Source organism: Bradyrhizobium sp. UFLA05-109 (genome assembly GCF_054185165.1).
Genome location: NZ_JBBIAR010000017.1, coordinates 1 through 56,824, shown reverse-complemented (window position 1 = coordinate 56,824; position 56,824 = coordinate 1). Strand labels below are relative to the sequence as shown.

At 64.2% G+C, this 56,824-nt stretch carries 51 protein-coding genes (1 of these 51 cut by a window edge); 16 read left to right on the top strand and 35 right to left on the bottom strand.

Translation table 11 applies throughout. The annotated features are described in order from the left end of the window. On the bottom strand, positions 1-100 hold the 5' end (the start) of the coding sequence (locus tag Q3C01_RS14675) for an acyl-CoA synthetase (RefSeq protein ID WP_458146034.1). The gene continues 1,454 nt to the left of window position 1, outside the view; only the first 100 of its 1,554 coding nucleotides appear in the window; it begins with the start codon at positions 98-100; its stop codon lies beyond the left edge, outside the window. 268 nt (positions 101-368) lie between these two features. Here Q3C01_RS14675 and Q3C01_RS14670 point away from each other — a divergent pair, with 268 nt between their 5' ends. The 7 genes from Q3C01_RS14670 to Q3C01_RS14640 all read left to right on the top strand — a co-directional run bounded on the left by Q3C01_RS14670 (position 369) and on the right by Q3C01_RS14640 (position 9,212). Beyond that, positions 369-1,505: an acyl-CoA dehydrogenase family protein gene (locus Q3C01_RS14670; protein WP_458146108.1), complete on the top strand. Its 1,137-nt coding sequence runs from the start codon at positions 369-371 to the stop codon at positions 1,503-1,505. Positions 1,506-1,623: 118 nt separating this feature from the next. After that, the gene (locus Q3C01_RS14665; RefSeq protein ID WP_458146033.1) at positions 1,624-2,787 is read left to right on the top strand and encodes an acyl-CoA dehydrogenase family protein; all 1,164 of its coding nucleotides are present in this window, start codon (positions 1,624-1,626) and stop codon (positions 2,785-2,787) included. Then, positions 2,787-3,443, top strand: coding sequence for a glutathione S-transferase family protein (locus tag Q3C01_RS14660; protein WP_458146032.1), 657 nt, complete (start codon positions 2,787-2,789; stop codon positions 3,441-3,443). The genes Q3C01_RS14665 and Q3C01_RS14660 overlap by 1 nt, the downstream gene beginning before the upstream one ends. Positions 3,444-3,634: 191 nt before the next feature. Then, entirely contained in the window at positions 3,635-4,435 is an 801-nt protein-coding gene (locus tag Q3C01_RS14655; protein WP_458146031.1) for a helix-turn-helix transcriptional regulator, read from the top strand. Between the two features lie 197 nt (positions 4,436-4,632). After that, on the top strand, positions 4,633-5,499 hold the full coding sequence (locus Q3C01_RS14650; protein ID WP_458146030.1) for a beta-keto acid cleavage family enzyme: 867 nt from the start codon (positions 4,633-4,635) through the stop codon (positions 5,497-5,499). A gap of 111 nt (positions 5,500-5,610) precedes the next feature. Next, positions 5,611-7,227: an acyl-CoA carboxylase subunit beta gene (locus Q3C01_RS14645; RefSeq protein ID WP_458146029.1), complete on the top strand. Its 1,617-nt coding sequence runs from the start codon at positions 5,611-5,613 to the stop codon at positions 7,225-7,227. After that, positions 7,224-9,212: an acetyl/propionyl/methylcrotonyl-CoA carboxylase subunit alpha gene (locus Q3C01_RS14640; RefSeq protein WP_458146028.1), complete on the top strand. Its 1,989-nt coding sequence runs from the start codon at positions 7,224-7,226 to the stop codon at positions 9,210-9,212. Before Q3C01_RS14645 ends, Q3C01_RS14640 begins: the two co-directional genes overlap by 4 nt. An 88-nt stretch (positions 9,213-9,300) precedes the next feature. On the opposite strand, the gene Q3C01_RS14635 is transcribed toward Q3C01_RS14640, so the two are convergent. The 7 genes from Q3C01_RS14635 to kce form a co-directional block, all read right to left on the bottom strand. Further along, entirely contained in the window at positions 9,301-10,287 is a 987-nt protein-coding gene (locus tag Q3C01_RS14635; RefSeq protein ID WP_458146027.1) for an ABC transporter ATP-binding protein, read from the bottom strand. After that, entirely contained in the window at positions 10,284-11,294 is a 1,011-nt protein-coding gene (locus tag Q3C01_RS14630) for an ABC transporter ATP-binding protein (protein ID WP_458146026.1), read from the bottom strand. The genes Q3C01_RS14635 and Q3C01_RS14630 overlap by 4 nt, the downstream gene beginning before the upstream one ends. Continuing rightward, entirely contained in the window at positions 11,294-12,187 is an 894-nt protein-coding gene (locus Q3C01_RS14625) for an ABC transporter permease (RefSeq protein WP_458146025.1), read from the bottom strand. Before Q3C01_RS14625 ends, Q3C01_RS14630 begins: the two co-directional genes overlap by 1 nt. A 9-nt stretch (positions 12,188-12,196) precedes the next feature. Then, positions 12,197-13,144, bottom strand: coding sequence for an ABC transporter permease (locus Q3C01_RS14620; RefSeq protein WP_458146024.1), 948 nt, complete (start codon positions 13,142-13,144; stop codon positions 12,197-12,199). Between the two features lie 42 nt (positions 13,145-13,186). Then, on the bottom strand, positions 13,187-14,785 hold the full coding sequence (locus tag Q3C01_RS14615) for an ABC transporter substrate-binding protein (RefSeq protein WP_458146023.1): 1,599 nt from the start codon (positions 14,783-14,785) through the stop codon (positions 13,187-13,189). A gap of 188 nt (positions 14,786-14,973) precedes the next feature. Continuing rightward, positions 14,974-15,162, bottom strand: a complete 189-nt coding sequence (locus tag Q3C01_RS14610; RefSeq protein ID WP_458146022.1) for a hypothetical protein — start codon at positions 15,160-15,162, stop codon at positions 14,974-14,976. Positions 15,163-15,261: 99 nt separating this feature from the next. Beyond that, a complete protein-coding gene (gene kce / locus Q3C01_RS14605; protein ID WP_458146021.1) occupies positions 15,262-16,200 on the bottom strand; it encodes a 3,5-dioxohexanoate:acetyl-CoA acetone transferase in 939 nt (312 codons plus the stop codon). Positions 16,201-16,268: 68 nt separating this feature from the next. Between kce and Q3C01_RS14600 the strand changes: the two genes are divergently transcribed. Then, complete coding sequence (locus tag Q3C01_RS14600; RefSeq protein ID WP_458146020.1) at positions 16,269-17,045, top strand: SDR family oxidoreductase; 777 nt, start codon at positions 16,269-16,271, stop codon at positions 17,043-17,045. An 86-nt stretch (positions 17,046-17,131) separates the two neighbouring features. Here Q3C01_RS14600 and Q3C01_RS14595 read toward each other — a convergent pair whose 3' ends face one another. Together Q3C01_RS14595 and Q3C01_RS14590 are read right to left on the bottom strand one after the other, a co-directional pair. Beyond that, entirely contained in the window at positions 17,132-18,682 is a 1,551-nt protein-coding gene (locus Q3C01_RS14595) for an AMP-binding protein (RefSeq protein WP_458146019.1), read from the bottom strand. 18 nt (positions 18,683-18,700) lie between these two features. Beyond that, positions 18,701-19,855, bottom strand: coding sequence for an iron-containing alcohol dehydrogenase (locus Q3C01_RS14590; RefSeq protein ID WP_458146018.1), 1,155 nt, complete (start codon positions 19,853-19,855; stop codon positions 18,701-18,703). A 465-nt stretch (positions 19,856-20,320) separates the two neighbouring features. On the opposite strand from Q3C01_RS14590, the gene Q3C01_RS14585 reads away from it, so the two are divergent. The 3 genes from Q3C01_RS14585 to Q3C01_RS14575 all read left to right on the top strand — a co-directional run bounded on the left by Q3C01_RS14585 (position 20,321) and on the right by Q3C01_RS14575 (position 26,188). Next, positions 20,321-21,520 carry an efflux RND transporter periplasmic adaptor subunit gene (locus tag Q3C01_RS14585; RefSeq protein ID WP_479684011.1) on the top strand — a complete coding sequence of 400 codons (1,200 nt, stop codon included), beginning with the start codon at positions 20,321-20,323 and terminating at the stop codon, positions 21,518-21,520. Continuing rightward, positions 21,517-24,672, top strand: coding sequence for an efflux RND transporter permease subunit (locus Q3C01_RS14580; RefSeq protein WP_458146017.1), 3,156 nt, complete (start codon positions 21,517-21,519; stop codon positions 24,670-24,672). The genes Q3C01_RS14585 and Q3C01_RS14580 overlap by 4 nt, the downstream gene beginning before the upstream one ends. A gap of 310 nt (positions 24,673-24,982) precedes the next feature. After that, positions 24,983-26,188, top strand: coding sequence for an ABC transporter substrate-binding protein (locus tag Q3C01_RS14575; protein WP_458146016.1), 1,206 nt, complete (start codon positions 24,983-24,985; stop codon positions 26,186-26,188). 79 nt (positions 26,189-26,267) lie between these two features. Here Q3C01_RS14575 and Q3C01_RS14570 read toward each other — a convergent pair whose 3' ends face one another. Genes Q3C01_RS14570 through Q3C01_RS14555 form a run of 4 tightly spaced genes read right to left on the bottom strand, consistent with a single transcriptional unit; the run spans position 26,268 to position 30,874 of the window. Beyond that, positions 26,268-26,660, bottom strand: coding sequence for an MAPEG family protein (locus Q3C01_RS14570; RefSeq protein ID WP_458146015.1), 393 nt, complete (start codon positions 26,658-26,660; stop codon positions 26,268-26,270). Between the two features lie 29 nt (positions 26,661-26,689). Beyond that, entirely contained in the window at positions 26,690-27,772 is a 1,083-nt protein-coding gene (locus Q3C01_RS14565) for a lipocalin-like domain-containing protein (protein WP_458146014.1), read from the bottom strand. Then, on the bottom strand, positions 27,762-30,224 hold the full coding sequence (locus tag Q3C01_RS14560) for an ABC transporter permease (protein ID WP_458146013.1): 2,463 nt from the start codon (positions 30,222-30,224) through the stop codon (positions 27,762-27,764). Before Q3C01_RS14560 ends, Q3C01_RS14565 begins: the two co-directional genes overlap by 11 nt. Beyond that, positions 30,221-30,874: an ABC transporter ATP-binding protein gene (locus tag Q3C01_RS14555; RefSeq protein WP_458146012.1), complete on the bottom strand. Its 654-nt coding sequence runs from the start codon at positions 30,872-30,874 to the stop codon at positions 30,221-30,223. The genes Q3C01_RS14560 and Q3C01_RS14555 overlap by 4 nt, the downstream gene beginning before the upstream one ends. Positions 30,875-31,020: 146 nt before the next feature. Between Q3C01_RS14555 and Q3C01_RS14550 the strand changes: the two genes are divergently transcribed. Then, entirely contained in the window at positions 31,021-32,352 is a 1,332-nt protein-coding gene (locus Q3C01_RS14550) for an MFS transporter (protein ID WP_458146011.1), read from the top strand. Positions 32,353-32,575: 223 nt separating this feature from the next. Here the strand turns inward: Q3C01_RS14550 and Q3C01_RS14545 are convergent, their stop codons facing one another. From Q3C01_RS14545 to soxX, 10 genes are all read right to left on the bottom strand, one after another. Continuing rightward, positions 32,576-33,784: an MFS transporter gene (locus Q3C01_RS14545; protein WP_458146010.1), complete on the bottom strand. Its 1,209-nt coding sequence runs from the start codon at positions 33,782-33,784 to the stop codon at positions 32,576-32,578. Positions 33,785-33,962: 178 nt separating this feature from the next. Further along, complete coding sequence (locus tag Q3C01_RS14540) at positions 33,963-34,124, bottom strand: hypothetical protein (RefSeq protein WP_458146009.1); 162 nt, start codon at positions 34,122-34,124, stop codon at positions 33,963-33,965. Positions 34,125-34,226: 102 nt separating this feature from the next. Further along, positions 34,227-35,267: an MBL fold metallo-hydrolase gene (locus Q3C01_RS14535; protein ID WP_458146008.1), complete on the bottom strand. Its 1,041-nt coding sequence runs from the start codon at positions 35,265-35,267 to the stop codon at positions 34,227-34,229. Positions 35,268-35,508: 241 nt separating this feature from the next. After that, on the bottom strand, positions 35,509-35,967 hold the full coding sequence (locus Q3C01_RS14530; RefSeq protein ID WP_458146007.1) for a DsrE family protein: 459 nt from the start codon (positions 35,965-35,967) through the stop codon (positions 35,509-35,511). Continuing rightward, entirely contained in the window at positions 35,964-37,712 is a 1,749-nt protein-coding gene (soxB, locus tag Q3C01_RS14525) for a thiosulfohydrolase SoxB (protein WP_458146006.1), read from the bottom strand. Before soxB ends, Q3C01_RS14530 begins: the two co-directional genes overlap by 4 nt. Before the next feature lie 61 nt (positions 37,713-37,773). After that, entirely contained in the window at positions 37,774-38,094 is a 321-nt protein-coding gene (locus Q3C01_RS14520) for a hypothetical protein (protein WP_458146005.1), read from the bottom strand. Next, positions 38,091-38,954 (bottom strand): sulfur oxidation c-type cytochrome SoxA, encoded by an 864-nt coding sequence (gene soxA / locus Q3C01_RS14515; protein WP_458146004.1) that lies wholly within the window; start codon positions 38,952-38,954, stop codon positions 38,091-38,093. Before soxA ends, Q3C01_RS14520 begins: the two co-directional genes overlap by 4 nt. Next, a complete protein-coding gene (soxZ, locus tag Q3C01_RS14510; protein WP_458146003.1) occupies positions 38,954-39,265 on the bottom strand; it encodes a thiosulfate oxidation carrier complex protein SoxZ in 312 nt (103 codons plus the stop codon). The genes soxA and soxZ overlap by 1 nt, the downstream gene beginning before the upstream one ends. Positions 39,266-39,278: 13 nt before the next feature. After that, positions 39,279-39,770, bottom strand: coding sequence for a thiosulfate oxidation carrier protein SoxY (soxY, locus tag Q3C01_RS14505; protein ID WP_458146002.1), 492 nt, complete (start codon positions 39,768-39,770; stop codon positions 39,279-39,281). 50 nt (positions 39,771-39,820) lie between these two features. Further along, positions 39,821-40,177, bottom strand: coding sequence for a sulfur oxidation c-type cytochrome SoxX (gene soxX / locus Q3C01_RS14500; protein WP_458146001.1), 357 nt, complete (start codon positions 40,175-40,177; stop codon positions 39,821-39,823). Positions 40,178-40,416: 239 nt separating this feature from the next. Between soxX and Q3C01_RS14495 the strand changes: the two genes are divergently transcribed. Continuing rightward, positions 40,417-41,103, top strand: a complete 687-nt coding sequence (locus tag Q3C01_RS14495) for a DUF938 domain-containing protein (RefSeq protein WP_458146000.1) — start codon at positions 40,417-40,419, stop codon at positions 41,101-41,103. 12 nt (positions 41,104-41,115) lie between these two features. Here the strand turns inward: Q3C01_RS14495 and Q3C01_RS14490 are convergent, their stop codons facing one another. Continuing rightward, entirely contained in the window at positions 41,116-43,185 is a 2,070-nt protein-coding gene (locus Q3C01_RS14490; protein ID WP_458145999.1) for a prolyl oligopeptidase family serine peptidase, read from the bottom strand. Positions 43,186-43,373: 188 nt separating this feature from the next. Between Q3C01_RS14490 and Q3C01_RS14485 the strand changes: the two genes are divergently transcribed. After that, a complete protein-coding gene (locus Q3C01_RS14485) occupies positions 43,374-44,621 on the top strand; it encodes an MFS transporter (protein ID WP_458145998.1) in 1,248 nt (415 codons plus the stop codon). A 132-nt stretch (positions 44,622-44,753) separates the two neighbouring features. Here Q3C01_RS14485 and Q3C01_RS14480 read toward each other — a convergent pair whose 3' ends face one another. Both Q3C01_RS14480 and Q3C01_RS14475 read right to left on the bottom strand, forming a co-directional pair. Next, positions 44,754-45,248, bottom strand: coding sequence for a VOC family protein (locus Q3C01_RS14480; protein ID WP_458145997.1), 495 nt, complete (start codon positions 45,246-45,248; stop codon positions 44,754-44,756). 215 nt (positions 45,249-45,463) lie between these two features. Further along, positions 45,464-46,009: a carboxymuconolactone decarboxylase family protein gene (locus Q3C01_RS14475; protein ID WP_458145996.1), complete on the bottom strand. Its 546-nt coding sequence runs from the start codon at positions 46,007-46,009 to the stop codon at positions 45,464-45,466. Between the two features lie 157 nt (positions 46,010-46,166). Here Q3C01_RS14475 and Q3C01_RS14470 point away from each other — a divergent pair, with 157 nt between their 5' ends. Together Q3C01_RS14470 and Q3C01_RS14465 are read left to right on the top strand one after the other, a co-directional pair. Next, a complete protein-coding gene (locus Q3C01_RS14470; RefSeq protein WP_458145995.1) occupies positions 46,167-47,381 on the top strand; it encodes an acyl-CoA dehydrogenase family protein in 1,215 nt (404 codons plus the stop codon). A 152-nt stretch (positions 47,382-47,533) separates the two neighbouring features. Continuing rightward, positions 47,534-48,673, top strand: coding sequence for an acyl-CoA dehydrogenase family protein (locus Q3C01_RS14465; protein ID WP_458145994.1), 1,140 nt, complete (start codon positions 47,534-47,536; stop codon positions 48,671-48,673). A gap of 283 nt (positions 48,674-48,956) precedes the next feature. Here the strand turns inward: Q3C01_RS14465 and Q3C01_RS14460 are convergent, their stop codons facing one another. From Q3C01_RS14460 to Q3C01_RS14425, 8 genes are all read right to left on the bottom strand, one after another. Beyond that, a complete protein-coding gene (locus Q3C01_RS14460) occupies positions 48,957-49,994 on the bottom strand; it encodes an amino acid ABC transporter substrate-binding protein (RefSeq protein WP_458145993.1) in 1,038 nt (345 codons plus the stop codon). Positions 49,995-50,104: 110 nt separating this feature from the next. After that, a complete protein-coding gene (locus Q3C01_RS14455) occupies positions 50,105-50,698 on the bottom strand; it encodes a L,D-transpeptidase (protein ID WP_458145992.1) in 594 nt (197 codons plus the stop codon). Between the two features lie 184 nt (positions 50,699-50,882). Beyond that, positions 50,883-51,869 (bottom strand): hypothetical protein, encoded by a 987-nt coding sequence (locus Q3C01_RS14450; protein ID WP_458145991.1) that lies wholly within the window; start codon positions 51,867-51,869, stop codon positions 50,883-50,885. A gap of 101 nt (positions 51,870-51,970) precedes the next feature. Beyond that, a complete protein-coding gene (locus tag Q3C01_RS14445; RefSeq protein WP_458145990.1) occupies positions 51,971-52,534 on the bottom strand; it encodes a thioredoxin family protein in 564 nt (187 codons plus the stop codon). A 30-nt stretch (positions 52,535-52,564) separates the two neighbouring features. Then, entirely contained in the window at positions 52,565-53,263 is a 699-nt protein-coding gene (locus Q3C01_RS14440) for a cytochrome c biogenesis CcdA family protein (RefSeq protein WP_458145989.1), read from the bottom strand. A 474-nt stretch (positions 53,264-53,737) separates the two neighbouring features. After that, positions 53,738-54,349 (bottom strand): sigma-70 family RNA polymerase sigma factor, encoded by a 612-nt coding sequence (locus Q3C01_RS14435; RefSeq protein ID WP_458145988.1) that lies wholly within the window; start codon positions 54,347-54,349, stop codon positions 53,738-53,740. A 304-nt stretch (positions 54,350-54,653) separates the two neighbouring features. Further along, positions 54,654-55,391 (bottom strand): response regulator, encoded by a 738-nt coding sequence (locus Q3C01_RS14430; RefSeq protein WP_458145987.1) that lies wholly within the window; start codon positions 55,389-55,391, stop codon positions 54,654-54,656. A gap of 24 nt (positions 55,392-55,415) precedes the next feature. Further along, positions 55,416-56,824 (bottom strand): DUF3369 domain-containing protein (locus Q3C01_RS14425; protein ID WP_458145986.1); only part of this gene is annotated, 1,409 nt, incomplete at its 5' end.

The window sequence follows — 56,824 nt, the reverse complement described above, 5'->3', positions numbered from 1 at the left end:
CGTAGCTGAAGCGGCGCTCGCTGGCGAAATCGACGACCGCGATCTTGTCAGGCGCGCGGCGGCTGTGATGGGCGATCCAGTCGTAATGGCGAACGGTCAAGTGTCCCTCCTTTTGCGGTCTTGCGCCGTCTGCCTCTCATTGCCGTGCAACATGCCAGGCCGGCCCCGAGGGGCTGGCCTGAGTTTTGAGCAAGTTTCTTTTTGGTTCGGAGTTGGTCCGCGAGGGGCTAAACTGTCTTGCGTTGAGTTGCTGGCGCATGGCCGGACCGAAGTCGGGTGCCCCCGGCCCAGCCACTCGACGCAAGTGGGCGGGTGGTGTTCCGGCCATGGTGGCAACAAGAATCGCCGCCAGCGAAAGCGATCACGCGATGACGAGCCCGTTCTATACCGCCGAGCACGACGCCTTCCGCGCCGTGATGCGTCGTTTCGTCGAAAAGGAGATCGAGCCTCACGCCCATGAGTGGGACGAGGCCGGCGAATTCCCGCGCGCGTTGTATCGCAAGGCCGCCGAGATCGGCCTCTTGGGGCTTGGGTTCCCCGAGGAATTTGGCGGCGTCCTCGCCGACCAGTTCATGAGGATCGTGGCGAGCCAGGAGCTGGCGCGCGCCGGTGCCGGCGGCATCAGTGCGTCGCTGATGAGCCATACCATCGGCTCGCCGCCGATCGCGCGCGCCGCGCGGCCCGAGATCAAGGCCAGGGTGCTGCCGCAGATTCTCGCCGGCGAAAAGATCTCCGCGCTCGCGATCACCGAGCCGAGCGGCGGCTCCGACGTTGCAAACCTCCGCACCAAGGCGCGGCGTGAAGGCGATCACTACGTCGTGAGCGGCGAGAAGACGTTCATCACCTCAGGCATGCGCGCCGACTATCTGACCGTCGCCGTCCGCACGGGCGGTGATGGCGCCGGCGGCGTCAGCCTTTTGCTGATCGAGGGCGACACACCCGGCCTGTCGCGTACGAAACTGAAGAAGATGGGCTGGTGGGCCTCCGACACCGCGATGCTGCATTTCGACGAGTGCCGCGTGCCGGCCGAGAACCTGATCGGCGAGGAGGGGCAGGGCTTCAAATTCATCATGCAGAACTTCAACAGCGAGCGCATGGGCATGGCGGCCGGCTGCACGGCCTTCGCGCGCGTCTGCCTCGATGAGACGATCGCCTATGCTCGTGAGCGCAAGACCTTCGGCAAGCCGCTCGCCCAGCACCAGGTGATCCGCCACAAGATCGTCGACATGGCGCAGAAGGTCGCGGCGTCCCAGGCGATGCTGGAGATGCTGGCTTGGCGGCTCGAGCAGGGCGAGAGCCCGGTGGCCGAAATCTGCATGATGAAGAACCAGGCGACACAGACCATGGCATTCTGCGCCTCGGAGGCCGTGCAGATCTTTGGCGGCGCGGGTTTCATGCGCGGGATCAAGGCCGAGCGCATCTACCGAGAGGTCAAGGTCAACGCTATCGGCGGCGGCACCGAGGAGATCATGAAGGATCTGGCATCGCGTCAGATGGGCTTGTGACGGCGAAGCCGTCAGGGGGCGACGCGAAGCGTCGAACCCGGAATCTCGATATTTTTTGGACTCATCTCTGGATTCCGGGTTCGCGCTTCGCGCGCCCCGGAATGACGAAGGAAAAGAAATGCTGTTCACCGCCGACCACGACGACATTCGCCGGAGCTTGCAAAAGTTCATCGCCAACGAGATCAATCCTCATGTCGATGAATGGGAGAAGGCCGACATCTTTCCGGCGCACGAGTTGTTCAAGAAGATGGGCCACCTCGGATTCCTCGGGCTGAACAAGCCGGTCGAGTTCGGCGGCTCGGGCCTCGATTACTCCTACGCGCTGATGATGGCGGAGGAGCTAGGGGCGATCACCTGTGGCGGGGTGCCGATGGCGATCGGCGTGCAGACTGATATGGCGACGCCGGCGCTGGCCCGATTCGGCTCTGACGAGATGCGGCGCGAGTTCCTGGCGCCCTCGATCGCGGGCGATTACGTCGCCTGCATCGGCGTCTCCGAGCCCGGCGCTGGCTCCGACGTCGCCTCGATCAAGACCAATGCGCGCCCCGACGGCGACGACTACGTCATCAACGGCGGCAAGATGTGGATCACCAACGGCACGCAGGCCGACTGGATCTGCTTGCTCGCCAACACCAGCGATGGACCCTTTCACCGCAACAAGTCGCTGATCTGCGTCCCCATGAAGAGCAAGGGCGTCACGGTGGCCCGCAAGCTCGACAAGATGGGCATGCGCTCCTCAGACACTGCCCAGATCTTCTTCGACGATGTCCGCGTGCCCAGGCGCAACCGGATCGGCGAGGAGGGCAAGGGCTTTACCTACCAGATGATCCAGTTCCAGGAGGAGCGCCTGTGGGGCGCGGCCGCCTGCCTGAAGGCGCACGAATACATCATCAACGAGACGATCGAATATACCCGCGCCCGCAGGGCCTTCGGCCAAAGCATCCTCGACAACCAGGTCGTGCACTTCAAGCTCGCGGAGATGCAGACCGAGGTCGAGCTATTGCGCGCCCTGGTCTATCGTGCCGGCGAGGCGCTGGTTGCAGGAGAGGACGTGACGAAGCTCGCGACCATGGCCAAGCTCAAGGCCGGCCGCTTGGGACGTGAGCTCACCGATGCCTGCTTGCAATACTGGGGCGGCATGGGTTTTACCAACGAGACGCCGGTCAGCCGTGCCTATCGCGACAGCCGCCTGACCTCGATCGGCGGCGGCGCCGATGAGGTGATGCTGATGGTCCTGTGCAAGATGATGGGCACGCTGCCCGGCAGCAAGGGAACCGCCTGATGATCACCCTCTATCACTGCGACGCCGCGCGCTCCTTCCGCCCGCTCTGGATGCTGGAGGAAATGGGGCTGCCGTATGAGCTGAAGATGCTGCCATTCCCGCCGCGCGTCTTCGCCAAGGAGTACCTCGCGATCAATCCGCTCGGAACGATCCCCTATCTGATCGACAGCGAGACGCGGATGACGGAGTCTTCCGGCATCTGCCACTATCTCGGCACCCGATACGGGCCGACGCCGCTGATGGTCGACGCCAATGATCCCGATTTCGGCGCCTTCCTGAACTGGATGTATTTCAGCGACGCGACGTTAACCTTCCCGCAGACGCTGGTGCTCCGTTACGCCCAGCTCGAGCCGGAAGAGCGGCGTAATCCGCAGGTCGCCAGCGACTACGCAAAATGGTTCCTTGGGCGCCTGCGCGCGGTCGAGGCAGCGACCGCAAATGCTGAAGCCTTGTGCGCCGGCCGCTTCACCGCCGCCGACATCGTGATCGGCTATGCCCTGCGGCTTGCAGAAAGCATCGGGCTTTCTCGGGATTTCGGGCCACATGTCACAGCCTATTGGGCCCGCCTGCAACAGCGCGAGGGTTTCAAGCGGGCGGTGGCGGCGGAACGTAAGGCTGGAATCGAGCAGAACGTCGCGCCAAGGCTGAGAGCTTGAAGGGGAACCGTCATTCCGGGGCGCCCGAAGGGCGAGCCCGGAATCTCGAGATTCCGGGTTCGATGCCTGCTTTGCATCGCCCCGGAATGACGATGATTTGTGACAGCGCTATCCCGCCGTGACACCACGCAAAATTCCGCTAAGGTGGCCCCGTCCGCGGCGGCCGAAGAGCCGCGCGAGGAGGACCGCCGATGGAAGATAAAGGTCGCGAATCCGACCATCTGATGCTGATTACGCCGGAGCGCGTGTTCTACGCCGGGCTACTCGGCCGGCCGCGCCGGCGCACCGCAGGCTGCTGCCACGTCTATGTCGCGGTGAAGGGCAGCCTGCATCTGACCATCGACGACGTCCACACCACTGACGTCCTGGTCGTGACCCTGCCGAACCAGCGCCACACCATCGCGAGCGACTACCGCACCGTCATCAGCGTCACGCTCGAGCCCGAGAGCATGCCGGACGGCGTGATCGAGGCACTGAGCCAGCGCCTGACTGGACCGGACAAGGCCGACTACGCGCGAAAAATCCTCGCCGCCTACGCGTTCCTACGCCAGCGCCGCTATGGCGACGTCACCACCGCCGAATTCGACGAGATGTGCTTTGACGAGGCGCTGCCGCGCCGCATGCTCGACCTGCGCGTGATGCGGGCGATCGCGCGCATCGAGCGTTTCTCCGGGGAGCCGGTGACGGCGGAAGCTTGCGCAGCGGAAGCTGGCCTCTCGGCTTCGCGGTTCCTGCACCTGTTCAAGGAGGAGACCGGCATCTCCTTCCGCTCCTTCCGCGCCTGGAAGCGCGCGCGGTATCTCCTTCATTTCGCCAACCAGGACCTCAACCTCGCTCATCTCGCGCAGGACATCGGCTATCCCGACAGCACACATTTCAGCCATTCGATCCGCCGCTTTTATGGCCTGAAGCCGCGCGCCATCTTCGTCGGCTCGCGCGATCTCGCCATCTATCGCAGCGGCGAGACGGTGAAGCTTGCGGAAGCAAGCTAGCCACGAATTGTAGGGTGGGTTAGCCGAAGGCGTAACCCACCGCTTCTGCATCCGCGGGACGCGCCTTGGTGGGTTACGCTTCGCTAACCCACCCTACGCAGCGACGTTTCCTGCCCTAGCTTCTCCGCGCAAGAAGCCATCCTCGCCAGGTCACATGATCGCAGCGTTGCATCCTCAACCTGCGAGATATCCAAGGCATGAGCGACAAGGCCGTCATCACCTGCGCGCTGAACGGCGTGCTCACCGACCCCAGGCAGCACAATGTGCCGGTGACGCCCGAAGAGATGGCGCGCGAGGCCAGGGCTGCGTTCGACGCCGGCGCCAGCATCATGCACATCCATCTGCGCCAGCAGGCGCCGAACAAGGGGCACCTGCCGTCCTGGGAGGTCGGCGTCTCGCGCGAAATCCAGCAAGCGATCCGCGAGGCTTGCCCTGGCGTGATCATCAATCACACCTCGGGCGTATCCGGGCCGAACTACGGCGGCGCGCTCGATTGCATCCGCGAGACCAAGCCGGAGATCGCCGCCTGCAACGCCGGCTCGCTGAACTATCTCAAGGTGAAGGCCGATCATAGCTGGGCCTGGCCGCCGATGATGTTCGACAACGCGGTCGAAAAAGTGAAGGACTATCTCGACGTCATGAACGCAGTCGCCACCATCCCCGAGTTCGAATGTTTTGACGTCGGCATCGTCCGCTGTGTCGGCATGTATACCGAAGTCGGCATGTACAAGGGACCGCTCGAATATAATTTCGTCATGGGCGTAGCCTCCGGCATGCCCGCTGATCCCGAGCTGCTGCCGATCCTGCTCAAGCTGAAGCGTCCCGAGGCGCATTGGCAGGTCACGGCAATCGGCCGTGAGGAAATCTGGCCGCTGCACCAGCGCTGCGCCGATCTCGGTGGGCATCTGCGAACCGGTCTCGAGGACACCTTCTATCTCGCCGACGGCAAGAAGGTGACGTCGAACGGCCAGTTGATCGAAGCGGTGGCCGCCTGCGCGCGGCGTGCCGGCCGCGAGATCGCGAGTCCGGCCGAGGCGCGGAAGATATTTGGGACGAATCGCTGAACGTCGTTCCGGGACGCGCGAAGCGCGAACGCCAATTCGCAATTGCGAATTGTGGAACCTCGAGATTCCGGGTTCGATGCTACGCATCGCCCCGGAATGACGGAGCAAGTTGTGGCACTCATCGAAAACACCATCTCCTCCGGCAGCGCCGCCTACCACGCCAATCGTGACGGCATGCTGGCGCTGATCGATCGCATGCGTGCGCTGGAGGAGCGCTCGCGCGCGGCATCCGCCGCCGCGAAGGACCGCTTCCACAAACGCGGCCAGCTCCTGCCGCGCGAGCGCGTCGCGCTGGTGCTCGATCCCGGCGCGCCCTTCATCGAGCTCTCGACGCTTGCCGGCTATATGTTCGACGTTCCCGATGTCAACAAGAGCGTGCCGGGCGGTGGCGTCATCGCAGGCATCGGCTTCGTCTCGGGCATTCGCTGCATGGTCAGCGCCAGCGACGCCGGCATCGATGCCGGCGCGCTGCAACCTTATGGCCTCGACAAGACGCTGCGCGTGCAGGAGCTCGCGCTGGAGAACAAGCTGCCTTACGTGCAGCTCGTCGAAAGCGCCGGCGCCAATCTCTTGCGCTACCGCGTCGAGGATTTCGTCCGTGGCGGCAACATCTTTCGTAACCTCGCGCGGCTGTCGGCGGCGGGCCTTCCCGTCGTGACCGTGACGCATGGCTCCTCAACGGCCGGGGGGGCCTATCAGACGGGTCTGTCCGACTACATCGTCATGGTGCGTGGCCGAACCCGCGCCTTCCTCGCGGGACCACCGTTGCTCAAGGCCGCAACCGGCGAGATCGCGACCGAGGAAGAGCTCGGCGGCGCCGAGATGCACACGCAGATCTCCGGCCTTGGCGACTACCTTGCGGAAGATGATCGCGATGCCCTGCGCATCGCACGTGAGATTATGGCGGCGCTGGAATGGGAACGGCCGGTCAGGGTAGCCAGGCAATACAAGCCGCCGCGCTACGATCAGGACGAGCTGCTCGGCATCATGCCGATGGATCACAAGCGTCCCGTCGACATGAAGCAGGTCATCGCGCGCATCGTCGACGATTCCGACTTCACCGAGATGGCGTCGAACTATGGCCCCGCCACCGTCTGCGGCCATGGCCGCATCGAGGGCCAGGCGATTGGCATCATTACCAACAACGGTCCGCTCGATCCAGCCGGCGCCAACAAGGCGACCCACTTCATCCAGGCCTGCTGCCAGACCCGCACGCCGCTGCTGTATCTGAACAACACCACTGGCTACATGGTCGGCAAATCCTACGAAGAAGCCGGCATGATCAAGCACGGCTCGAAGATGATTCAGGCGGTGACGTCGGCGACCGTCCCGCAGATCACCATCTATTGCGGCGCCTCCTTCGGCGCCGGCAATTACGGCATGTGCGGCCGGGGCTTCCATCCGCGCTTCTGCTTCTCCTGGCCCAATGCCAAGACCGCCGTGATGGGCGGCGAGCAGGCGGCCGAGACCATGGCGATCGTGACGGAGGCTGCCGCCGCACGGCGCGGCAAGCCGATTGAGCGGGAGAAGCTGGATGCCATGAAGGCGCAGATCATCGGCGTGTTCGATGGCCAGATGGATGTGTTCTCGACCAGCGCGCGGGTTCTCGATGACGGCGTCATCGATCCGCGCGATACTCGCGCTGTTCTCTCGGAAGTGCTCGCGATCTGCCGTGAGGGCGACGCTCGTACGCCGCAGCGCATGCAATTTTCGGTGGCCCGTCCATGAGGAACGGATCAGTCCAGCACCGGCCGTTCTTCAAGGTCCTGATCGCTAATCGCGGCGAGATCGCGCTCCGGTTGATGCGGAGCGCGCGGCGGCTTGGCCTTGGCGTGGTCGCAGTCTATTCGGATGCGGATCGCGATGCCTTGCATGTGCGGCAGGCTGACCAGGCCGTGCGGATCGGCGAAGCGCCGCCCGCGCAATCCTATCTCAACATCCCTGCGATCATCACCGCGGCAAAGGCAAGCGGCGCGGATGCCGTGCATCCCGGCTATGGCTTCCTCGCCGAGAACGAGGCGTTCGCGCAGGCCTGCAAGGATGCGGGCCTCGTCTTCATCGGCCCATCGCCGCTGGCAATCGAGGCGATGGGTAACAAGGCCGGCGCCAAGGAGATCATGAAGAAGGCCGGCGTACCTATCGTTCCCGGTTATCAAGGTACCGACCAGAGTGACGAGGTGATGCTCGCGGAAGCCGCGAAGATCGGCTTCCCCGTGATGATCAAGGCAGTCGCCGGGGGCGGCGGCCGCGGCATGCGGCTCGTGACCGAGGTCGCGTCCTTCCCCGGCGCGCTGCGCAGCGCACGCTCCGAGGCGAAGGCCGCGTTTGGCGATCCCACGGTCATCCTCGAACGTGCCATCCAGAATCCGCGGCACATCGAGATTCAGGTGTTCGGCGATGCTCATGGCAACGCCATCCATCTCGGTGAGCGCGATTGCTCCGTGCAGCGGCGGCACCAGAAGCTGATCGAGGAGGCGCCGTCGCCGGCAGTGACGCCGCAGCTGCGTGCGAGGATGGGTGAGGTTGCCGTCGCAGCCGTGAAGGCGCTGCGCTACGAGGGCGCCGGCACGCTGGAGTTCCTGCTCGACGAAAGCGGCGCGTTCTACTTCATGGAGATGAACACGCGCCTCCAGGTCGAGCATCCCGTGACCGAAGCGATCACCGGCCTGGACCTCGTTGAACTGCAACTGCGCGTCGCGCGCGGCGAACCGCTGCCGGTCAAGCAGCAGGACGTTAAATTCGACGGTCACGCCATCGAGGTGCGGCTGTGCTCGGAGGACGCCGCGCACGAGTTCATGCCGCAGTCCGGCCGCATGGCGCGTTGGCAGGTGCCGGAAGGCATCCGTGTCGAGCACGCGCTGCAATCGGGCACGGAGATCCCGCCGTTCTACGATTCCATGATCGCCAAGGTCATCAGCCATGGCGCAACGCGCGAGGAGGCGCGAAGTCGCCTGCTCTGCGGGCTGGAGCAGCTCATCGCCTTCGGCGTCACCACCAACCAGGCGTTCCTGATGTCGTGCCTGCGACATCCCGGCTTTGCCAGGGGCGAGGCGACGACGGCTTTCATCGGCACGCATCGCGACGAACTGCTAGCGCCACGCAAGAACGGCGCGTTCGACGCGGCGCTCGCGGGCCTGCTGCTTTACGTCACCAACCCGCGCGCCCCGGCATGGCGTAGCGGGCGAAGCTTGGCGGCGACGTTTCCGCTGCCGGCGAAGATCGAGATGGACGGTCACACGCATGAGCTCGAAGTCGGGCGCGAGCGCGATGGCGGCTACATCGTCTCCATCGATAGGCGGGAGCATAGGTTCGAGGTCGATGAGCTGGACGCGGAGACGATTCGTTTCCACCATGAAGGCCTCATGGACACCGTAAAGTTTCTGCGCGATGGCGATCGGCTGTACCTCCAGCACCGCGGCCTCCCGCTCGTGGTAACCGATCTCACCCTTGCCCCGCCGAAGGCCGCCGCAGCCAACGGCGGCGACGGCAAGGTCCGCGCCGCCATGAACGGCCGCGTCGTCGCCGTGCTGGTCAAGCCCGGCGATCGCGTCACCGCCGGCCAGCCGGTGATGACGCTGGAGGCGATGAAGATGGAGCACGTCCACAAGGCCGGCATCGATGGCGTGGTCACGGCAATCGATGTTGCGGAAGGCGAGCAGGTGACGACGGGGAAGATCGTGGTGGAGATTGAGCCGCAAACACCGCAATCGTAGGGTGGGTTAGCCGTAGGCGTAACCCACCTCTTTGGTTTCCGCGACGACAGAAGCGGTGGGTTACGCTTCGCTAACCCACCCTACAATTCTATTGCCCCCGCCCCGTCCCCTCATTGAGCAAACACGCCACCTGGTGCCGGTCGCCGGCCTCCACCAGCGCGGGCCGTTCCGTCTTGCATCGCTCCATCGCAAAACGGCAACGGGTGTGGAACGCGCATCCCGACGGCGGATTGACCGGGCTCGGCACGTCGCCATCAACGAGCGGTGGCAGTCGCTTCGCATGCGGGTTGGCGATCGGGACCGAGGCGAGCAGGGCCTGCGTATAGGGATGGCGCGGATTCCTGAATAGCTCATCCTTGTCCGCGATCTCGACGATGCGTCCGAGATACATCACCGCGACACGGTGGCTGATATGGGCGACCACAGCCAGATCATGCGCGATGAAGAGATAGGAGAAGCCGTGCTGTCGTTGCAGGTCGATCAGCAGGTTGATCACCTGGGCCTGGATCGAGACATCGAGTGCCGAGACGGGTTCGTCGCAGACGATCAGCCGCGGCTGTAGCGCGAGCGCCCTCGCGATGCAGATGCGCTGGCGCTGGCCGCCGGAGAACTGGTGCGGGAAATTGCGCATCTGGTCGGGCCGCAGGCCCACGTGCTCGAACAGTTTTGCGACCTGTGTCTCCAGCGCCTTGCCGCTGGCGAGGCCATGCACCGCGAGCGGCTCGCCGACGATGTCGCCCGCGGTCATGCGCGGGTTGAGCGAGGCGAAGGGATCCTGGAACACGATCTGCATCGAACGGCGATGCGGTCGCAGCTCGGTCTTGGAGAGATGCGTGATGTCCTCGCCGTCGAGGCGGATCTGGCCAGAGGTCGGCTCGACCAGCCGCAGCACGCTGCGTGCGACCGTCGACTTGCCGCAGCCCGATTCTCCGACGAGACCGAGCGTCTCGCCCGTTTGAAGCGAGAAGCTGACGCCGTCAACCGCATGCACGGTGCCGACTTGCCGCCGCAGCACGCCGGCGCGCACCGGATAGTGCTTGATCAGGTCGGTGACCTCGAGCACCGCCTCGCTCATGCCACCTCCTCCGCGACGTCGGCCGCGCGCCAGCAGGCGGCGAGATGGCCGCCGCCCCAATCCTGAAGCGGCGGATATTCGGCCTCGCAGCGCTTGATGGCGAGCTTGCAACGCGGCGCGAAGGCGCAGCCCTGTGGAAGCCGCACCAGCGACGGCACGGTGCCGGGAATTTCGTTTAGCCGCGCCTGCGCCACGACGCCGGAAGCCGGTACCGCCGGGATCGAAGCCATCAGTCCGCGCGTATAGGGATGCTTTGGCGCGGCGAACAGTGCCTCGACGCTCGCTTCCTCGACCTTCTTGCCCGCATACATCACGATCACGCGCTGCGCGGTCTGCGCGACGACACCGAGATCATGCGTAATCAGCACGAGGCCGGTGCCGAGCTGCTTCTGAAGGTCGAGGATCAGCGCCAAAATCTGCGCCTGAATGGTGACGTCGAGGGCGGTGGTCGGCTCGTCCGCGATCAGCAGCGCCGGCCGGCACGCCAGAGCCATCGCGATCATCGCGCGCTGGCGCATGCCGCCTGAAAGCTGATGCGGATATTCCTTTGCGCGCCGCGCCGGTTCCGGGATGCGCACCAGCCGGAGCATCTCGACCGCGATGTTGTGGGCTTCCCTGGTCGAGATCTTCCTGTGCAGCCGCACCGCCTCCGTGATCTGGTCGCCGATCCGCATCACGGGATTGAGCGAGGTCATCGGCTCCTGGAAGATCATGGAAATGCGGTTGCCCCGGATCGCGCGCATTTTCGTGTCATCCAGCGCGAGCAGGTCGGTGCCCTCGAGCGTCACTGAGCCGCCGACAATGCGTCCGGGTGGATCCGGCACCAGCCGCATAAGGGAGAGGGCGGTGACGCTCTTGCCGCAGCCGGACTCGCCGACGATCGCCAGCGTCTCGCCGCGCCGCACGCGGAATGAGACGTCGTCGACCGCCTTGAAGAGCCCCGAATTGGTGAAGAACACCGTTTTCAGGTTCTTGACATCGAGCACGAGATCGGAGGCGTCGCTCATCAGCCGCGCTGCCTCGGGTCGAGGATGTCGCGCAGTGCGTCGCCGAACAAATTGGTGCCGAACACGGCGAGGCTAATGGCAATGCCCGGGAAGATGACGAGCCACGGTGCGGTGCGGACATATTCGGCGGCGGATTCCGACAGCATGCGGCCCCAGGACGGGTAGGGCTCGGGAATACCGAGGCCAAGGAACGAGAGCGAAGCTTCGGTGAGGATGGTCGAGCCGAGCTGCGCAGTGGCGAGCACGATCAGCGGCGCCAGCGTGTTCGGCAGCACGTGGCGGAGCGCGATCCGCACCTCGCTCATGCCGATCGATTTGGCGGCTTCCACGAACGGCTGCTCGCGCAAGGCCAGCGTATTGGCGCGGATCACGCGCGCCACCGTCGGGATCAGCGGAATGGCGATCGCGATGATGACGTTCGGCAGTGACGGCCCGAGCGCCGCCGTCATCACCAGCGCCAGCACCAGCAGCGGCAGCGCCTGGAGAATGTCGGAGACGCGCTGGAACACGAGATCGACCCAGCCCGAGAGGTAGCCCGAGGTGAGGCCGACGATGACGCCGATTGACGCGCCGAGCGTAGTCGAGCCGAGCCCGACCGCGAGCGAGATCCGCGCGCCGTGGATGATGCGGCTGAAGACGTCGCGGCCAAAGGAATCCGTGCCCATCCAGTGCAGCGCGCTTGGGCGCGCCAGCGCATGCGCGGCATCCACGGTGAGGGGATCGAAGCGGGCGAGGACGTTGGCGAAGATCGCGGTGAGCACGAACAGCGTCATGATGATCAGTCCGGCCGCGCCCAGCACATGCCGCTGCGCCAGGAACAGCACGCGCAGCCAGCCTTCGGTCGCGCCGGCGCCGGCGCGCTTCAGTTCGAGATCATAATCGATCGCGGCCAAGCAGGTCTCCTAATCCGTATACCGGATGCGCGGGTCGAACACGGCGTAGAGCATGTCGACGGTGAAGTTCGCGAACACCACGACGATAGCGATGAACATCACGAGGTTCTGCACGATCGGATAATCGCGCCAGCGGATGGCCTCGACCAGGAAGCGCGCGACACCAGGGATGTTGAATACGGTCTCGGTGACGATGAGGCCGCCGATCAGGAATGCCGCCTCGATGCCGATCACGGTGATCACCGGCAAAATCGCGTTCTTCAGCGCATGCTGATAGTTCACCGCGGCGTCGGAGGCGCCCTTGGCGCGTGCGGTGCGGATATAATCCTGCCGCAGCACCTCCAGCATCGAGGAGCGCGTGATGCGCATGGTGAGCGCGGCGCTGCGGAAGCCGACGGCGGCAGCCGGCACCGCGTAGGTCGCAAACGCCTCCAGCCAGGTCTGAGGATTGGGATTGAAGATCGGCATCTGGCCGAACATCGCGACCGACGCGGTGAGGATCAAAAGCCCGAGCCAGAACGAGGGCAGCGACAGCCCGCTGAGACTGACGACACGCAACGCATAGTCGAGCTTTGTTCCCTGCTTCACCGCGCTGATGACGCCCAAGGGAATGCCGATCGAGGCGGAGAACAGCAATGCGAGCCCGGCAAGCCGTGCGGTGATCGGAATCCGCGGCAAGATCTCCTGGAGCGCCGGCTTCTCCGAGACATAGGAGTAGCCAAAATCGCCGTGCAGAAAACCGCCGATCCAGTGCAGATACTGCATCACCAGCGGCTGGTCGATGCCGAGCTCCTTTTCCAGATTGGCCTTGTCGGCGGGATCGACGTAACCGGCGGCGGCAAAGAGGATGTCGACGATGTTGCCGGGCACGATGCGCAGCAGGAAGAAGATGACGACCGAGATCCCAAAGAGGGTCACGAGCATCAGGAACAGGCGGCGCACCAGATAGGCAAACATCCCAACGCCTCCTGCCGAGCCCTCAGCTGCCCGTCCGCCGCGTTACTTGTCCAGCCACAAATCCTCGTACCGAAAGCCATTATAGGAGGAGTTGGTCATGATCGTCACGCCCTTGACGTAGGGCTGCCAGCAGGTGCCCGCGCGCGCATGAAAGATGATCGGGCGGGCGACGTCCTCCTGCAGCTTCTTGTCGATCTCCCACACCAGCTTCTTGCGCTTCTCGACATTGGTCTCCTGCGACTGCACGTCGAACAGCTTCTCGATCTCCTTGTTGCAATAGTTGGTGTAGTTGCGCTCCGATCCGCAGGAATAATTCTCGTAGAAGGACTGGTCGGGATCGTCGACCGCGTTGCCCGTGAGGTTGAGACCGAGCATGTAGTCCTTGCGCGCGACCTTCGGGAACCAGTTCGCGGTCTCGACCACGTCGAGCTCGCCGTCGATATAGATGCTCTTGAGCTGATCGATCAGGATCACTGCGGGATCGCGATATTCCGCGAGGTTGCGCGTCGAGACCTTCACCGCAAGATGCTTGTTCGGGCCATAGCCCGCCTTCTGCATCAGCTTCTTCGCCTCCTCGCGGTTGGCATTCACGTCTGGGCCATAGCCGGGAATGCTCTCCAGCAAGTCCTTCGGCATGCCCCAAAGGCCCTGGGGTGGCGGCAGCATGGTGCCGCCGACGTCGGCCTGGCCCTCGAACAGGATGGAGATAAAAGCTTTGCGGTCGAGCGCCAGTGCCATCGCGTGACGGATGTCGATGTTGTCGAACGGCGGCGCCGTCGAGTTGACGATGATGTTGGTCGAGACGTTGTCCGGCTCGACCACGCAGACCGCATTCGGCGCCTGCGCCTTGACGTCCTTCAGCAGCGGAATCGTGATGTGCGTCGGGAAGGTCATGTCGAACCTGCCCGCAACGAAAGCGAGGATTGCGGTCGAGCGGTTCGGGATGATGGTGAACTCGATGCCGTCGAGATAGGGCCTTCCCTTCTTCCAGTAGTCGGGATTGCGGGTTAGCTTGATCGACTCGTTGGCCTTGAACTCGACGAACTTGAACGGCCCGGTGCCGATCGGATGCGTGCGCATCTCGGCGGGCGAGACGTGGCAAGGGTAAACCGGCGTATAGCCCGAGGCGAGCAGCGCCAGCAGCGAGGGCTGCGGCCGCTTCAAGTTGAACGAGACCTCGAAATCGCCATTGGTCGTGACGTCATTGACTTCGTTGTACCAGGCCTTGCGCGGGTTCTGCCGGAACTTTTGCTGCGACTTGCCCATCAGCATGTCGAAGGTGCATTTGACGTCGGCAGAAGTGAACGGCTTGCCGTCGTGCCATTTCACGCCCTGGCGCAGCTTGAAGGTCAGCGTCTTGTTGTCGCCGCCCCATGCCCAGCTCTCCGCGAGCTCCGGGACGATGTCATCCATGCTGTTCTGTGGTTCGTCCTGCTTGTAGATGACGAGATTGTTGAAGACGGGCATGAAGGGAATGTTGACCGAATAGGTCGCGCCCTCGTGGATCGAAGCATTTGCGGGGCTGTCGCGATGATACATCCGCAAGATGCCGCCCTGCTTGCCCTCGTCGGCGAACGCGGTGGTTGAGACCGTCAGCACCGCTAGCGCCGCCATTGCGGCGAGCGCCCTCACGCTCCGCATGCTTCTCTCCCTCGAGCCTCAAGGCCTTGTGCAGCCTGTTTGATCGCGACGATAGCCATGCGCGCGAGGGCAGGCAACGGCCAAGGCCTATTGCGGCCTCGGCAATTCGGATGACGTAGAGCCGCACGTTCCTCTCTCACAATGTGAGAGAAGCTGATGTCGCCTTTTCAGTTGGAACCAGATCGAGTTTAGCGTTGCGCCTGCGCGCGGGACGGCAGCAGCGCCAGGACGATCGAGGGCAGCGGAAAGAACAGGGCGCCCAGGACGAACCAGACACCCCGCGAACGTCCCTTCTCCGCCGCAAATTTCGCAGTGCAGCGCCCGCACAGGATGAAGATGGCAAGAAGGCCGGCAACGAAGAGAAACGCGGCGAGCATGGAGGCTCCTCTCAACGCCTGCTGAGCATACAGGACCGCGGTCGCGAGGACGACGGGCGACACCATCCCGGCGAAATCAAAATCCAGAGAGGCGACGGACTACACCTGCAGCGTGTCGCCGCCCTTCAAATGCAGCATCTCGCGTGCCTCGTCGGAGCTGGCGACTTCGAGGCCCAGGCCCTCGATGATCTTGCAGGCGAGGCGCACCTGCTCGGCGTTGGAGGAGGCCATGCGGCCGGGCGCAGCCCAGAGCGAGTCTTCCAGGCCGACGCGGATGTTGCCGCCCATGGCGGCGGCCATCGCCGCAATCGGAAGCTGATGCCGTCCGGCACCCAGCACCGACCAGATGAACTTGTCGCCGAACAGCCGCTCCGCGGTGCGCTTCATATGCAGCACGTCCTCGGGATGCGGGCCGATCCCGCCCTGCAGGCCGAACACGGTTTGCACGAACAGCGGCGGCTTCACGAGACCCTGATCGAGGAAATACTGGAGATTATAAAGGTGCGCGGTGTCGTAGCATTCGAACTCGAAGCGGGTTCCGGTCTCGGACAGCGTCTTCAGAACGAACTCGATGTCCTGGAAGGTGTTGCGGAACACGATGTCCTTGTTCTCGACATGCTTGCGTTCCCAATCATGCTTGAAGGTCTTGAAGCGGTTGAGCATGCCGAAGAAGCCGAAATTCATAGAGCCCATGTTCAGCGAAGCCACTTCCGGCTTGTACACCGCGGCGGGCCGCACGCGTTCGTCCACCGTCATGGTCGGCGAGCCACCGGTGGTGAGGTTGATCACGGCGTTGGAACGCTGCTTGATGATCTTGAGGAACTGCGCAAAGGCCTCCGGCGATTGATCCGGCTGGCCGGTCTCGGGGTTGCGCGCGTGCAGATGCACGATCGCCGCACCCGCTTCCGCGGCTTCCACCGCCGCATCCGCGATCTCTTGCGGCGTCACCGGCAGGGCAGGAGACATCGACGGCGTGTGGATCGCGCCGGTGACGGCGCAGGTGATGATGACTTTGCGGGCCGATACTTTGCTAACCATGGGTTTGCAACTCCGAGGCGGCTGTGATCTACCGTCACGCTTAGCATCAAGACACGATCGGAGCCATCATGGATCTCGACATCAAGGGGTTGCGCGTATTGGTGACCGCGGGGGCGGCCGGCATAGGGCTTGCAATCGCTCGCCGTTTCCTTGCCGAGGGCGCAAAGGTGCACGTCTGCGATGTCGACGAGATGGCGCTTGCCGCGCTTGCGAACGGCGATCCCGCCATTACGCGCTCGCAGTGCGATGTCTCCGACCGGCGCGCCGTGAAGACGATGTTCGATGAGACGGTCCGCGCGCTCGGCGGCCTGGATGTGCTCGTCAACAATGCGGGCATCGCCGGCCCGACGGCGAAGGTCGAGGAGATGAACCCGGAGGACTGGGACCGCTGCGTCGAGGTCTGCCTTACCGGCCAGTTCAACTGCACGCGACTCGCGGTGCCGCTGCTCCGCGAGAGCAGGAACGCCTCGATCGTCAACATCTCGTCCGCCGCCGGCAAGGTCGGCTTCGCCATGCGCACCCCTTACGCGGCGGCGAAGTGGGGCGTCATCGGCCTGACCAAGTCGCTGGCGATCGAGCTCGGCCCCGACAAGATCCGCGTCAACGCCATTTTGCCCGGTCTCGTCGCCGGCGATCGCCAGCGCCGCGTGCTGGAAGCGAAGGCGCAGCAGCGCGGCATCTCCTACGCCGAGATGGAGCGCATCGCGTTCTCCTATACCTCGATCAAGGACTACGTGACGCCCGACCAGATCGCCGACCAGATCCTGTTCATGGCAAGCCCGCGCGGCCGCACCATTTCCGGCCAGACTATCTCGATATGCGGTGATACGCAGATGCTGGGGTGAGATAGCATCAACAAATTCAGTCGTCGTCCCGGATCAGCGCTCGCTACGCTCGCTTGTCCGGGCGACACCGAGTTTGTGGTTTCCCCTCATACAATCCGCGACGTCTTGTTACCCCAATAGCGATCCCGCAGCAGGCGCTTGTAAAGTTTTCCGGTCGGCAGGCGCGGCAATTCCTTTTCGAAGTCGACCGAGCGTGGCACCTTTTGTCGCGACAGCGATTTGGCGCAAAACGTGATCAGCTCTTCGGCGAGCGCCGGCCCCGGCACCACGCCCGGCATCGGTTGCACCACGGCCTTCACCTCTTCGCCGAGATCGGCGTTGGGCACGCCGAACACCGCGGCGTCCGCGACATTCGGATGGGTGATCAGCAGATTCTCGCATTCCTGCGGATAGATGTTCACCCCGCCCGAGATGATCATGAAGGTGGCGCGGTCGGTGAGATAGAGGAAGCGGTCCGCGTCGACATAGCCAACGTCGCCGACCGTGCTCATGCTGCCATCGGCCGAGCGCGCTTCCTTTGTCTTCTCGGGATCGTTGAAATATTGAAACGCCGAGGCCGTCTTGAACCACACCGTGCCCGCGGTGCCGGTCGGGCACTCCTTCATGTTCTCGTCGAGAATATGCAGGTCGCCGAAGAGCACCTTGCCGACGGTGCCGCGATGGGCGAGCCACTCCTCGGTGTTGCAGGCGGTGAAGCCGAGACCCTCGGTCGCGCCGTAATATTCGTGGATGATCGGGCCCCACCATTTGATGATGTCCTCCTTCACCAGCGCCGGGCAGGGCGCCGCGGCATGGATCGCAATCTCGAGCGAGGACAGGTCATAGCGGTTTCGCACCTCCGCCGGCAGCTTCAACAGGCGCGAGAACATCGTTGGCACGAGCTGGGTGTGGGTGATGCCCCATTTCTCGACCAGCTCGAGGTAACGCTCGGGATCAAAGCTCTCCATGATGATCACGGTGCCGCCCATGCGGATCGTCAGATTGACCGCGGCCTGCGGCGCCGAATGATAGAGCGGCGCCGGCGACAGATAGACCATACCCTCGCGGTAGTGCCAAAGTTTCGTGAGGAAATCGAATAGTGGCATATTCTGCCGCGGCGGCTCCTCCGGAAGCGGCCGCAAGATGCCCTTCGGCCGTCCCGTCGTGCCCGACGAATAGAGCATCGCCGTGCCCAGCCATTCGTCGGCGATCGGCGTCTTCGGCAGGCTTGCCGTCGCCTGCTCAAGCCCGACGATACGGTCGCTCTCACCCGGGCCATCGGCGACGACGCAGAGCTCGATCTTTGGACATTCTTTCAGCGCCTCGCGCGCGATGTCGAGCTTGGCCACCGAGGTGATCAGGATACGCGACTGGCTGTTGGTGAGAATGTAGGCGAGCTCGCTCGGCGTGAGAAACGAGTTGACGCAAGTAAAGTAAAGTCCCGACCGCTCGCCCGCGCTGCAAGCTTCGAGATAGCGCGAATTGTTCTCCATGAAGATCGAATAGTGATCGAGCCGCTTCAAGCCGTGCTTGCGAAACAGATGCGCCAGCCGGTTGCTGCGCACATCGAGCTCGCGATAGGTGACGGTCTCGCCCGTGCCGGCCATGATGAAGGCGGGCTGCAGCGGGCGCAGACGGGCATGCGTACCTGTGTACATCGATCCTCCGAGGTTGCGTTAAGCGGCGAGAAGCAGGATTTCGCGCACCTGTGCGGGGCCGTCGATCCGCCGTGGGTTGCGCGGCACCCAGGGCGTACGCATCGCCTGCTCGGCGATGCCGGCGAAATGCTCGGGCGACACGCGCATCTCAGCGAGGCTGCGTGGCATGCCCAGCGAGCGGATGAAGGCATCCAGCACGTCGGCGGCATTCTGGCCCGGGAAGCCCATCGCCGCCGCGACGATCATCTGGCGATCGGCATTTTCACACTCGTTCCAGCGCATCACTGCCGGCAGCATGATGCAGGAGGTGTAGCCATGCGGCACGTCGAAGGCCGCGCCCAGCACGTAACCGATGCCGTGGCTCGCGCCCATGGGAACGCCGGCGGCGAGCGCGCCCATCGACAGCCAGGTGCCGAGCTGCGCGTCCATCCGCGCGTCGAGATCTCTGGGGTTGGCCTTCACCCGCGGCAGCGCATCGGCGAGCATCGCAAGCCCCTTCACGGATTGCGCGTCGGCATAAGGGTGCGTCTCGCGCGAGCAGATCGCCTCGACGCAATGGTCGACGGCACGGATGCCGGTCGAGAGGAACAGCCATTCCGGCGTATGCACGGTGATGGCGGGATCGAGGATCGTTGCGCGCGGCACCATCAGCGGATGGCGGAGCATCTGCTTCACATGGGTGCTGCGGTCGGTGACCCCCGCGATGGCGCTGAACTCGCCGCCGGCGATCGTGGTGGGCACGCTGACCTGCCGCACCAATGGTGCGTTCATCTCGGGTGCGACGCCCTTGTGGACGCGGATGCGTTCGATGCCATCGGTGCTGTCGATGTCGTTGGCAAGGCAGAGCTGTACCGCCTTGGCGCCGTCGGTGATCGAGCCGCCGCCGACGGTGACGATCAAGTCAGCCTTCACCTCTCGCGCCGCGTTGGCGGCCGCGATCACCGCCTCGCGCGGCGTATGCGCCGGCATGGCGTCGAACAGGCCGGCACAACGCGCGCCCAGTGCCTGCTTGATTTTCTGGATTTCGTCGGTCTGCCGGTTGAGCGTGCCGGACACCATCAGGAAGGCACGATCCGCCTTCAGCCGATCCATCTGCGCCAGAATGGCGCACGCGGCCGGATGGCCGAACACGACCTCCTCGATCGCGCCGAAAACGACACGCCCTTGATGCACGCCTGTCCTCCCGGACAATTCGTCTTGTTTTTGTTCGACTAATCTAGCCGAGCTGCCGGCGCCCGTCATGCGCGAAGACGCTGTCTCTCTCTTCCCCTCTCCCTGCTCTTCGCGGGGAGAGGGGAGGGTGAGGGGTGTTTCCACATTCACAATGGCAGTTTGGCTCGCGGAGGCTCCCCCTCACCCGATCGCATCTTGCGATGCGATCGGCCTCTCCCGCAGGCGGGGAGAGGCGAAGCAACCGCCTCGCATTCACGAGCCCGGCGAATAAGACTATTCGCATTCAGCTACCTAATCGCCGGTTGCACAACCGACTATCTCCGCGCAACCCACCATCCGGTTAGGCGTTCCGCCTCAGATTGCGCCGTCTTCCGTCTTGAAGAGTTCATCATTGAAACCCATCTTGTGCCGCCTGCGGGTAAGGGACTACCCTGTTTGCCGCAGCCACGAAGGAAGGGGCAAGACATGAGCAAGCCGAACCCGAGGCAGCGTCTAGTCCGACGGCAATCCGCGCTGCATCCGTTCCTCGCAGTTCTGGCGCTGATGGTTACCGGCCTCCTCGCGGGCTGTGACAGGCCTGCCTCGCAGGCGGCAGCTCCGCCGGCGCCTTCCGTCACCGTCGCCCAGCCGGTCAAGCGCACGGTCACTGATTGGGATGAATACACCGGCCGCTTCGATGCGGTCGAAGAGGTGCAGGTGCGTCCGCGCGTCGGTGGCTACGTCAATTCGGTCGAATTCCAGGACGGTGCCATCGTGCACCAGGGCGATCTGCTCTACGTCATCGACCCGCGCCCGTTCGAGGCGGTGGCGGAACAGGCGGACGGTCAGCTCGCGGACGCGCGCGCAAAAGTCGAGCTGGCCAAGCGCGAGCTCGACCGCGGCCTCAATCTGGTCCAGACCAGCGCGGTCTCCGAGCAGGTCGTCGATCAGCGCCGCCAGGCCCTCCAGGCCGCGCACGCCGCCGAGACGCAGGCGGAAGGCTCGCTCAAGGCCGCCAAGCTCAATATCGAATTCACCCATGTGGTGGCGCCGATCACCGGCCGCGTCAGCCGCCATCTCGTCAGCCCCGGCAATCTGGTGCAAGGCAGTGACGCCGGCTCCTCGACGCTGCTCACCTCGATCGTGACGCTGGATCCCATCTACGTCTATTTCGACATGGATGAGACGAGCTTCATCAAATACAGCAAGCTGTGGTTCGAAGGAAAGCGCCCGAGCTCGCGTGATACGCCGAACCCGGTGCAGGTGACGCTCGCCGGCGAGACCAAGCCGTCGCATGACGGCACCATCAATTTCCTCGACAACCGCCTCGACGTCTCCACCGGCACGCTGCGCAGCCGCGCCGTCATCAAGAACACTGACCTTTCCATCCTCCCGGGCCAGTTCGGCCGCGTCCGGCTGATCGGCAGCGCGCCGTATGAGGCGCTTTTGATTCCGGATGCCGCGGTCGCGACCGATCAGTCCCGCAAGATCGTCTTCGTGGTCAAGCCGGACGATACCGTCGAGGCGCGCCCCGTGACGCTAGGTCCGCTCGACGAGGGACTGCGCGTGATCCGCGAAGGGCTCAAGGCCGATGATCGCGTGATCGTCGACGGCATTCAGCGCGCCCGCGTCGGCGCCAAGGTTAATCCGCATCAAGCGCAAGCGCAGGCGGGTGGCAAGTCATGAATCTCGGCCGCCTCTCCATCAACCAGCCCATCCTGGCGATGGTGCTGTCGATCGTGCTTCTGATCGTCGGCGCGCTCGCCTACACCACGCTGCCGGTCTCCGAATATCCGCAAGTGGTGCCCCCGACCGTGGTGGTGACAACGCAATATCCCGGCGCCTCCGCGCAAACCGTCTCCGACACGGTCGCTGCTCCGATCGAGCAGGAGATCAATGGCGTCGAGGACATGCTGTATCTCTACAGCCAGGCGACCTCGAACGGCCAGCTCACCATCACCGTCACCTTCAAGCTTGGCACCGACCTCGACAAGGCCCAGGTGCTGGTGCAGAACCGCGTCGCGATAGCGCAGCCGCGCCTTCCGGCGGAAGTGCAGCAGCAAGGCGTGACCACACGCAAGAACTCGCCCGACATCCTGATGGTCGTGTTCATGCTGTCGCCCGACGACAGCTTTGACCAGCTCTACATCTCCAACTATGCGCTGCTCCAGGTCCGCGATCAGCTCTTGCGTCTCGACGGCGTCGGCGACATCACGATCTTTGGCGCGCGCGATTATTCGATGCGGCTCTGGCTCGATCCCGACCGGATCGCCAATCTCGGCCTAACCTCGACCGAAGTGCTGGCGGCGATCCGGTCGCAGAACGTGCAGATCGCCGGCGGCCAGATCGCGGAACCGCCGATCGCGGACCGAGCCTTCCAGCCGAACCTCACCTTCACCGGACGCCTGAAGGATCCGAAGCAGTTCGAGGACATCCTGATCAAGGCCGGTTCCGACGGCCGAACCGTGCGCCTGCGCGACGTCGCCCGCATCGAGCTCGGCGCGCTGTCCTACTCCACCAATAGCTTCCTGCTGCGCAAATCGGCCGTCGGCATGTTGGTGACGCAGCGGCCAGGATCCAACGCGCTGGCGACCGCGAAGAACATTTCCGACACCATGGTGAAGCTCAAGCAGAGCTTCCCGAAAGGGCTCGACTACAATATCGGCTACAACCCGACCGAGTTCATCGCCCAATCTGTCCACGAGCTGATCAAGACCATCTACGAGGCCATGCTGCTGGTGGTCATCGTGGTGCTGGTCTTCCTGCAAGGCTGGCGGCCGGCGATCATTCCGATCATCGCCATCCCGGTCTCGCTGGTCGGCACCTTTGCGGTGATGGCGGCGCTCGGCTTCTCCATCAATAACCTCACGCTGTTCGGTCTCGTGCTCGCCGTCGGCATCGTGGTCGACGACGCCATCGTGGTGGTCGAGAATGTCGAGCGGCACCTCGAGCATGGCCTCAGCCGACGTGATGCCGCGCTGAAGACCATGGAGGAGGTCGGCGGCGCGCTGGTCTCGATCGCGCTAGTGCTGTGCGCCGTGTTCGTGCCGACGGCGTTCCTGGGAGGCATCTCCGGGCAGTTCTTCCAGCAATTCGCCGTTACCATTGCGGTGGCGACCGCGATCTCCTGCTTCTGCTCGCTGACACTGTCGCCGGCGCTGGCCTCGCTGATCCTTACTCCGCATGAAGAGAAGCGGCCGCCGGCGCGCTGGAATGTCATTGCACGCGGCTGGGGAGCCTTCACCGGCGTCTTTAACCGCGTGTTCGACCGTCTGTCACACGGCTATGCCGGTATCGCCAATTTCGTCATCCGGCATTCGGTGGTGATGTTGCTGGTCTACGTCGCGCTGATCGGCAGCGCCGGATGGCTGATCTTTACCACGCCGCAGGGCTTCATTCCGGCGCAGGATCGCGGCTACGTCATCATCTCGGCGCAATTGCCGGGCGCGGCGTCGCTGGCGCGCACCACCGAGATCGTGCACGAGATCGAGGGCATCGCACTCGATACGCCGGGCATCATCCGCGTCGCCGTCTTCGCCGGCTTCTCCGGCGCCACGCGTACGCAGCAGGGCAACGCCGCCGCGCTGTTTCCGGTATTCGCCGAGCCGGAGGTGCGCCTGAAGAAGGGGCTTACGGCTGGCGTCATCACCGCCGAGCTGCGCAAGCGCCTCTCGAAGATCGAAGGCGCCTTCATCATCGTCATTCCGCCGCCGGCCGTACCCGGCATCGGCACCGGCGGCGGCTTCACCATCCGCGTCCAGGACCGGCAGGGCCGCGGACCGGAAATGCTCGCGGCGGCCACTGACGAGCTGGTCGCCGCTGCGCGCAAATCACCCAATCTCACCTCGGTGTTCTCGCCGTTCACGGCCAACACGCCGCAGCTCTTCGTCGACATCGACCGCACCAAGGCGCAGAAGCTCGGCGTTCCCATCTCTAATATCAACGACACGATCCAGACCTATTTCGGATCGACCTATGTCAACGACTTCAACCTGTTCGGCCGTACCTATCACGTCACCGCCCAGGCCGATTTGCCGTTCCGAAAAGAGCCCAGCGATCTCGCACGGCTGCGCACGCGCAATGCGTCCGGCGACATGGTGATGCTTGGCAGCGTGGTCGACTTCAAGAATGTCTCCGGCCCCGACCGCGTCGCGCGCTACAATCTTTATGCGGCGTCCGAATTGCAGGGCGAACCGGCGCCGGGCACCAGCTCGACGACCGCACTCAACACCATCAAGAAGCTCGCGGACGAGACCTTGCCGAGCGGCTTCACTTTCGAATGGACGGACCTGTCCTATCAGCAAGTCACCGGCGGCAATGCCGGCCTCTACGTCTTTCCGATCTGCGTGCTGTTCGTCTATCTCGTGCTAGCCGCACAATATGGCAGCTGGACCTTGCCGTTCTCGGTGATCCTGATCGTGCCGATGTGCCTGCTCGCTGCCACCATCGGCGTGCGCATAATGGGCCAGGACGTCAACATCCTCACGCAAATCGGCTTCGTGGTGCTGGTCGGACTGGCCGCGAAAAACGCCATCCTGATCGTCGAGTTCGCCCGCGACATCGAGCTCGAGGGCAAGCCGCGGCTGGAAGCCGTGATCGAGGCCTGTCGCCTGCGCCTGCGGCCGATCCTGATGACGTCCTTCGCCTTCATCCTCGGCGTGCTGCCGCTCGTGGTCTCGACCGGGTCAGGCTCGGAGATGCGGCAGGCCGTCGGCGTCGCCGTGTTCTTCGGCATGCTCGGCGTCACGCTGTTCGGCCTGGTCTTCACGCCGATATTCTACATGATCGTGCGCAACCTGGCGGACGGGCGCGGGAAGAAGCCGGCGGCTGCGACTTGATGCGTCATTGTGGTCACCGCCGCATCCACAACCTCAGTGTCGTCCCGGCGAGTGCGCAATTGCGCACGGGGGGCGGGACCCATAACAACAGCTAGTAGTTGTGGCGCGAGATGGTGGTTGCGAGTCTTCACCAAACGTCTCCCTGTGGTTATGGGGCCCGGATCGCGCTCCGCTTCGCTTGTCCGGGACGACGAGTGCAGATTGGGGAGCCCGCCCATACTAACGGCTGAGGCGAAATGGATGGGCATTGCCGGGGTTCTTCACTAGTATCCGCGCGATTTCAGAACAGAAAACTGCTGGGAGCTAAAATATGAAATCAGCATATTTGGTGGCTGTGGCTACGTCCGCCCTGTTGCTGGCGGTGCCGGCCTCAGCGCAAAACGCCAATCAAGGCGTCAAGATCGGCATCCTCAACGACCAGTCCGGCGTCTACGCCGACTACGGCGGCAAATGGTCGGTCGAAGCCGCAAAAATGGCGATCGAGGATTTTGGCGGCGAGGTGCTGGGACACAAGATCGAGCTCGTTACCGCCGATCACCAGAACAAGCCGGATCTCGCCACCTCCATTGCGCGGCGCTGGTACGACGTCGAGAACGTCGACATGATCACGGAGCTGACGACCTCTTCGGTCGCACTTGCGATCCACGAGCTTTCCAAGGAAAAGAAGAAGATCGACATCGTCGTGGGGGCTGCGACATCGCGCCTCACCGGTGATGCCTGCCAGCCCTATGGCTTCCACTGGGCCTATGACACCCGCGCGCTCGCGGTCGGCACCGGCGGCGCGCTGACCAAAGCCGGCGGTGACACCTGGTTCTTCCTCACCGCCGACTATGCCTTCGGCTATGCGCTGGAAAAGGACACCAGCGAGATCGTCACCGCCAATGGCGGCAAGGTGGTCGGCTCGGTCCGCGTGCCCCTCAACTCATCGGACTTCTCCTCCTTCCTGCTCCAGGCGCAGAGCTCCAAGGCCAAGATCGTCGGCCTTGCCAATGCAGGGCTCGACACCACCAACTCGATCAAGCAGGCCGCCGAGTTCGGCATCGTCACCGGCGGCCAGAAGCTCGCGGGCCTCCTGATGACGCTTGCGGAAGTGAACGGCCTCGGCTTGCAGGCCGCGCAAGGCCTCGTGCTCACCGAGGGCTATTACTGGGATCTCAACGACAAGACGCGCGACCTCGGCGAACGCTTCTTCAAGCGCACCGGGCGGATGCCGAGCATGATCCACGCCGGCACCTATTCGGCGACGCTGAGCTACCTGAAGGCGGTCAAGGCCGCCGGCACCAAGGATCCGGACGCGGTTGCCAAGAAGCTGAAGGAGCTCCCGGTCAACGACGATTTCGCGCAGGGCGGCAAGGTTCTCGAGAACGGCCGCATGGTCCACGACATGTACCTGTTCGAGGTCAAGAAGCCGTCGGAATCGAAGCGGCCCTTCGACTACTACAAGCTGCTCGCCACCGTCCCCGGCGACAAAGCGTTCTTCACCGTCAAGGAAAGCGGCTGCCCGCTGACGAAGTGACGCGCAGCGTCATTCCGGGTTCGGTCCTGCGGACCGCCCCGGAATGACGGGGTGGCTTCAGAAAATCACGGCGTTGCGTTCAGGAATGCACCACTCGCCACAGCACCGCGAGGAGCGCGCCGACCCACAGCGCGATGCTGGCGAATGCCTGGATGCCAAACCCTGGGCCGCGCTTGGCGGCTTCTTTCGAATAGCCGATGAAATAGACGATGCGGCCGATGATCCAGACCGCGCCGATTGCGGCCGCAATCTCATCACTGATGTAGATCGCGAACAGCCAGAGCGACGGCAGGAAGATCGGCATCCATTCCAGCGTGTTCATCTGGATGCGGAAGGCGCGCTCGAAATCGGGATGGCCCGACATCGCCGGCACCTTGACGCCAGTCTTGGCGCGTGACCGTGCGACATTGACGCCTGTGAAGAAGCAGAACGCCACGGCCAGCAGCGTGACGAGCGCCGTGAGATGATACATCGCTAGGTCCTCTTGAAGTCGCCGGCCGCTCAATAGCCTGTCAGTTCGAGATAGCCAACGCCGTCATGGCTGCCGGAGAAGCTGATCGGACCCTCCCAATAGGAAAAGCCAGTTCCCATCCAGGCCGCCGGGTTGAGCGGCGTGCAGATGATCGCCAGAGATCGCGAGGGAATCGTGATCTGCCATTCCACCGGCAGTTTGCGCCCCGCAACCTCGGCCCATCCTTTCGGCGTCATCTGGATGTCGGCGGCAAAGATCTGCTGCGTGCGGCGGTCGGGCGAGATCCAGTTGCCGAACGGATCGTCCTTGCCGTCCTTCTGCCGCAGTCGGTACAGCATCAGCTTGTCGCCCGATGAGAGGTGCAGCGACAGCCAGTCCCAGCCGGTCTGGTCGGAGGCAAGAGGCTGGCTGCTCCATTCGCGGTCCATCCAGGCCTGCCCCGACACATCGATCGCCTTGTCGTTGATGACGAGGCTGCCACGCGCACGGAAAAAAGGCTGGCTGTAATAATATGACGCTTGGCCGCGCTCGGACTTGCGGCTGAAACCGCCGTCGCCTTGCAGCACCACCGGACGATCCGCCTGAAGCGTCAGCGCGTAGCTGAAATCGATGCCCGACGCCTTCAACGCGAGCGGCGACAGCATGCGATCATCGGTGCCTTCGGCGCCCTTCATCTCCCAGTCGTCGATCCAGGCCGCGAAAGGCTTTGTGTCCACGCCTGCTTGCCCGACGCCGCCGCGGGCGAACAGCTCGTTGAAGCGGTGGGTGTCGGCGCGGGTCACCGCGGCATGTCCCATCCAGAGCTGCTGATTGGCCCAGCCCTCGCGCTGCGGCCCGGCCTCGGTGGCCTGGCGAAACAGCGTCCATTGCAGGCCGCAAGCCGCGCCACTGGCGTCGACCAGATTAGCCGTGAGGTACCACCACTCGATGCGGAAGTCCGGATGCGGCCCGTGGTCGGCGGGGAAGGAAAACACTTTTCCAGGCACCACCTGTGCAAAGCCGTCCGCGGTCTCGCCGAGGCCCGCGTAACCTTGCGCCACCGCGCGGCGCGACAGCGCCAGCGCGGCGAGGCCGCCGGCAAATGCGCGCCGCGATACTTGGTCAGCGCTCATTGGCGAACACCTTCACGAGATTTGCCGGCTGCATCCGCGCGAGCCGCGCCACCGGCAACAATGCGGCGAGCAGCGAAGCGACCAGTGCCACTGCGACCAGCTCCACCAGTTGCAGCGGAAACACGTGGAACGGCAGGCGCCAGCCGAACGCTTTCACGTTGACGATCGCGATCAGGCACCAGGCCACGATGAGTCCCAGCGGCAACGCCAGCAGCGCCGTGAACAGCGCAACCGCGAGCGTCTTGGTCAGTTCGATCGCGGCAAGGCGCGATCGCGTGAGGCCGATCGCCCAGAGCGGCGCAAGCTGCGGCAGGCGGGAGTTGGCAAGTGTCAGCAGGCTGGTCAGAAGCGCGATCCCGGCGACGCCGAGAGTGAAGGCGTTCAGCGCTCCGGTCACCGCAAAAGTGCGGTTGAAGATGCGGATCGATTCCGCCTTCACCGTTGCCTGGTCGGCGACGCTGCGGTCGTCAAGGGCAAACTGCTTCTGCAGCGCCGCGATCAGGCCGGGAATCTTGTCGCGGGGAACGATGAGTCCGATCCGCGTCTGCGGCGTTTGCGGAAAGTGCCGGATCAACGCCGCGACGTTTACGGCGATCTGTCCCTTGGGGTTGCCGTAATCGGCATAGATGCCGGCGATATCGAGCACCCAGCTGCCGCCCGGCGCGGGAATCTCGATGACGTCGCCGACGCGCAGCTTCAACCGCCGGCTCAATTGCTCGCTGACGAAGGCGGCATCACCCGGCACAAGCTGCGCCCAGGCGCGTGGCGCGGCTTCGAGCAGCGGCCAGCGCTCGCGATAGAGCGCGTGGTCGGGCAGGCCGAGCAGCTCCACGGGCTGTCCCTCGAGTTGCGTCTCCGCACGCCCGCCGCTCAGGACGGCCTGCACCTCGCTGCGTTCGCGCAGCCAGCTCCGGATCGCGACCGCCTTCGCATTGTCGGGCGCGCTGATGTAGACGTCGGCGGCGAGCCGCCCGTTCAGCCAGGTAATGAAGGTGCGGCTGAAGGTCTCCACCATGGTGGAGACGCCGACATTGACGGCAAGCGCAAGCAGCAGCGCCATCAGCGCCAGCGACAGGCCTGAGAGCTGCTGCCGGCTGTCGGCCCAGAACCACAGCGCAAGCGGCCCCTTCGCCCGGCGCTGGCCGACGAGCAGGATGATCTCGAGCAGCGCGGGAAGGATCAGGGCCGCGCCGAGCATCAGCGCGGCAAGCACGCCGAAGCCGGCGATCAGCGAATCGCCATAGCGCAACAACAGCAGCGCGACCGCAAACACGGCGAGGGCCGCTGCGCCTTGCAGGATCAGCCAGCGCCGCTGCGCCTGCTGCCAGGCCTGCGGCTGCGCGGTCGCGAGCAATGGCAGACGCATCGCCTTGATCAGGCTCGTTGCTGCCGCGATCAGCGCGCCGATGATGCTGATGCCGACGCCGGCGAGCCACCATTCGCCGCGCAGCGATAGCTGGCCCGGGATCTGCGCGCCATAGAGCCCGCGCAGCGAGGCTGCGACGTCCGGGAGCAGTGCCGCCGCAATGACATAGCCGCAGGCGAGTCCGACGAGCCCTGCCGCTAACGCCAGCACCACCAGCTCGATGACCAGCACGGTGTTGAGCATCCGTGCCGAGGCTCCGCAGGCCCGCAGCGTGCGCAGCATCGGCAGCCGCTGCTCGAACGCGAGGCCGACGGCCGAATTGACGATGAAGAGCCCGACGAAGAACGACAACAGGCCAAAGGCGGTGAGGTTGAGATGAAAGCTGTCGGTGAGGCGTTCGAGCTCGGTCTCCGCGCTCGGCTCGATCAGCTGCAATCTGTCACCGACGACGCTCGCGAGTGGTGCCGGTGTGCCTCTGGCCTTGCCGATCAGAAGTCGCGAGAGCTGACCTTGCTTGCCGAGCAGCCGCTGCGCGACGCCGATATTGACGACCAGGACGTCGGGCACGAGCTGCTGCTGGGCGTGCAGGGGCGGCAGCTTTGCGCCGCTGCTGATCAGTGGCGCCGCGCCCTCCATCGCGTCGAGATCGGCGAGCGTCTCTGGCGCCACCAGCGTCTGGCCGGGTGGGGCGACGAAGGCGCGCAAATCGGACGCGCCGAGCCGCGGCGCGTTGCCGACTTCGGCCGGCAGTGTCACCGGCTCGATGCCGAGCAGGCGGAACGAGTGTCCGTTGATCTGGACGCGACCCTCCACGACCGGCGAGACCGGCCAACCGGCGCGGCTAAGCGCAACGAACAGGTCCTGCGAGAACGTCGCGGTATCAGGGGCAACCAGCATCGGCGTGCGCACGCCGCCAAAGGTCGCCGCCGCGCGGTCATAGGCGTTGCGCGCCTGCTGGTTGATGGCCTGCACGCCGCTCCACAACGCGGTCGCCGCGATCAGGCCGATCAGGAGCGTCGCAAGCTGCATCGGATGTCGCCGCCAATGGCTGAGCAGCACCGCCAGGATCCAGAGCGCGTGTCTCATGTGATCCGCCCCGCATGCAGCGTGACGTGGCGGTCGAGCGTGCCGGCCAGATGCAGGCTGTGGGTCACCATCAGAAAGCCGCAGCCTGTGCGCGCCACGAGATCCCGCGTCAGGGCGAGCACGTCGTCGGCGGTCACTTCATCGAGATTGCCGGTCGGCTCGTCCGCGAGCAGCAGTGACGGCTTGATCGCGAGCGCGCGGCCGATGGCGACCCGCTGCTGCTGGCCGCCGGAGAGCTGCTCGGGGTAGCGTCTCAACAGCTTGCCGAGGCCGAGCCGCTCGATCAGCTCACCGTGCCAGGCACCATCGTGTCGGCCGGCGATCCGCGCCTGGAAGGCGAGATTGTCCTCGACCGACAGGCTCGGGATCAGGTTGAACTGCTGGAAGACGAGCCCGAGCCGGTCGCGCCGCAGCGCTGCCCGCCCTGCATCCGGCAGCGCCGTCACATCGGTGCTTTCGAGCATGATCGTGCCGCCGTCGGCGCCATCCAGCCCCGCGATCAGGTGCAGCAGTGTGCTCTTGCCGCTGCCGGATTCGCCGGTCAGCGCGACGCGCTCGCCGGGGCGCACGTCGAGATCGACGCCGCGCAACACATGGACCGGCTCGCCGGCCGAGGAGAAGCTTTTGGACAGGTTCTTGATGTTGAGCACGATGAATGGCGCCGCACGGAATTAACTGGGATGTTGCGTAGCACAGTTGATGCGGAAATGCCGGGGTTGCGTTGCCGTTCAAGCCGTTGTTAGCTCGCAAGACGGCCAAATCAAAAGTGCCGAAAAACGGCGAGACGGGGAGAAATATGAGCGCTCAGGGAACGTCCAAGACGGCGGGCAGCACGACAGCTATGGAAACGCCGAAGGGCGCCTGGACCGTCACCTTTCTCCTGTTTCTCCTCATGGTGGTGAATTTCGCCGACAAGATTGTCGTAGGTCTCGCTGGCGTGCCGATCATGACCGACCTGAAGCTCGAGCCGGAGCAGTTCGGCCTGCTCGGCTCTTCCTTCTTCGTCCTGTTCTCGATCTCGGCCATCGTGGTCGGCTTCATCGTCAACAAGGTGCCCACGCGCTGGGTGCTGCTGACGCTCGCGGTGATCTGGGCACTGGCGCAATTTCCGATGGTCGGGACCGTCAGCTTCACCACGCTGCTGATCTGCCGCGTCGTGCTCGGCGCCGGCGAAGGGCCTGCGGCTTCTGTGGCGATGCACTCCCTCTACAAGTGGTTCCCTGACGAGAAGCGCACACTGCCGACCGCGGTCCTGACGCAGGGCTCGGCGTTCGGCGTCATCCTCGCAGTGCCGGCGTTGAACTGGATCATCGTCAACCACTCCTGGCACTACGCCTTCGGTGCGCTCGGCGTCGTCGGCCTGATCTGGGTCGCGGCCTGGCTCGCGCTTGGCAAGGAGGGCCCGCTGGAGGACACGCAGCTCCTGGCGGCTACCGAGCCGAAGATACCCTATCTCCACCTTCTCACCTCGCGCACCTTCATTGGCTGCGTTGCGGCGACCTTCGGCGCCTATTGGGCGCTGTCGCTCGGGCTTACCTGGTTCACGTCCTTCATCGTCAAGGGGCTCGGCTTCTCGCAGTCGGACGCGGGCTGGATATCCATCCTTCCCTGGGTGGTCGGCGCCACCGTGGTTATCATCACTGGGTGGATCTCGCAGGTGATGATGGCGCGCGGTGCGACCACGCGCGTCGCGCGCGGCGTTCTCGGCTCGGTGCCGCTGGTGCTCGGTGGCCTGATCCTGGCAACGATGTCGCATGTGCAGGGCGCTGGCCTGCAGATCGCGCTGCTCGTGGTCGGCTCGGGCCTGTGCGGGGCGATCTACGTGGTCTGCCCGCCGATGCTCAGCGAGTTCACTCCTGCTTCGCAGCGCGGTGCTGTCATCGCGATCTACGGCGCGCTTTACACGCTCGCCGGCATCATCGCCCCGGCGGTAATGGGCAGCGTGATCCAGCGCGCCGGCTCAATGGTCGACGGCTACCTGACCGGCTTCACCATCAACGCGGGGGTCATGATCGGCTCCGGCGTGCTCGGCCTGCTGCTGCTGTGGCCGAACACGGAAAAGGCGCGGCTGACGCGTGGGGCCGGCACGCAAGCCGGCGCGTTGAAGGGCGTGGTGTCGCCGACGTAGTTGGTTCGAACCCAAGATTTGAGCTGTCGTCCCGGACAAGCGCAGCGCAGGTCCGGGAGCCCCGCGCGAGCGCTTGCGCTCGTCGCGAGTGGTTGTGGCGCGAGATCGTAGTTACCGATCTTCGCCAAACTCAATTCTGTGGTTATGGGTCCCGGGCTCGCGCTGCGCGCGCCCGGGGACGACACTGAGAATGTTGATGTGCCGCTGGCCAATCTGCATTGAGTTATCGGCCCGCCTGCTCCCGCCGCTCGGTCAGCAGTGACAAGAACACCGTGGCCACCATGAACACCACCGACGCACCGAACACCCAGTGCGGCGCGTTCTGGTCCATGATCCAGCCGAACAGCAGCGGGCTGATGATGCCGCCGAGGTTGAAGCCGGTGGAGACGATGCCGAAGGCGCGCCCCGCAGCGCCCGCAGGTGCCGCATTGCGCACCAGCATGTCGCGCGAAGGCGCGATCACGCCGGAAAGGAAGCCGGCGAGTGTCATCGCAGCCGTTAACACCAGGCCAGGCAGTGCGACGAGCGCAATCAAAAGCACGATCGCAGCGTTCGCGGCAAAGCAGGCTGCGGCGAGCTGGCCGTGGCGTTCGGTGCGGTCGGCGAGAAAGCCACCCGCGAGCACGCCGACGGCGCTTGCTCCCAAAAATGCCGTCAGCGCGACGTTGGCGGCGGAGTAGGACGCGGCATAGCCACTCATCAGCGCCACCACGCCGAAATTGTTGATGCCGGCAACCGACAGGCTGAGCAGCATGAATAGCAGGGTCAGCATGATCAGTGCCGGCGTGATGACCGCCTGTTTGGGTGCGGCTTCGTTTCCCGGCTTCTTCCTGTGCGCGCCGGCGTCGGGAATGTTCATCACGATCAGCAGCAGCGCGCAGAGCACGCCGATCGCGCCCGATGCGATCAGCGCGCCGACGCCGCCCGAGACCGTGACGAGCGCGGCGACGATCGCCGGTGCCACCGCGCCGCCGAGATAGCCGGCAAAGGTGTGAACCGAGAAGGCGCGGCCCATCCGCGCCTCGTCCATGTGCTCGGCGAGGATCGCGTAATCGGCAGGATGATAGACGCTGTTGGCAAGCCCGAGCAGCACCGCGCAAGTGATCAGCGAGGCGTAGCTCAAGTGCAGGCCGAGCAGCACCAGCGATAGCCCGCCGATCACCAGCCCGATCAGCAGAATCTTTCGCGCACCAAAATGGTCGACGAGATAGCCGGTCGGCGCCTGGGTCAGGCCGGACACAACCGCAGACACGGTCAGCGCAAAGCCAAGCTCGATATAGCCGACGCCGAGCTGGGTTTTGAGGAACGGAAATAGCATCGGCAGGACCAGCAGGTGGAAATGACTGACCCAATGTGCGATCGAGATCCCCGTCAGCGTGCGCAGCGCGCTGTCGGCCTTCCCCTGTTGCGGTGCGGCGAGAACATCGGCCATCGCAGTTCCGTTTCACTTCCGAAGAGGCCCGCAAACTATCGGGCGAGGCGGTTATTTGTCCATGAACGCCCGCGCATGGCAGGTAGTGCGGGCACAATGCGTTCCCCCAGTCGTCCAGGCGAAAGCCAGGACGCCGGCGGAGGGAGCGTGCCATCAAGACACGGGCAGCCCAATCCCCTCACAACGGCTCGTCATCCGTGCCGTAGGGGTCGCGTTTGGGCGTGGCGATGTCGCCGTCTTCGTAGTCGTAGTCGCCGTCGGTGTCGGCCGGCGGCTGCGGCTTTTTCTTGGTGTCGTCCGCCTTCTTCGGCGGCGGGTACTTGTTGCCGGCCTTGGCCATGACCTTCTCCGGATGGTGATGCGTCAGTGCATGTTAGCCGGATTGGGACTGATTTTCTTGACCTCTCTCAACGGGCGAGGCGCAAGCAGGGTGCGAATGCAATCACACCCGTACCACTGGCCCCCCCGCCTTCTTCCAGGCGTCGATGCCGCCGGCGATATGCGCGGTGTTGGCGAGCCCGGCCTTCTTCGCGGCGGCCACCGCCATCGCCGAGCGCTCGCCGAAGGCGCAGAAGAACAGGACGCGGCGGCCCGTGGCGGCCGCCACCTCGCGCAGCATGCCGCCAGGCTTCATGCTCTCCTCGATCGACGGATAGGGCGCATGCAGCGCGCCCTCGAGCATGCCGTGCTTGGCGCGCTCATTGCTCTCGCGCAGATCGACCAGCAGGATATCCGGCCGGCCAAGGGCGCGCATCGCGTCGACAGCGCTCAGCGCGCGGCCCTCCTTCTCCAATTCCTCCTGATGCAGGCCGACATGCATGTTGGCCGGCACCGCCACATCCATCATCTTCGGATTGGGTAGCTTCAGATTGGCCATCAGCTCGATATATTCGTCGACCGAGCGCACCTGAAGGCGGGGATTGTAGCGCTTCTCCTCGCCGATGGTGGAGACCGTGTCGCCCTTGTAGTCGTGTGCGGGGAAGACCAGTGTCTCCTCCGGCAACTTCAACAGGCGATTGAAGATCGACTCGTACTGTGCGCGCGAAGAACCGTTCTGGAAGTCGGTGCGGCCGGTGCCGCGGATGAGCAGCGTGTCGCCGGTGAAGACGCGGTCGCCCATGAGATAAGAATAGGAGTCATCGGTGTGGCCGGGCGTGTACATCACGTCGAGCGACATGCCCTCGATCGTCACCTTGTCGCCGTCGGAGACCCGCATCGCCACGACGTCGGCCTTGCTCTGGTCGCCCATGATGGTCATGCAGTGGGTACGGTCGCGCAGCTCACCGAGCCCGGTGACGTGGTCGGCATGCAGGTGGGTGTCGACGGCCTTAACCAGCTTGAGGTCGAGTTCGCGCAGCAATTGGCAGTAGCGATCGACCTTCTCCAGCACGGGATCGAGAATCAGCGCCTCGCCGCCGGCGCGGCTGGCCAGCAGATAGCTGTAGGTCCCCGAAACGCTGTCGAACATTTGGCGAAAGATCATGGCGGACCCCGCGTCGGATGATCCAAAATCATACTACGGAGGTGAGCTAAAAGAGAAGTATTTTACTGCGTGGTGAGGTAAATTTAGAAGATTATTGTTGCGAATGGGAGGATGGAGGCCACGGATCTCTCCGGTCATTCCGGGGCGATGCGCAGCCCGGAATCCATTTGTCCGCAGACCCAGTGAAGGGATGGATTCCGGGTTCGGTCCTGCGGACCGCCACCGAATGACGAGAGCGCCGTTACGGCCGCACCAGCGTGTAGCCATTTTCGGTCAGGAACAGGATCTGGCCGACCCCGACCTGCACGGGCGTTGCGGAGGCGATGAAATCCGGCCGCCGGCCGGTCTCGCGCTCGATCGTGTCGACGGTGTTGAGGCAGATGTCGAAGCGGACGCCCTGGGCGATCAGGCTTTCGACCTGCTTGCGATGGTCATTGGCGCTCAGCAGGAGATCGATGCCCGGACCGAACGCCACCACCTCGATCGCGACCTTGTCTGGGTCATAGGCTTTCAGGAGATTGTTGGCGACGCTGAGCACCAGCGCCTGCTTCTTGGTATCGCCGTCGGAGAGCTGGAGCACGATCTTGTGCTCGGCAAACGGCTTGTCCTGCAACGGCACCTGCTGCGCAAAGGCTGGCAGCGCCAGAGCCCATGCGACCAGCGCCAACAGCATGGCGCGACGATTTGGCGAACGCGTCATCCTTGTCCTGCAATTCCCGGATTGTCCTCGACGCCCCTCAGCGCGACGCCGGAGCCCTTGTTCTCGGGCATCCTCCCCGCGCGCAGATATTTTGTGACCACGTCCCAGACAGGCGCGCCTTGCTGGGCGTTGACCGACGCCCAGCCCGCGACCTTGTAGCGCCGGTGCGCCTCAACCGGCTTGCCGCTATCGAGCGTCAGCGCGGAGATGCGGCTGCCGATCGCGGCGGTCGGCGTGCAGATGTAATTGAGCCCGCCGGCGCGCACCATGTCGCCGCCCTGCTGGTGGTAGGGATCGGCGTTGAAGAGGTTGTCACAGATGTCCTCCAGCACGTCCCTGATTTGGTCGCCGGTCATTTCCTGCACATAGGTCTCGGGATAGGAGATCGCGGTCTCCGCCAGCACATCCTCGAGCGTGAGCGGCTGGCCGGCGAGCGCGGTGACACCCCAGCGAAAACCCGGCGACAGTGCGATCTCGGCATCGAGTTCGTGGCGCAGTGCCGAGCAGATGAGCTCATCCATGGGGCCGGAAAAATTGCCGCGGCGATAGAGCAGGCGGTCGGGCGTTGCGAGCTTCTCCGACCAGTCGGTGACGTGCGGCGCCCGCACCTTGCCGATCAGCTCGGCCATCGCGGGATCCGGCTTCAAGAGCTCGGAATAGACCGGCAGCAGATGATATCTGATATCGCTGACCTTGCCCTTGGCGAGCTGGAGATCGAGCACGGCGAGAAACTTGCCATTCGAGCCGGCATTGCTGACGAGCGTCGTGCCGCTCGCATTCTTCACCGCCACCGGTTGCGGGACGGCGTCATGGGTGTGGCCGCCGAGGATGACGTCGATACCGGTGACGCGGCTCGCAAGCTTCAGATCGACGTCCATGCCGTTATGCGACAGCAGGATCACGGCATCGACCTTGTCATTGCCGCGCAAGCCGTCGACGAGCTTCTGCAGCTCCTCCTCGCGGATGCCAAAGGTCCAGTCCGGCGTGAAGCGCTTGGGATGCGCGATCGGCACGTAGGGGAAGGCCTGGCCGATGATCGCAACGCGATAGCCGCCGAGCTCCTTGATGGTCGATGGCTTGAACACGCGCCCCGTCGCCTTGTCGAAGGCGCGCGCATCGTTGAAGGCGGCTTCCTCGGTCAGGAAGACGTTTTGCGCCAGAAACTCGCCCTTGAAGCGCTCGAGATTGTCGCGCAGCGCCTGCTCGCCATAGGTGAACTCCCAGTGGCCGGTCATCGCCTCGATGCCGAGCAGATTCGCCACCTCGACCATGTCGCGGCCCTGCATGGTGTTGGCAAGGCCGGTGCCCTGCCAGAGGTCGCCGCCGTCGAGAAGCAGTGAATGCTGCTCGCCGACGTCGTTGCGCAAGCGGTCGATCAGCGTCTTCAGATGCGCAAAGCCGCCGAGCCTGCCGAAGCGGGCCGCGGACTTCTCGAACTCGAAGCAGGTGAATGCATAGGCGTCCGCGCTGTCGGACCGGATGCCGAAACGCTCGAGGAAGGCGCGCCCGACCAGGTGCGGGGGCCGTCCAGCCATCTCGCCGATGCCGATATTGACGCTGGGCTCGCGGAAATAGACCGGGTTGAGCTGCGCATGCGTATCGGTGATGTGCAGGATGCGCGCATTGCCGAAGCGTTCGAGGTCGTAGATGCTGGTGGTGTCGGCGCCGCGCGAAAGCCGCGGCAGCCCGGCCGTGACGACGGCAGCACCTGCGGCTCTCAGGACATCGCGGCGGCGGATGGCCATCTCAAATTCTCCGCGCCCTTGAGAAGAGGAAGATCGTCGGAAGGTTCCACTAGAAGCCAGTCTAGCGGATTTCCATCGCCTTCCAGGCGTCTTTTTCCGACGTCGCTTGGAAGATCGAGGCCTTCGCCAGCGCTTCGGCCTCCTTGGCGGCAGCAACCGCACGGTCGAAATCGCCGCTGTCGCCGGCCTTCTTCGCGGCCGCGAGCGTCGAGATGGTCGTGGTCCACTGATTACGCAAACCAGCGGCCTCCTTGCTCGCTGCGTCCGCCGCGGCATAGGCTGCTTTGTAGTCGGCTTCGGTTGCCGCCCGCGCGGGCGCAGTAGCAGCCGCCAGCAGCAACACGAGCGCCAGGGATCGCATTCCGATCATCGTCGTGCTCATGGCCGTGCTCCCGGCCCGGAAATCGGCAAGCCATTGGCGACATAGGACAGGTAATATTCGACGTCGCGGTACTCGTCCGATTGCGGTTCCAGCGGAACCGCGCGGGTCTGGCTGTTGCAGGTCATGAGGCGGCGGGTGGTCGTGCCCATGCCGCTCCATTCGCTGCGGTAGATCGGCAGAGCGTTCATGATGCCGAGCGCCGGCGCCAGCACTTCCGCGCGGATGCGCTCGCCCGGGCTCTGCACATGGCAGCTCGCACAGGAGAAGTTCATCTGCCCGCGCCGCGTGTAGAAATAGCGCTTGCCGTTCTCGTAGGCCTCGATCGCGCGCGGATCGTCCGGGATCTTGATGTCCATCGGCTTGCCGCGTGAGGTAAACGCCATGTAAGCGGTCAGCGAGGCCATCTCGTCCTTGACGTAGGAGTAGGGCGCCTCGCCATTGGCCTCGCGGCAGCGGTTGAGCGCGAGCTCGAGCGTGACGACCTTGCCTTCCTTCTCGTCGAAGTAAGGATAGTTCTGGCGGATGCCGATGCCGCCGTTCGGGAAGCAGTCGGCGTAGGTCTTGCCGTTCTTGAACGGGGTCGCAAACATCTCCTTGCCGGCGTCCAGCGCGAACTCGTAGGGCGGGAACTCCTCCTTCTCCTGCCACTGCCGCTTCATGTCCTCGTTCATGGAATAAGGACCGTTGACGAAATCCTCGTGCTTCACGTTCGGAAATTTCTGGAAGAAGAAGTGCTGGAACGCCTTGGCCTCTGTTGCGGGATCGATCTTGTCGGCCGCGATCACGCGCTGTGCGGTGAAGCCGAGCGCCGCGAGCGCGACGAGCGCGGAGCCGAGCCAGATTGCCGAGCGCATCTTCATCACGAGATCTTCGCGGTGGTCGTATCCGATGCACCCTTGTTGTCGGTCCAGGAGATCTTGAGATCGTCGCCTTTCTTCGCCCCCTTGAAGCTGAACTTGACGTAGGGATCCTTGGAGACGGCCGGGCCCCAATCGGCGACGAAGACGTCCTTGCCGTTATATTCGAATTTCAGTTCCTGGATGAAATGCGCCGGGATCAGCTCGCCCTTGGTGTCCTTGACGAAGCCGGAATCCATGGGGTGCTGGATCAGCGCCTGCACCTCGGTGGTGTCGCCGTTGGATGTTGCGCGCACGCGTATGCTTGATGCCATCGGACTTGTCCTCCTATCCGCCGCAGCCGCCGACGGTGACCTTGACCTCTTTGGTCGCGCTGAAGAGTTTGCCATCGGCCTCGACGATCGCGACCACGTTGGTGGTCTTCGCCATCTTCAGTCGATTGGCGACGCTCGGGATCGTGCCGTCCGGAATCTTGTAGCTTGCCGCCAGCGCGTTCGGGTTCTCCGCGACGAAGAACGAGATCGAGGTTACCTTCTCGAGCGTGGTCGTCACGGAGATCGGCACGACGCCGCCGTTCTCGGCGATCTCGGGCGCGTCGAGCTTGATCTTGTCGGACGGCTCGGCGGTCTTGCCATAGAGTGCCTTGATCGCGTCGGCCTCGCTCTTCTGCTTGAACGCCTCTTCCGGATATTTGTCGTTGGCCGCGCCGCGCGCTGGCGCGCTCGCAAACGGCAGATTGCCGAGGCCGATCAGCGCAACGGAGGCCGCGCCCTGCAGGATCAGGCGCCGCGTCGCGAGAAGGCCGGTCGCTGCACTCATCGTGGTCTCCTGGTCGATCGCCTCAGCGATCCCTTAAGGTATCGGCGCCGCTACAGGGTCTGGAGGAAATCAACGATCGCGTTGATCTCCTGTTCGGTCAAAATCCGGTTCCGTCCGAACGGCGGCATCATGGTCTGCGGGTTGCGCTTGGTCTCGTCGAACAGGATCGCGAAGAGCTCGTTGCGGTCGGGGTATTTTGCCTTGATGTCCTTCAGCTCCGGGCCGATCGTGCCGGGCAGGTCGCCGCCCCTGATCACGTGGCAGGTCAGGCAATTGCCCTTGCCGCGGTCGAAGGCGAGCTTTTGTCCCTCGGCGCTTGCGGATTGGGCGCGCGCGGGCCCTGCGACAACCGCGGCGAGGGCGGCCAGGATGAAGACCAGAGCGGGCTTCCGGGGAAAGGCGGTCAAGGCATCGGTCCGAGGCATTATGTCGATGTTTGCATTCGCGAATTATAGTGCTCAAAGCACAAAGGGCCTCGCCTGACAATCGCGACTATGCAGGTCGCAAATTGGAGTTAATGTCTTCCGCATTGCAACCGAAGAGACTATTTGTTCGGCAGTTTAGGCTCTGACAGAGCCAGTGATTTTGGGGCGTCTTGGCGTCCAGTGACGTTTTTATCTCGTTGTCGTTTTCCCGGAGGCCTCAAGTGGCTGAATATGTCGTCGAATTTGGCAAGGACGGCGGGCGGGTTGAGCCCGACGGGCGGCTCGATGCACCGGCGTTCCATCGCAATCACGAGCCGATCTGGGCAGCGCTGGAGAAACATCTCGCCGGCCGCCAAGGCGATGTGGTCGAGGTCGGCAGCGGAACCGGCCAGCACGTGGTCCACTTCGCCCGCCATGCGCCCGATCTCGTCTGGTGGCCGAGCGACCTCAATCAGCGGCATCTGAAGAGCATCGAAGCCTGGCGGGTCTACTCCGGCCTGCCAAACATCCGCCCGCCGTTGCGGGTTGATCTGTCCGATCCGGACTGGTGCCCGGAGATGAAGGGCGGCGAAGGTCCCAAGGAAGGTCCGAAGGATCTCGCGGCGGTGTTCTGCGCCAATGTCATCCACATCGCGCCATGGAACGTGGCCGAGGGCTTGTTCGCCGGTGCCGGCCGCTATTTGCGGCCTGGCGGCACGCTGGTCCTCTACGGTCCCTTCAAGCGCGGCGGCAAGCACACCGCGCTCAGCAACGCGGTGTTCGACACCTCCTTGCGCGAAGGCAACGCGGAATGGGGCGTGCGCGATCTCGGCGACGTCGAGAAGCTCGCACAGCACGCGGGCCTGCGCCTCGTCGATCTCATCGACATGCCCGCCAACAATCTCACGCTGGTGTTCGCGAAGGCCTGAGCTGCGAGGCGGCTACGCCTCGTTGTCGTGCCAGCCGATCCGGCTCTTCAGGAATTCAAAGCCGAGCACCTGGAAGCCGGCGCGCTCCTTGTTGTCCTTGCCGTAGCCATGGCCGCCCGCGGCCGGCTCATAGAAAAAAGCCTCGTAGCCCATGGCCTGGAGCTTTGCGGCCATCTTGCGCGCATGTCCGGGATGGACGCGATCGTCCCGCCGCGTCGTCGCGATCAGGATCGGCGGATAGGGCTGGCCGGGCTTTGCGGCATGATAGGCCGAATAAGTCTTCAGCCACTCCCACTCCTCAGGCTTATCTGGGTCGCCATATTCCGCTATCCAGCTCGCGCCCGCCAGCAGCTTGGTGTAGCGGCGCATGTCGACCAGCGGGATCGTGCAGAACAACGCGCCGAATCGCTCGGGATAGCGCGTCAGCATGTTGGTGATGAGGATACCGCCGTTCGAGCCGCCCTGCGCCGCGATGCGCTTAGCCCGCGTGACGCCACGTCGCACGAGATCGGCGGCGACCGCCGCGAAATCATCATGTGACAGCCGCTTGCCGGCCAGCCGTCCGGCATCGTGCCAGCGCGTGCCGAACTCGCCGCCGCCGCGCAAATTCGCCTGCACCGTAGTGCCGCCGCGCTCCAGCCACAGCCTGCCGAGCGCCGGATTGTAGTACGGCTTCACCGAATGAGCGAAGCCGCCATAGGCGCTCATATAGACCGGCGCATCGCCGGTCTCACCGGCGGGCCCTGTCTGCACGTAGGGGATGCGCTCGCCGTCGATGGAGATCGCCTCGTGCTGTGTGACCACGAGACCGTCGGCAATGAACGTTTTCGGCGCCTGCTTCAGCACGATGGGGCTGGCGATGCCACTCTCGCTCATCATCAGGGATGGCGGAGTAAGCGGATCCTGAATATTGGCGAGCAGGTCGCCATTGCTTCCGGACTCATGGTGGTCAAGGCGCCAGACGTCGACCACGCCGATGTCCGGAAGTCCGCGCAGCGTCTTGCGACTCCAGCCGTTGGGCGAGGGCGTGCAGATCTCGTGGACCGGCCGCAACTCGTCGAGGATCGGAAGCACCAGCTTGCCCGCGGTCCAGAACAGGCCTTGCAACGCACGCCGCGGGCCGGGCTCGAACAGGACGGTGAAGTCGCGGTGGCCTGCGAGAAATGCCGAGAGCGAGATGCCGAGCACGCTGTCCGCCGCGTACTCTCGTCCTGCAACGGTCCAAGGCCGCCGCAGCTTCATGGCGAACCAGTCGCCATGCGCCTGCATCCGCACGCCAGTCGGCAGATCGAGCTGCGTGAGCACGCCGGCTGCATCGCGAAGCCAGATTGCGAAATTGAAGAAGTCGACCTGATCGACGATCCAGGCGCGCGACGCCGGTCCGGTGTCGTCGACGCCGCAATAGACCCGCATGCGGTCGGCGGTGGTCTCGAAGATCACCTGTGCCTGCTCGACCTGTTGGCCGCGCTGCCACAGCCGGATTGTTTTGGCGTAGCCGGACGTCGTCGCCATGTCCGCGCCATAGGCGCTGGAGAGCAGGAGCGTATCGGCATCGAGCCAGTCGGCGCTGCTCTTGGCCTCCGGCAGCACAAAACCATCAGCGACAAAGCTCTTCGTCTCGATGTCGAACTCGCGCAAGGTGACGGCATCGCTGCCGCCGCGCGACAGGCTCAGGATGACGCGCTGATGTCCTGGGCTCGATGTGATCCAGTTTAGAAGCCAGTCCTTGCCCTCGTTGGCGGCGAGCTGGTCGATGTCGAGCAAGGTCTCCCAGGCGGGCACGGCTTTGCGAAATTCCGCGAGGGTTGTCCGCCGCCATAGGCCGCGCGGGTTCGCCGCATCCTTCCAGAGATTGTAGAGATGAGCCCCGCGACGCCTGACGAAGGGAATATTGTCCGGCCGGTCGTAGATCGCAGCCAGAATATCGCTGTCGCGCGCGAAGGCTGGGCCGCCGAACTTGTCCAGTGTCAGGCGATTCTGCCGCTCGACGAAATCGAGCGCTCGCCCGCCTTCGATGTCTTCCAGCCAGAGATAGGGATCATCGTCCGGCGCGGTCAACGTGGGCCTGTCGTCAACGGGCATGATCCGAACTCCAAAGCGAACTTGCAAAGTCTGACTTGATCGAGCGCAAGGCTTTGATAGCGCGGCCTGTTAGGTGCTGTCCAATTGCGCCCTCGGCATGGCCCGCGCCCGTTTGCGCCGGTTGTCCGCTCCGGCGCGCCCCGCCATAGTGCCGGGAATCAAACCAGCGCTGCCGGGCGGAAATGCCGATGTTGGACGTGACTTCAGCCGACGAGATTGCCGACGACGTTCGCGTGCGTGCCAATGTGCTGCGCCTTGCGGCGGCGCAGGCGCTGACCGGCGCCAATTCGGCCGTGATCTTCGCCACCGGCTCGATCGTCGGCGCGACGCTCGCGCCCGACATGTCGCTGGCGACCGTACCGCTGTCGATGTATGTGCTCGGCCTTGCCGCCGGCACGTTGCCGACCGGCGCGATCTCGCGACGCTTCGGCCGCCGCATGGCCTTCATCATCGGCACCGCCTGCGGCACGCTCACCGGCCTCGTCGGCTCGTTTGCGATCCTCAACGGCTCGTTCGCGCTGTTTTGCGTCGCGACCTTCCTCGGCGGCCTCTATGGCTCGGTCGCGCAATCCTATCGCTTCGCCGCCGCCGACGGCGCCAGCACCGCCTACCGGCCCAAGGCGGTGTCATTGGTGATGGCGGGCGGCGTGTTCGCCGGCGTGCTCGGTCCGCAGCTCGTGCAATGGACCATGGACGTCTGGCCGCCTTATCTGTTCGCTTTCAGTTTCGTGGTGCAGGCGGCGGTAGCGCTGATCGCGATGGGCATCGTTGCCGGCGTTGACATGCCGAAGCCGGCCGCGGCCGACCTGCACGGCGGGCGGCCGCTGCTGCGCATCGTGCGGCAGCCGCGCTTCATCGCGGCGGCGCTGTGCGGCGTGATCGCCTATCCCATGATGAACCTGGTGATGACCTCGGCGCCGCTCGCCATGAAGCTCTGCGGCCTCAGCGTCAGCGATTCCAATTTCGGCATTCAATGGCACATTGTCGCCATGTACGGCCCGAGCTTCTTCACCGGCGCCTTGATCGCACGCTTCGGCGCGCCGAAGATCGTCGCCACCGGCCTCTTGCTGGAGGCGGGCGCCGCGGCGATCGGCCTCTCCGGCATCACCGCGATGCACTTCTGGGCGACGCTGATCGTGCTCGGGGTGGGGTGGAATTTCTCCTTCATCGGCGCCTCCGCGCTGGTGCTGGAGACGCACCGCCCGAACGAACGCAACAAGGTGCAGGCGTTCAACGATTTCCTCGTCTTCGGCATGATGGCGATCGGCTCGTTCTCCTCGGGGCAGTTGCTCGCGAATTACGGCTGGTCCGCGGTGAACATGGTGGTGTTCCCGCCGGTGCTGCTGGGCCTTGCCGTCCTCTCATTCGCCTCCTGGGCGCGCCGTCGCAAGGCGCGGCTGGAAGCCGCGATGGGCGAGTTTCCGGATGCGATTTGACGTAGTTCTGCTGAGTTCTTCCCGCGGGGTCGGAATCGTAGGGTGGGCAAAGGCGCGGAGCGCCGTGCCCACCATCTCTTCACGATTGCGACAGAAGTGGTGGGCACGCTCCGCTTTGCCCACCCTACGAAGTCACGTCTCCCGCTGGTTCAGCAAATCTTCCAGATCCAGCCGCTTCGTGAACATCGCAAGCTTGCCGTCCGGCGTGAGCGGCCACTGCTCCCGCGGCCGGTCCCAATAGAGCTCGACGCCGTTCTCGTCGGGATCGCGCAAATAGAGCGCCTCGGACACGCCATGGTCGCTCGCGCCGTCGAGTGCAATGCCAGCGGAGAGCACGCGATGCAGCGCATCTGCAAGCGCCGGCCGCGTCGGATAGAGGATCGCAGTATGATAGAGCCCGGTCGTGCCCGGCGGTGGCGGCGAGCCGCCCTTGCTCTCCCAGGTGTTGAGGCCGATGTGATGATGATAGCCGCCCGCCGAGATGAAGGCCGCGCCGGAGCCCATTCGCTGCATCAGCTCAAAACCCAGCACGCCGCAATAGAAGCCGAGCGCGCGATCGAGATCGGCGACCTTCAGGTGAACATGGCCGATGCGGGTGCCTGCGTTGACGGCGGGATTTGGTGACATGCTGCTGCTCCGTTACTCCACACCACATAGGGACTGCTGCGGAACAGGGGAACTGGCCTATACTGAAACTCAGCGTTTCCGGATCGGCAACCAGCATGATCCGGAAAAGTGCCTAGCGGTTTCCGTCGCGACAAACGCGGAACGCGTTTGCGCAGAGATCATGCTCAAACAACAACCTAAAGCGCGATGACGAATCTTCCCAATCTCATCGCGCTTCAGCTCAGCTCCGACACGGCCCCCTCCGGCAGATCGAATTCAAAGCTGTTCAGCGTCATCGACACCAGCGTGTAGTAGCCGCACAGCCCGATTACCTCGACGACTCCGCGCTCGCCGAGCAGCGCGACGGCCTCGTCGTAGAGCCCCTTTTCGACGCCATGGCCCTCGTGCAGCGACTTCGCGACGTCGTAGATCATCTTCCCTCTGGGATCGTCGAACTCCGGCGTACGGCGGTCGCGGATCGCGTCGATAATCTCCGGCTCCATCCCGCCCTGAAGCGCCAGGCGCTTGTGAGCGTACCATTCGTAATGCGAGGTCCAATGCCGCGCCGTCACGAGAATTGCGATCTCCGAGAGCTTTGCGGGAAATACCGTGTTGAAGCGCAGGACCTCGCCGAGCCGCGTGGCGTGGCGCGCCATCTCCGGGCTGTTGAGCCAGGCCATCATCGGTGCCGGTGGCTTACCGCGTTTTCCGGCAACCGACTCGTCATAGGTCTGCCGCTGGTCATCGCTCATTTCGCCAGGCGAAAGTAGCTTCAGGCGCATTGTCGTTTCCTCTGTGTTTTCAAGCCTTGCCGTGCTGACGACTATAGCCTGACGAAGAACAGTGTGAGTAGGTGGAGCATACGGAATAGGTTGAATTCCGCGGTGCGATGGCCCAGAGTCATAGCAACAAGCTGACCTTGATGGACGGAAGCGACCCATGACCGACTCAAAAGCGCCGGATTTCGAATCAACCGAGCTCGAAACATTTCGCAACGAGACGCGCGCCTGGCTGGAAGCCAACTGCCCACCCGAAATGCGCAAGCCAGCGGCCTCCGACGCCGACGTGTTCTGGGGCGGGCGCAATGCGAGATTTTCGTCCGAGCCGCAGCGGGTCTGGTTCGAGCGTATGCGCGACAAGGGCTGGACCGTTCCGGATTGGCCGAAGGAATATGGCGGTGGCGGCCTGTCGCCTGCCGAGCACAAGGTGCTGCGCAGCGAGATGGCAAAAATCGGCGCACGTCCGCCGCTGTCGAGCTTCGGCATCTGGATGCTCGGGCCGGCGCTGCTCAAATACGGCAACGAAGCGCAGAAGAAGGAGCATCTGCCGAAGATCGCGGCGGGCCTGATCCGCTGGTGCCAGGGCTACTCCGAGCCCAATGCCGGCTCCGATCTCGCTTCGCTACAGACCCGCGCGGAGAGCGACGGCGACGATTTCGTCATCACCGGCCAGAAGATCTGGACGTCCTATGCGAACTATGCCGACTGGATCTTCTGCCTGGTGCGGACCGATCCGGTGGCGAAGAAGCACGACGGCATCAGCTTCATCCTGTTCGACATGACCTCGAAGGGTGTCTCGACCAAGCCGATCCTTCTGATCTCCGGCTATTCGCCGTTCTGCGAGACCTTCTTCGACAATGTCCGCGTGCCGAAGTCTCACGTGGTTGGCACCGTCAATCGCGGCTGGGACGTCGCAAAATATCTGCTGCAGCACGAGCGCGCGATGATCTCGGGCATGGGCGAGCGCGGCGTCGGCCGCCCGCTCGGTCAGATCGCTGCCGATTCCGTCGGCGCCGATGCGCAGGGCAAGCTCGACGATGCGATGCTGCGCGGCCAGATCGCGAGCTTCGATGTCGATGAAGCGGCGCTCGCAGCCTGCGCCGAGCGCGCGGTCGACCTCGCCAAGGCGGGACAGGCGCATCCGGCGTTCTCATCCGCAATGAAATATTACGGTACCGAGCTCAACAAGCGCCGCTACGAGATCCTGATGTCGGCCGGCGGCGTCGACGCGCTGGAATGGGAGAGCGAGCGTTCCAGGCAAGGCGCCCGCCCGCGCGCCTGGCTGCGCACCAAGGCCAACTCGATCGAGGGCGGTACGTCCGAGGTCATGCTCGGCATCGTCGCAAAACGCATCCTCGATCTGCCGGGGGCGTGAGGCGTTCCGTCGTTCCGGGGCGCGCGAGAGCGCGAACCCCAATGCGCAATTGCGCATTGTGGAACCTCGAGATTCCGGGTTCGATGCTGCGCATCGCCCGGAATGACACGAACAACAAACATGCATTTCACCAGACGTTAGAGATTTGAATCATGGCCCTCGTCCTCACCGAAGAACAATCGATGCTCCGCGACTCTGCGCGCGGGCTGATCAGCGACAAGGCGCCGGTGTCGCATCTGCGGCACCTGCGCGACTCAAAGGATCCGACCGGCTTCTCCAAGGAGCTGTGGCACTCCTTCGCCGAGATGGGCTTTGCCGGCCTCCTCGTGCCGGAAGAGTTCGGCGGCAGCGGCCTCGGCTGCGTCGAAGCCGGAATCGTCATGGAGGAGATCGGTCGCACGCTGATGCCGTCGCCGTTCCTGGCGACAAGCGTGGTCGCCGCGTCCGCGCTCACGCGTGGCGGCAATGCCGCGCAGAAATCGGACTACTTGCCGAAGATCTCGAACGGCTCGCTGCTCGCCAGCCTCGCGATCGACGAGGGCGCCAAGCACCGGCCGCTCCAGACCAATCTGCAAGCCGTCCGCGCCGGCAACGGTTTCAAGCTTTCCGGCGCCAAGGCGCTGGTCGTCGACGGCCATGTCGCCGACTTGTTCATCGTTGCGGCGCGCACGGCGGGCTCCGCCGGTGAACGCGAGGGCTTGACGCTATTCCTGGTCAACCCTGCGGCCAAGGGCGTTGCCATCGAGCGTACCATCATGGTCGATGCACACAATGCGGCGCGTATCGAGTTCAATAATGTCGAGGTCAATGCCGACAGCGTGCTCGGCGAGTTCGATCGGGGCGCCGAGCTGCTCGACGGCGTGCTCGATATCGGCCGCGGCGCGGTCGCCTCCGAAATGGTGGGCCTGAGCGAAGAGGTGTTCGGCCGCACCGTCGAGTACCTCAAGCAGCGCAAGCAGTTCGGCAAGCTGATCGGCGAATTCCAGGCGCTTCAGCACCGTGCCGCCGAGCTCTATGTTGACATCGAGATCACCCGCGCCGCCGTCATGAAGGCGATGCAGGCGCTCGATGCCGATGCCGCCAAGGCCGCGTCAGCCGTCTCGGTCGCGAAAGCGCGCGCCGGCACTACTGCGACCCGTGCGGTTCAGGAAGGCGTGCAGATGCATGGCGGCATGGGCATGACCGACCAGTTCGACATCGGCTTCTTCATGAAGCGCGCCCGCGTCTGCGAGGAATTGTTCGGCGATGCCAATTACCACGCCGAGCAGCTGGCAAGGGCAAGGGGGTATTGAGGCGTATTGAGTGAGGCGAAGCGCAGCGCCGTCTCCCGGACGATGCTGCGCATCGCCTAGAGAACCATGAGAGCCTGGCTCTCGCATCTCGGACTTCATCCTTCGAGACGCGCGTTCCGCGCTCATCAGGATGACGGGAGAGAGTGGCACTTGTGACGCCATTCGTCATGGCCGGGCTCGTCCCGGCCATCCACGCGCATCCGCGTATGCCGTGCCCAAAGACGTGGATGCCCGGGACAAGCCCGGGCATGACGATTGAGAGCGTGGCTGCGCTTGAAATCTACTACCGCATCGGCGGTGCGTACTGCACGCCACCCGCGTTCCAGAGCTGGTTCATGCCGCGCGGGATTTTCAGCTTGGATTTCTCGCCGATATTGCGCTCGTACATCTCGCCGTAATTGCCGACGTGGCGGATGATGCGCACGGCCCAGTCCTTGGTCAGCCCAAGCTGCTCGCCGTAATTGCCTTCGGTGCCGACGAGGCGCATCACTTCGGGCTTCTTCGACTTCAGGGCCTCGTCGATGTTCTCCGAGGTGACCCCTAACTCCTCGGCGTTGATCATGGCGTAGAGCGTCCACTTCACGATCATCATCCAGTCGTCGTCGCGCTGGCGCACGACGGGTGCGAGCGGCTCCTTGGAGATCATGTCCGGGAGGATCATGTGGTCGCCGGGCTTGGAAAGGTTGAGCCGCAACGCGTAGAGCTGGGAGACGTCGGCGGTCAGCGTGTCGCACTTGCCGGTGTCATAGGCCTTGACGACGTCCTCGAGCTTGTCGAACTTCACCTCTTCATACTTCATGTTGTTGGCGCGGAAATAGTCCGCGAGGTTGAGCAGCGTCGTGGTGCCCGACTGCACGCAGACCTTGCTGCCGTTGAGGTCCAGCGCGGTCTCCTTGTTGCGCGAGCGGGGCAGCATGAATCCTTCGCCATCGTAGTAGGCGACTGCCGGGAAATAGAGGTCGTAGTCGAGCTCACGCGCCATGCTCCAGGTCGAGTTGCGCGAGAGGATGTCGACCTTTCGGCTCTGCAATTCCTTGAAGCGCTCGCTGGCGTCGAGCGGAATGAACTTGGCCTTGCTCGGATCGTTGAAGATGGCCGCCGCCACCGCGCGGCAAAAATCGACGTCGAAGCCAGTCCAGTTGCCCTTGTCGTCGGGGATCGAGAAGCCCGGCAGGCCCTTGTTGACGCCGCAGAACACTTCGCCACGCCGGACCGTGCGCTTCAGCGTGCGGGTGTCGTACATCTCATAGACAACGGCCAAAGCGCCGACCAGGACAGCGACCGCGAGCCCGATCAGCAGGCCGCCTCGAAAAGTGCGCATGATTTGTCTCTCTCGAAATAATCGGGAAAAGGAGTTTGGACGAAGGCGGAGAGCATGATCCGGAAAAGTCCGAAGCGGCTTTCCGAAAAATCATGCTCAAACGATGACCCTTAGAGTTCGGGCTTCTGCCGGATCACCACCTTGGTCCCGACCGGGACGCGATCGTAGAGATCGGCGACGTCATTGTTGACGAGACGGAAGCAGCCTGAAGACACCTTGGTGCCGATCGTATCAGGGCGGTTGGTGCCATGGATGCGGTAAACGGTGGTGCCGAGATACATGGCGCGGGCGCCGAGCGGATTGCCGGGACCGCCGGCCATGAAGCGCGGCAGATAGGGCTGGCGCTGGATCATCTCCGGCGGCGGCGTCCAGTCCGGCCACTCCTTCTTGTTGGTGATGTTCACCAGTCCCTGCCACTGGAAACCGTCGCGGCCGACGCCGATGCCGTAGCGGATCGCGCGCCCGCCGGGCTGCACCAGATAGAGGTGACGCTCCGAGGTCGAGATGATGATGGTGCCCGGCGCTTCGGTCGTGCGGTAATAGACGACCTGCTTCTGCCATTCCGGATCGAGCTCGTAGCTGTCGTCCGCGATCAGGCCTGGCTCATCGCCGCGGTCGGGCTGCTGGGCGCAGGCGTAGGAGGTGGGGAGGATCAGGCCGAGCGCGGTGATCAACATCCCTGTCAGGCGACGAAAATCCGTCATTTCAAGCTCTCCCCGCTGCCACATTGCAAATCATTCGGAACCATCAAAACTCAGGGGCAGCTTCATGGCAAGTTAATGGCGCGCCCGGCTGGTATGTCACTAGGATGTTTTGGTTTTTTGACATGCCTCAATGCCACGAACAGGGGGTATGGCGCGAAAAGCCGTGTCCGCGCGGCGAGGACTGCTAGATCCGGTTGTTCTCAGGCCCTATTCCGAGCCGCCGGACGATCTCGGTGCCCACGGCGCGTGCCTCTGGCCGCGAGCCGATGCGGGGGCTGCGAAACCTTTGTCCGGACCGCAATCTGATCGCGACGATGCAGTGCTCGTCCTCGGATCGACCGCGGCGCTCGACCGTGATCGCCTCGACGTCGCGTCCCTCGATATGGTCCGCGCGCAAGCTACCGTCGCCCGACAAGCGTTCAACGCGAACATCGCCCTGCCGGATGATCCAGAAGGCGCCCGTCACGAGATTGGCATATCTGTGAACGGCGAACGCGGCGACCGCGCCGATCGGCAGCAGCAGGATGTCGACCAGGCCGGGCGACAGACCGCGCCAGAGCTTGTAGGCGTAGGGAACGGCGGACAGTCCGGCGACGATCAATGCAACGATCCTGATGTCCCTGTTGGAGAACGGCTCGACGGGCTCGCCGAGATGCATCTCGGGATTGGCGGCATCGAGCGGATTGACCGGTGGCTCGACATTGGGAACGCCGAACTGCGCGGCGATCCGGGCAACGGTGTCGCGGACATGCGTGACGTCGGAGATGGGTGGGGACGTCAGGCGCTCCCCCGACGCAAGCGTGAAGGCCAGATGGAAGCGCGTCGTGGACGCCTTGCGCGCCTGGACCTGTCCCTGGACCTGTAGTTGCGAGATTTCGTCTTTCGCGACGATCCTGGTGCGAAGCCGTCCGAACGGGCGCTGCTGACCGATCAGGATTTCATTCGGCGTGATGATCCACACCACCGCCGGTGCAAGCATGACGCCGCCGATGAACGCCGCTCCGAGGAGCAGCGCGAGCACGGAGATGACCAGTTCCAGGACATCGTGCGCAAACAAGCCTGGCGTGAAGCAAAGCGAAACGATTGCCGCGAAGCCGGCGATCACCAGCCGCTGCGCAATTGAGGAGCCTTCACGAAGGCGGATGTCGTCGCTGGTGGTGGCGTCGTCCATTTCGGGCGGTCGATTCCGTCGGCACGAAACTCCACGGACGGGTCCGTGGAGTCAAGCAACAACAGCGGCATGCGAGCCGGCCTCGTGATGTCCGCGCGGGATCAGCTATTGGCATTGAGCAGGCGAGCGACCGTGCGGTCGATCGTATCATAACTGCCTTCGCCTTCGTGCTGGAAGACGATCTTGCCGCTCTGGTCGATGATGTATTGCGCCGGCCAATACTGGTTGCGGTAGGCATTCCAGGTCCGGGAGTCGTTGTCCTGCGCCACCGGATAGCTGATGCCGTGACGCTTCAGCGCGGCTTGCACGTTGGAAGCAGAGCGCTCGAACGGAAATTCCGGCGTGTGCACGCCGACCACGACCAGGCCCTTGTCCCTGTACTTGGCGTAGAGCTCGGTGACATGCGGCAATGTGTTGACGCAGTTGACGCAGCCATAGGTCCAGAAATCCACCAGCACCACCTTGCCGCGGAGGTCGGCGAGGCTCAGCGGCTTCGAGTTGAACCAGTTGCTGATGCCGGTGAAGTCCGGTGCGGTGTCCTGGCTGGCGGCCGCGACCTTGATCGACGCCGCGGGCGCGGCCTCGTCGCAGATGCCGGGAATGACGGCGCCGGTCACAGCGAGGCCGATCAGTGCGGCGGAGACGGCGAGCAGTTTGAGAGTCATGGAAACGTCCTCCGGTGAGATGTGGGGTGATCACAGGCCGATCTGGCCGGTGGGATAGAACCCGGTGAGCCACGCCACGATCAGCGTGTCGTATTGGAAGTAGGCGGCGAGCGCGAAGGCAATCACGACGACGCCAAAGGCCTGCTGCAGACGCGGCGAGATGCGCGCGATGCTGGCCACGCGCGTGGTCACGGCCTGTCCGCCATAGGCAATCGCAAGCATCGGCAGCGCCGCGCCGATAGCATAGGCGATCAGAAGCGTGCCGGCCCAGGCCAGGTTCTTCGAGGTTGCCACCAGGGTGAGGATCGAGCCGAGCACGGGCCCTGCGCAGGGCGTCCAGACGAGGCCGAGCGTGGTGCCGAGCACCAGCCCGCCAAGCGCGCCCTCGCGCTGCGCGTTCTGCGATGTGCCCAAATCAAGCCAGCCATGAAGCCGGATCGACAGCCACTCGAACGGCGCCGGCCACAGCATCAGCAGGCCGAAGCCAAGCAGCAGAATGGCCGCAGCCGAACGCAGCACGTTCGGGTCGAAGTCGAACAGGTGCGTGATCGCGCCGAGCAGTAGCGCAGTTGCGGAAAACGAGATGACGAAGCCCAGCGCAATCATCGCCGGCCGCAGGCGTCCCGCGCGGCCGATGGATGCCCCGAGCAGGATCGGCAGCACCGGCAGCGTGCAGGGCGCGGCGATGGTGAGGACGCCGGCAAGGACAGCAAAGATCAGGTCGAGCATCGGGGCACTCGTGGATGGGGTCACGAGGCTATTCGGGACGAAGCCGCACGTCGTTACAGAGCGTCACGCATTCGTGACGGGCAGCCGTCGCCGTCTGCTCCGCTGCGTTCGCTCCCCCTTGTGGGGGAGGGTTAGGGAGGGGGTAGCCCCGGGCGAGGTCGGAGTTCGTTGCACCCCCCTGCCTGCCCTCCCCGCAAGGGGGGGAGGGAATGAGAGAACGGTACGCACCTCACTCAAGCGCGTCGCACCAGCGCCTCGTGACCACCCCCAAATATAAAACGACCCGGAGGCGGGCACACCGTCCGGGTCGTTGGAGGTCCTTGGGAGGTTTAAGCAAACCGTATGGAGCTTTATACGGGGGAAGTTTTTCCGCCTGATGTTGTGGTTCGTTTCAATTGTTTCGTCGGCGGTAACGCTTTCGTGTCCCGGGACAGGGCCGCAGATGCGGTCCCATCCCTTTGAAATCACAAATCTTTAGGCGGCGAAGCGGTCGACGCCGGCAACTTTCAGCAAATCGGCCAGTTGCTTACGGGCGTAGAACATCCGGGTCTTCACCGTGCTCTGGGGGATGCCGATGATCTGGCCGACCTCCTCCACCGATTTCTCGTGGTAGTAGACGAGATTGATGATCTCGCGGTGCGCCGGCGACAGTTTTGCCACGCAGGCGCGCAGGATCGCGCTGGTGTCGTTGCGGTCGAGCGCCGTCTCCGGCGTGTCGTGCTCGTCCGGGATCTGGCGCACGTCTTCCTGGTCGATGTCCTCGAAGCGGCGCTGGCGCATTGCGGTCAGCGCCTTGAAGCGGGCGATCGAGAGCAGCCAGGTCGAGACTTGCGAGCGGCCCTGGAATTGGCTGGCGGTCCGCCACACGTCCAGGAAGACCTGGCTCACGAGGTCTTCGGCAGTGGTGGCGTCGCGCACGATGCGCAGGATGAAGCGGTACACCCGCACATTGTGACGGCAGTACAGGATGTGCATGGCCGTCCGGTTGCCGTCGGCAATGCTTTCCAGAAGCATTTCGTCCGATGTCGCCTGAGCGGCAATGATGCCCTCGCTGGCCTGGGCGTTGATGGCGACGACATTCTGCATGACTGGCTCCCCGTAGCGCCGCAACCGAGCGGCGTTTCCTTGGATCAAAGTGTTAAAGAGCCAGCGTTTCGGGACGTCTGCGCGACAAGCGGAAAATGGTTTCGTGCGCCGCCAAATTGTTTCGTCGCGAGGCTTGCGACGAAATATTCGGAGTAAAAAAATCAATTAATTCAATGTACGGGATTTACGGGGCTGCGGACCTTGCGGAGGCAGGAACGAATCTTTCATTTCCGCGTTCGCCGCCGCTCTAATCTCGATGTCGTCCTGGCTTTCGCCAGGAGGGCATCGCGATCCTTGATCGACGCTACGCCTTCTCGCCCGACGGCGAGAACAGATAGCCGCCGCCTCTGATCGTGCGGATCACGGCGGGCTTGGTCGGATCGGGCTCGATCTTGCGGCGGATGCGCATGATGCGCAGATCGACGGCGCGGTCGAAGGCCTCGGCGTCGCGCGCATTGGCGAGCTCGAGGAGACGCTCGCGCGACAGCACACGCTTCGGATTGGCTGCGAACACCTTGAGCAGCCCGAATTCGGATGCGGTCAGCGGATGCTCGTTGCCTTCGTCGTCGCGCAGCGCCTGCGCCTCGAGGTCGAGCCATTTGGTGCCGAAGCGCACGAGCTGATCCTTGTCGGATTTTGCCGCCGCCGTTTCCGTCGCCACCGCCTTCACCGGCGTGCTCCGCCGCAGCACCGAGCGGATGCGAGCCATCAGCTCGCGCAGCTCGCAGGGCTTGGCGACATAATCGTCGGCGCCGAGCTCGAGCCCTACGACGCGGTCGATCGGGCTCGCGGTCGCCGTGAGCATGATCACCGGAACGTTGATGCGGCTCTTGAGGTCGCGGATGATCGACAGGCCATCTTCCTCGGGCATGTTGAGATCGAGCACGACCAGATCGGGCATGCCGCCCTGGATCGCCGTGCGCAAGCTCTTGCCACCGTCACACAGCGTCACGGTGAAGCCGTGCATCTTGAGGTAATCGCCGACCATTTCCCGGGCCGGGGCCTCGTCGTCGACGATCATGATGTGCTGGCTCTGGGTCATGTCATTCAGATCCTGGCACTCAAACTATGGCAATTCGGTCGCGGGTAGCGTGATAGTGAAGATCGAGCCCTTGCCGGGGCCGCCGCTGGCGGCGGTCACCTCGCCGCCATGCATGTCGATAATACGCTTGACGATGGAAAGCCCAAGGCCTGTCGAGCTCTCGCCCGCGGTCGGTTTTGCGGAAAGCCGCTGGAATCGGCCGAAAAGGCGACCCAGATCCTCCGGCGACAGGCCCGCGCCCTCGTCGTTGACACGAATGACGGTGTCGTTGCCCTCATGCGTGACGGTCACGCCGATCTTGCCGCCGATCGGACTGTATTTGATCGCATTGCTGATCAAATTGTCGATCGCCTCGCGGATGCGATCGGTGTCGCACATGGTGACGATGTTTGCAGGCGCGGTGACGCTGATGGTTTGCTGCTTGTTGACGGCGAGCGGCTGGTTGGCCTCGGCGACCTCCTGGACCAGGGATGCGACGTCGACCGGCTCGCGGCGGATCGTGATGTCGAAAGCGTCGGCCATCGCGTCCGAGATCAGGTGATCGACCATCGTGGTCAGGCGCTTGGTGGCGTCGCGAATGTGATCGACCTGGGCGATGACGCCGCCGCTCGAGGCGCCCGTCGTGATCAGCTCCTTCAGCATCTCGGTGCGGCCGAGGATGACGCCGAGCGGATTCTTCAAGTCATGGGCGACGGTGCCGAGAATCTCGTTCTTGAAGCCGTTGGCGCGCTGCAAGCGCAGCCACTGCGCGGAGAGGCGCCGGTTGGCCTGCATCAGGGCACGGGTACGCTGGGCGACGCGGTCCTCGAGCTGGGTATTGGCGTCCTGGAGCTGCTGATAGAGGATGACGTTGTCGAAGGCGATCGAGAGCCGGCTTGAGAAGATCTCGACCAGCGAGCGGTCGGTTTCCGAGAGCTCGCGCTCGGCCTGCAAGAGCACCACGACCTCGCGGCCGCTGCCGGTGCGCAAATAGATCACGCTGCGGTGGTCGGCGAACTCGTTCTTGCGGCGCTGGAAGGCGGCCTCCACGAGCGCGCGCAGATCGGGGTCGAGCGCCTTCGAGGTGGTGGTGCCGATGAAGCGGCTGTAGCAGCCGGAGCCGGCCAGCACAGACAGTTCCGCGCCTGCCGCTCCGCCATTGTCGCGCAGCACCAGTATACCGGCGCAGTCGACATTGAGCAGCGAGGCGAGCTGGGTCAGCACGCCCTCGGCGAGCCGCTGCATCGACTTGAAGTCGTAGAGGGTGGAGGCGGCGTCGATGATGATCTCGAGCCCGCGCCTTGTCTGCACCATGCGCTCGAGCTGCTGATAGGAACGCAGCGCCGCGGTCAGCGAGGTGAACAGCTTGTCGGCGGTGAGCTCGGTCTTGGCCTTGTAGTCGTTGATGTCGTACTGGACGATGACGCGCCGCTCCGGCGCCTGGCCTGGCTGTC

What these genes read in the sequence shown, in the direction of transcription:
- Q3C01_RS14670 (WP_458146108.1), top strand. Translation starts at nt 369, where the DNA reads ATGACGAGCCCGTTCTATACCGCCGAGCACGACGCCTTCCGCGCCGTG.
- Q3C01_RS14665 (WP_458146033.1), top strand. Translation starts at nt 1,624, where the DNA reads ATGCTGTTCACCGCCGACCACGACGACATTCGCCGGAGCTTGCAAAAG.
- Q3C01_RS14660 (WP_458146032.1), top strand. Translation starts at nt 2,787, where the DNA reads ATGATCACCCTCTATCACTGCGACGCCGCGCGCTCCTTCCGCCCGCTC.
- Q3C01_RS14655 (WP_458146031.1), top strand. Translation starts at nt 3,635, where the DNA reads ATGGAAGATAAAGGTCGCGAATCCGACCATCTGATGCTGATTACGCCG.
- Q3C01_RS14650 (WP_458146030.1), top strand. Translation starts at nt 4,633, where the DNA reads ATGAGCGACAAGGCCGTCATCACCTGCGCGCTGAACGGCGTGCTCACC.
- Q3C01_RS14640 (WP_458146028.1), top strand. Translation starts at nt 7,224, where the DNA reads ATGAGGAACGGATCAGTCCAGCACCGGCCGTTCTTCAAGGTCCTGATC.
- Q3C01_RS14635 (WP_458146027.1), bottom strand. Translation starts at nt 10,287, where the DNA reads ATGAGCGAGGCGGTGCTCGAGGTCACCGACCTGATCAAGCACTATCCG.
- Q3C01_RS14630 (WP_458146026.1), bottom strand. Translation starts at nt 11,294, where the DNA reads ATGAGCGACGCCTCCGATCTCGTGCTCGATGTCAAGAACCTGAAAACG.
- Q3C01_RS14620 (WP_458146024.1), bottom strand. Translation starts at nt 13,144, where the DNA reads ATGTTTGCCTATCTGGTGCGCCGCCTGTTCCTGATGCTCGTGACCCTC.
- Q3C01_RS14615 (WP_458146023.1), bottom strand. Translation starts at nt 14,785, where the DNA reads ATGCGGAGCGTGAGGGCGCTCGCCGCAATGGCGGCGCTAGCGGTGCTG.
- Q3C01_RS14610 (WP_458146022.1), bottom strand. Translation starts at nt 15,162, where the DNA reads ATGCTCGCCGCGTTTCTCTTCGTTGCCGGCCTTCTTGCCATCTTCATC.
- kce (WP_458146021.1), bottom strand. Translation starts at nt 16,200, where the DNA reads ATGGTTAGCAAAGTATCGGCCCGCAAAGTCATCATCACCTGCGCCGTC.
- Q3C01_RS14600 (WP_458146020.1), top strand. Translation starts at nt 16,269, where the DNA reads ATGGATCTCGACATCAAGGGGTTGCGCGTATTGGTGACCGCGGGGGCG.
- Q3C01_RS14595 (WP_458146019.1), bottom strand. Translation starts at nt 18,682, where the DNA reads ATGTACACAGGTACGCATGCCCGTCTGCGCCCGCTGCAGCCCGCCTTC.
- Q3C01_RS14585 (WP_479684011.1), top strand. Translation starts at nt 20,321, where the DNA reads ATGAGCAAGCCGAACCCGAGGCAGCGTCTAGTCCGACGGCAATCCGCG.
- Q3C01_RS14580 (WP_458146017.1), top strand. Translation starts at nt 21,517, where the DNA reads ATGAATCTCGGCCGCCTCTCCATCAACCAGCCCATCCTGGCGATGGTG.
- Q3C01_RS14575 (WP_458146016.1), top strand. Translation starts at nt 24,983, where the DNA reads ATGAAATCAGCATATTTGGTGGCTGTGGCTACGTCCGCCCTGTTGCTG.
- Q3C01_RS14570 (WP_458146015.1), bottom strand. Translation starts at nt 26,660, where the DNA reads ATGTATCATCTCACGGCGCTCGTCACGCTGCTGGCCGTGGCGTTCTGC.
- Q3C01_RS14565 (WP_458146014.1), bottom strand. Translation starts at nt 27,772, where the DNA reads ATGAGCGCTGACCAAGTATCGCGGCGCGCATTTGCCGGCGGCCTCGCC.
- Q3C01_RS14560 (WP_458146013.1), bottom strand. Translation starts at nt 30,224, where the DNA reads ATGAGACACGCGCTCTGGATCCTGGCGGTGCTGCTCAGCCATTGGCGG.
- Q3C01_RS14550 (WP_458146011.1), top strand. Translation starts at nt 31,021, where the DNA reads ATGAGCGCTCAGGGAACGTCCAAGACGGCGGGCAGCACGACAGCTATG.
- Q3C01_RS14545 (WP_458146010.1), bottom strand. Translation starts at nt 33,784, where the DNA reads ATGGCCGATGTTCTCGCCGCACCGCAACAGGGGAAGGCCGACAGCGCG.
- Q3C01_RS14540 (WP_458146009.1), bottom strand. Translation starts at nt 34,124, where the DNA reads ATGGCCAAGGCCGGCAACAAGTACCCGCCGCCGAAGAAGGCGGACGAC.
- Q3C01_RS14535 (WP_458146008.1), bottom strand. Translation starts at nt 35,267, where the DNA reads ATGATCTTTCGCCAAATGTTCGACAGCGTTTCGGGGACCTACAGCTAT.
- Q3C01_RS14530 (WP_458146007.1), bottom strand. Translation starts at nt 35,967, where the DNA reads ATGACGCGTTCGCCAAATCGTCGCGCCATGCTGTTGGCGCTGGTCGCA.
- soxB (WP_458146006.1), bottom strand. Translation starts at nt 37,712, where the DNA reads ATGGCCATCCGCCGCCGCGATGTCCTGAGAGCCGCAGGTGCTGCCGTC.
- Q3C01_RS14520 (WP_458146005.1), bottom strand. Translation starts at nt 38,094, where the DNA reads ATGAGCACGACGATGATCGGAATGCGATCCCTGGCGCTCGTGTTGCTG.
- soxA (WP_458146004.1), bottom strand. Translation starts at nt 38,954, where the DNA reads ATGAAGATGCGCTCGGCAATCTGGCTCGGCTCCGCGCTCGTCGCGCTC.
- soxZ (WP_458146003.1), bottom strand. Translation starts at nt 39,265, where the DNA reads ATGGCATCAAGCATACGCGTGCGCGCAACATCCAACGGCGACACCACC.
- soxY (WP_458146002.1), bottom strand. Translation starts at nt 39,770, where the DNA reads ATGAGTGCAGCGACCGGCCTTCTCGCGACGCGGCGCCTGATCCTGCAG.
- Q3C01_RS14490 (WP_458145999.1), bottom strand. Translation starts at nt 43,185, where the DNA reads ATGCCCGTTGACGACAGGCCCACGTTGACCGCGCCGGACGATGATCCC.
- Q3C01_RS14485 (WP_458145998.1), top strand. Translation starts at nt 43,374, where the DNA reads ATGTTGGACGTGACTTCAGCCGACGAGATTGCCGACGACGTTCGCGTG.
- Q3C01_RS14480 (WP_458145997.1), bottom strand. Translation starts at nt 45,248, where the DNA reads ATGTCACCAAATCCCGCCGTCAACGCAGGCACCCGCATCGGCCATGTT.
- Q3C01_RS14475 (WP_458145996.1), bottom strand. Translation starts at nt 46,009, where the DNA reads ATGCGCCTGAAGCTACTTTCGCCTGGCGAAATGAGCGATGACCAGCGG.
- Q3C01_RS14470 (WP_458145995.1), top strand. Translation starts at nt 46,167, where the DNA reads ATGACCGACTCAAAAGCGCCGGATTTCGAATCAACCGAGCTCGAAACA.
- Q3C01_RS14465 (WP_458145994.1), top strand. Translation starts at nt 47,534, where the DNA reads ATGGCCCTCGTCCTCACCGAAGAACAATCGATGCTCCGCGACTCTGCG.
- Q3C01_RS14460 (WP_458145993.1), bottom strand. Translation starts at nt 49,994, where the DNA reads ATGCGCACTTTTCGAGGCGGCCTGCTGATCGGGCTCGCGGTCGCTGTC.
- Q3C01_RS14455 (WP_458145992.1), bottom strand. Translation starts at nt 50,698, where the DNA reads ATGACGGATTTTCGTCGCCTGACAGGGATGTTGATCACCGCGCTCGGC.
- Q3C01_RS14450 (WP_458145991.1), bottom strand. Translation starts at nt 51,869, where the DNA reads ATGGACGACGCCACCACCAGCGACGACATCCGCCTTCGTGAAGGCTCC.
- Q3C01_RS14445 (WP_458145990.1), bottom strand. Translation starts at nt 52,534, where the DNA reads ATGACTCTCAAACTGCTCGCCGTCTCCGCCGCACTGATCGGCCTCGCT.
- Q3C01_RS14440 (WP_458145989.1), bottom strand. Translation starts at nt 53,263, where the DNA reads ATGCTCGACCTGATCTTTGCTGTCCTTGCCGGCGTCCTCACCATCGCC.
- Q3C01_RS14435 (WP_458145988.1), bottom strand. Translation starts at nt 54,349, where the DNA reads ATGCAGAATGTCGTCGCCATCAACGCCCAGGCCAGCGAGGGCATCATT.
- Q3C01_RS14430 (WP_458145987.1), bottom strand. Translation starts at nt 55,391, where the DNA reads ATGACCCAGAGCCAGCACATCATGATCGTCGACGACGAGGCCCCGGCC.